Below are 57,671 nucleotides of genomic sequence, written 5' to 3'. Positions count from 1 at the left end.
CAGCTGATTGAGCAGGAGCTAATATTACAGGGCGCTGGCTTGTTGGGACCAAGTTTTGTTGGGACTAGAGCATCGGTGTCAAGGGATGCATTAAATTTTGTGAGTCGTGACGCAACTGTTTCCGCAAAGGAAATCGATGCGTATTACGAAGAAAACTTAGATCAATTCACTACACCTGCCAGTGCAGACGTTACACAGATCACCTTCAAGACAAGTAGTGATGCTCAAAGTTTTCGCCTCTCTCTCCTCGACGGAGGTAATCTCGATGCCTCCGCAGAAGAATGGAGTGGTGTAGCAGAAAACCTAGGTACTGTTTTCCAAGGGGATCTTCGTGCCGAGCTTGACCACATATTGTTTTCGACTAACGCGTTTGAAGGCATTCCGAATAGCAAGTTGGGGATCTCGGACATAATTGCTCTGGACGCAGAAGAATCTCGTGAATTCGGTGCAGTAGCATCAAATGCAGAGGAGGATGTCTCCTCTAATGATCAAGCCGATGCTCAAATCAGCACGGAACTAGAAAGGGAAGCTGATACCCCAGTTATTGAGAACGAATTGCTACAAGGAAAAACTATTATTGAGCCATCCGCGTTCCCTGCTGGTTTCGAATCGTTGGATTTATCTGTCCTAGTTGCTGAAAGGACGCCTGAGGCGCGCCAGTCTCTTTCGGAGGTAAGGAATCAGGTAGAGACGGCTGTTCTTAGTTCCCAAACTCAAAGCCTTCGTAAAGCCTGGTTGGATGAGTTGCGGATAGCTTTCTCGGTTGAAAACCATCTACTTGCAAAGAACGAGGATAGCTTACCGAGGGCACGGCTAGAAGGGGAGGTACCGATTACTTCCAATGTGCCAGAGAGTGCAACTCTAGCTGATGCTCAGGCAATGGCCGTTGATCTAGTCAAAGAATTACGCTCCTTAGTCACTCGTGATGACCTGACATTGGAAGAATCTGCCCGATTGGAGCAGGTTCACGTTGATCTCGGGAAAGTACAAGACGAGGTTGCAATTTTTACCGGCGCCCTATCGACATACGTAGTTGAAGAAGGAGAAACTTTATCTGGTATTGCGTTAGAAATGTATGGTGACAGCTCGTTGTGGGAAGAACTTCTTGCTGCTAATAATTATCTGCTTCAAGATCAGGATGTGCTGTTTCCTGGTTTTGTACTAGTTGTCCCAAATCTTCAGAATAAGAGTCAAGACTGAAAGTTGGATATAGGTCATTATGAAGATTAGATGACTGAAGAGCATGATGACTTCCGGTCAATTAAGCTGCAGGCGCATTTCAGGGGGGGTTTTTAGTTTTATATGGCAACAGCTCTTATAAGTGTTAGTGACAAGCGGGGACTTATTCCGTTCGCGGCGGGTCTTATAGAACTAGGTTTCGACCTGATCTCTACTGGGGGCACGTTAGACGTCCTCCATCAGGCCAGTATCCCAGCTGTAGCTGCTTCTAAGGTGACGGGACACTCTGAGATTCTCGGGGGGCGGGTGAAAACTTTACATCCCCGCATTTATGGTGGCATTCTTTCTCGTCGCAATAGAGACCATAGCGCTGAGCTTGAAGCCCACGGTATTGGAGAGATCGACTTAGTTGTGGTAAATCTCTACCCCTTTCGTGAAGCAGTAAAAGATCCAAGTATTAATCTTACGGACGCTCTGGAAAATATCGATATTGGCGGGCCTGCTATGGTCCGGGCAGCAGCCAAGAATTTTCCGGTAGTAACTGTAGTGATTGATCCTGAAGACTACGATACTGTGTTAGAAAGGCTTAAGCTTGGCGAAATCCCAGACCGCCGAATTTTAGCCCGGAAGGCCTTTGCGCATACGGCTGCTTACGACGCGGCTATCGTTCGTTATCTAGACGCGGATGAGGAGCAACCTGATACCATTCACCTCACCCTGAATAAAGTAGAAACACTACGTTACGGAGAGAATCCGCATCAGGCAGGGTCACTATATTTTGAGGAAGGGGCTTCTGGCTTTTGGGGGGCGGTAACTCGCCACAAAGGCTTGGCACCTTCATATTTGAACCTTTTCGATGCAGATGCTGCGTATAGGCTTGTACATGAGTTGGAGGGTGACGCTTGTGTGATTGTTAAGCACGCTAACCCATGTGGGGTAGCACTAGGGCAAAGTGGTTTAGAAGCGTACCAACGAGCTTTTGATTGTGACCCTAAATCTGCTTTTGGTGGGGTGGTAGCCCTTAACTGTACTTTAGATCTTGACGTGGCGGAAGCGATTATGGATAATCCCAAAGCTGACGTCGTAATCGCTCCTCACTATGCGGAGAAGGCCCTAGAGGTTCTGCGCTCTAGACGCAAGGCGATGAGAGTCCTTGAAGCTCCGACTCCTTTTGCTCCATATAGAACACTGCGAGGTGTTGATGGGGGTTTTCTAGTCCAGGATGCAAATTTGGTGCCACGGGATCGTTCTGACTGGCGGGTTGTAACCAAACAGAAACCCACAGAGGACCAATGGGTTGATCTTGAGTTGGCCTATTTGGTGTGTGCTTTCACTACGTCTAATGCAATAGTACTCGCTTCAGAAGGACGAGCAGTTGGTGTTGGAGCAGGACAGCAAAGTCGGGTAGATGCCTGCGAGTTGGCCGCTCATAAGGCAGCTGACCGTGCGGTCGGTGGTGCCTGTGCTAGCGACGCATTTTTTCCTTTTAGAGACGGCCTTGATGCAGCCGCAGCCGCAGGTGTAAAAACTGTAATCCAGCCTGGTGGCTCAGTTAGGGATGATGAAGTTATCGCTGCTGCAGAAGAGCAAGGTTTGGCCATGGTGCTTACTGGCATGAGACACTTCCGGCATTGAGGGTTTGCAGTAAATGCCGGAAACCAAAGTTTGAGGAGTTGGCTATAAAAATTTAATCGTTACCATTCTTAACATTCGACAGGAAGATTCCAGAACGTCTCTTGGTTCATCAAAACATTTAGGCCAGTTCCTAAATGAGCAATTTAGTCGATCGATTTGTTGACAGAAAGGTTTATAGCGTTATTTATTTGTGAATCGAAGGAGCCCGACTACGGAATGAAATTAAGGTTCTCTCTACGAATGCTAATCGATTCTGACATCTCGCCCATATGTCTTAAATTAAGCTTTATGATTCTTTAGATGCCCGAAGGAATAATAAGCCACAATTTTTGGTTTACGGTCAGTAGCAACGTAACGATATATCAAGGTGCTTTTTCAGAACAGTTAGTCCCGAACTGCTATAAACGTTATTGACTATAATCTTGTTCAAAACGCTGTTAGCTAATCCTGGAGCATCAGGGTTATGGTTATCGTAAGCCCTTTCTTATTGATTATCGATTAAGCGCTTTAGGTTTGGTTAGAAGTATAGAGTTTAGGTCAGTAGCTTCCGAAAAGGCCCGAGTACAGCATGCAAATCACTTATAGTATTCAGTATTTCACTACCTACAATATCTAGTACTAGTAAGCTTGATATAGATAGGAAGAAGTGTTAATCTCAGTCTCTACTTGAGACAAGGGCATGGAGGGGAAAAGATCGTGTCTAAGGCCGTACCGTCTGCAGAAAGTTTGAATGTTGAGCACTTTGATCCGCACGCAGTAAGCATTGCCATGCGTCAGTACTTACAACCCAAAGATAACGATCTGTCAGGAGTGTTCAAGCGAGTTGCAACTTGGGTGGCCAGCCCAGAACAAGGTGACGAAAAAGCATACTATACAAACGCATTCTTTCAACTGATGGCCTCAAAGCGATTTTGTCCAGGAGGCAGAGTGCTTGCAGGTGCAGCCACTAGCCACGGGAATGTACTCAACTGCTTTGTTCAGGATGGTCAGCCTGAGGCTGAAGGAAGCAATGGGTGGGTTCTTAATCTTGCAACAAAGTTAGCTCTAGTCACCAAAGTAGGAGGAGGTAATGGACTTTGCCTCGATCCTATTACACCGAAGCGAGTTTATTCTGGGCCAGCTGGTAATTTGTTCCTCACTGTTTCCCCGAATCATCCTGACTATCAGAAGGTGAAGAGCGGTACCTTTTTTGATCTAGTTCACGGCGAATATCACACCCAGGGCTATCGCTACCTTTCGTTTCTCGATCAGGCACAGGTGCCCTCCTCCCTGAAAAGTATTAGCGTCAGAGATTCTGTCGGTTCTATTTGGAACAGCGCTGGAGAAGCCGTAAAGTCTATTCTTGCAGGTGAAGATGTAATTTTAGACGTGAGTGAATTACGTGCGGAGGGCACACCTGTTCAAGGTTCGGGTGGAACTTCAAGCGGCCCGTCCAGCTTTGCGGTAGAAGTATTCGATAATTTTGGTTACTGGGCAAGCTTAGGAGCAGCAGAATATGCAGGCCCTGTAGCTACGCTTCGCCACATCTTTGCCCCCACTTTGCGGGTAATAAGGCAAGGCGGTACTCGTCGCGGCGCAGGAATGGCGACAATGTCTATTACCAATCCAGATCTCCAAGATTTCATCACGGCAAAGGATCTTGACCGAGAACAGCAAGAGGGAGACATTAGCACCTTCAACATAAGCGTATTAGTAAGTGACGACTTCATGAAGGAGAATATTGCTGACGTCAGGCAAGGCGTCTTATGGGATATAGCTAACCATGCTTGGCAAACTGGTGAACCAGGTTTGATATACATTGATCGCATCAACGAACATAATCCGATGCGGGCGGCAATGGGCGATATCTGCTCAACTAATCCCTGTGGGGAAATTCCCCTTTATCCGGGTGAACCCTGTGACCTTGGTGCCATGAATCTAGCTGCTTACGTATTAGAATCGGACGCTGGATTAGAGGGGTTTGACTTCAATAGTTTCTATAGCGATGTAAAAACTTGCACCCGCTTTCTCGACAATGTCTTGGATGTAAATGCTTTTGCGTTAGAAGACAATAAAGAGATGAGCATGAGCCTGCGACGCCTGGGGCTTGGGGTTATGGGTCTGGCAGATGCTTTAATCAAAATGGGCTTTGCATACAATAGCGAGGAGGGTCGGGCAGCTTGCACTTCTCTGATTGCTGCTTTGCGAGATTCTGCAACTGAAGCTAGTGAGGAGCTTGCTGGTGAGCGGGGATCCTTTCCTCGAATCGCAGAAAGCGCTTTAGAAGAACCTAGGAGAAACATTGCTGTCCTAACAGTCGCTCCAACCGGTACAACCAGTATGTTGATGGGAGTATCCAGCGGGGTAGAGCCGGTCTTTGCTCCGTTTATTTATCGGAAGATCGGAGACGAATATAACGCTCTCATCCATCCACTTTTCAAACAGCTCCTCGAAGAATATCCTCCCCATCGAGAGTATGCTCTGGAGGGTAACTGGAATTGGGAAAAAGTAGTTGAGGCCGTACAGAACAATCATGGCAGCGTCCAGGGCTTGAATTTCGTACCAGATGCGGTTAAAACAGTGTTGATCTGTGCTCACGATATAAGCCCAGAGGACCACGTGCTTATGCAGGGAGCAGTCCAGACTACTTTTGACGGTGGCAAGAAAGTTGCTAATTCCATCAGTAAGACGATAAACATGCCTAATGATGCCACTGTTGACGACGTTTACAATGCTTATAGCCTCGCGTATAAGTCGGGATGTAAAGGCATTACCGTTTACCGGGATGGTTCAAGGCAATATCAGGTTCTATCTACTAAGGCTAAGCCCAAAGAGGATAAGGTAGACGAGGTCAAAGATCAGGAGCAAATATCTTTTGGTGGTACAGAGCGTCTTCCTGGAGAACCACTTTTTGATAGACCAGGACGGCTCACTGGATTTACAGATCAAGTCAAACTAACAGATCTACACGGTCAAAAACGTGGATTTTATGTCACGGTTAATCAACAGGATGATCTGCCGACTGAGGTGTTTATTAGTAGCGGAAAAGCTGGTGATGAGGCTAATGCTGATAGTGAGGCGCTAGGTCGAGTGGTTTCTATCGCCCTTCAGTATGGTGTTCCAGGCGAAGCCTTAGTAACGACTTTACGCGGAATTAACGGTGGCATGTATGGGACTTATCAGGGGCGCACAGTTGCTTCTAAAGCTGACCTGATAGCAGTCGCTTTGGAGACATCTGGCGTGGAGAATATTCTGAATAGAGGTAAGGGTTGTCCAGATTGCGGATCACCACTTAGGTTTGAGGAAGGGTGTCAGAAGTGCGAAGGCTGCGGTTATAGTAAATGCGGTTAAGTCATTAAATTTCAACAGATTTAGTGAAGAGCAAGTTTATACAAGGCTATCTGAGTTTTCTAGTAGAAATTTCTTATAGGGTCGATAGCCTTTAGAAGATGTTCCAAATGAAGTCCGTAACTAATTTCAGTCCCAAATAGCCGAATGAAGTAGTGTGTCAATCAGTTGACCAAGAGCCCAGAGGCCTGCAGGGCTCCCTAAACCAGTGTCTGCAATGACCTTAGTTGTCGTTCCTGAATTAACTAGCAAGTAAGTAGTAGGGTTGTCTAACAGACCTGGGAAAGTATCTGGCATATTAAACACGCGAAGCTCATCCGCGAAGCGACGGACCTGTCTGAACCGTCCTAAGTCAACATAACCAGTAAAGACGCCAATACGGTCAACACCCGATTCTCCGGTGTAGCGGAATCGTCCGTCAAGTCCAACAATGAAGGAGTAAGCTGGACAGCCGACAAGGCAAGCAGTTCGTTCAATTCCGATCTCTAAAACGTCTGGTTCTGAGGTAAGGGGTAGGCACTCAGGAGCGGTTACTCGTTTCACACCTTCGGTGGCCTTAAGCGTGTTGTCGTTGGTAACGGGCGACGATCCACATTCAAGAACTACTGATGATCGAGCCAAGATATCGTGTAATTCCTTGAGTTCACCTGCGAGAGAGAGGGATATAGTCGCCAACGAAATTACCAATATAATTTGTTTCACAGCTCTATCATGCAACATAATCAGGGTCAAAAGTAAAATTGCTACTCTGAGTGGCTCATTTTTAACATTCGAAAGTCATTGAACTTCCAAACGCCAAGCTGATCTTGTCAAGGTATAGGTAGCTTTGCTAAACTGCGGAGCGTTTTTCCGGGCTGGAGAGAATAGTCCAGCTATGTAATCGGCGGTAGCTCAGTGGTAGAGCGGTCGGCTGTTAACCGATTGGTCGCAGGTTCGAATCCTGCCCGCCGAGCCATATACCTTTTAGACAATAAAATTTCTAAGTTACATAGGGTTTTGCTGGGGGACTCTTTATTCAAATTGAGTTTAGTCTTTTCAAGAAGACCTTATGTCTAATGCTTGATCTTTCAAGTTCTCTACTTCGGTCTTAATTGGGAATCTTAAGTTCGGAGTGATTTATTGGATCTGATAAGCCATTTAAGACCTTTTAGAACCTATCTTTACTTAAATTCATAAGGGGCGATACTAACAACTGCCATTCTACAAGAAAGATTCTTTACTCTGATATCAATCAGTCTCTGTCCAAAATCTTATCAGACCCGTTGGGTTAGAGACAGCTTGGCGGGCAGCTGCCCAGGCCCGCTTTAGTTCCATCTCGTCTGGAGTAAGCCCAGCTTCCGACCGACCTGCGTTAGTAGTAACTTCATCTTCTTTGGCATTGAGAACACGGTTCAGGACTGCATGAAGTGAATCTCTAACTGCTAGTCCTTCCCTGAGCATATCCTGAAGTTCCAGGACACGTACCACGAGATCTTCAGAGCTCATTACCTTTAGTTCTTGGCGCGTGCGCTGCATTAGAACCCCTTTCGCTAACTATCGTACCGCGACTAGGCTTAAAGCGGTATTCTTCATTTATGGATCCCAAGAGCTTATCGATCAATCAGCTGTCGAAAGCTTACCTTGATGGCTCCCTTCGTCCCACTACGGTGACTAGGATGTATCTGGATTCAATCAAGCCTGACTTCTCTTACCGGTTGGTTACGGAACGGCGAGCTCTAGAACAGGCTTCTAGAGCTGAAGAGAACTTCAGGGCAGGGATAACAACGGGGCCTCTTCAGGGAATCCCTATAGCCCTTAAGGACCTTATGGATACTAAGGGGGATGTCACTTCTGCCGGTTCACGTGTTTTGGCCAATCGTCCTCCAGCAGCTCAAGACTGTCCTGCAGCGGCTCGGCTTGAGGTAGCTGGGGCAGTATTCCTTGGCAAGACCAATATGACAGAGCTAGCATTTTCTGGTGTTGGGATAAATCCACATTTTGGTACACCTGGCAATGCTCTCAATGCAGCTCTCATTCCCGGCGGTTCTTCGTCGGGTTCTGGTGTTGCAGTGGCAGGNAAAGCCGCCTGTGCGGCCATAGGTTCCGATACTGGGGGGTCAGTACGTATTCCAGCTGCTTTTAATGGGATTGTCGGCCTTAAAGTAACTGACAAATTGCTTCCAACCGTTGGTGTAGTTCCTCTATCAACCACTCTAGATACTCTGGGGCCAATGACTAGGACTGTTGCAGATGCGTGGACAGTTCTCCTAGCGCTATCTGCAAGGGTACCAGAAGAGCTCGAGCAGGTTGATCGCCGTATGACGCTTCTGGTACCTACAACGATACTTCTAGAAGATCTCGATCCGGTAGTGGAAAGGGCTTTTGCTGGACTTTGCGAAAGCTTGACGAACGCTGGTCATACGTTAGAGTACCGAGCAGTTCCCCTACTGAAAGAGGTGGGTAAACTCTACAACCAATATGGAAATTTTGCTAGCCATGAGGCCTTAGCTGTCCACGGGGACCTCATAGCTAGTTCGGGCGAACTCATGGATCNACGGGTAACCAAACGCATTCTAGAAGCGAAGGACAGGCAAGCTACCGAATATATTCGCCTCACCTTAGNCCGCGCANCATTGATTCGAGAATTTTGGCAGAATTGCAAAAACTATGACGCTATTCTCTCACCGACAGTACCTATCTTGCCGCCACCCATAATAGAACTACAGGACGAGGAACGGTATTTTGAGGTGAATCAATTGTGCCTACGGAATACCTCTATTTTTAATTTTTATAGTGGTCCAGCTGTAAGCGTACCGATCGAATCTGGGCTTCCAGTTGGCGCAATGATTGCTACAGCACCCAACCAGGAAAGACTAGCCATCCAGATAGGAATGGAGGTTGAGCGACTCCATACATCAGGCAAAAGTGTCGATTAAAATTACCTAGAGCCCATAACTCAGCGAGAATTCTGTCAATCTTGCGTCCCTTAAGAGACCTAGAATCGTTAGTGTGAGCCATAAGGATTGACAAAGATGTTCTTAAACGTCTCACGGGTAACCACCCAGAGCCGAAAAGGAGTGATCGATGGTTAGCGAAATGGATGATTTTCTATTTGATTTAAGAGGTTACATAGTTTTGAAACAGGCGGTTTCGGAAGAGGATTTGGTTGAATTAAATGCNTGTGTGGACAGGGTGTATGAAGATGGAAAGCAGGACTACGATGGGTATGAACAATTTGGTTTTAACATACATAATGTTGTTGAATCAGGAGAGCCTTTTGAACGATTAATTGACCATCCTTCTTGGTCCGAACACCTGCACAGGTACATAGGAATTGATCGACCGGTGTTAGAGGACAGCGGCGTAATCGTGCGGGCTCAAGGGCAAGCTTCGAAGCTTCATTCGGGAGCACACAAGCGACGTATAAATACACAGTTTCGTTATCATAATGGNGAATTTCGTTGTGGCCANATCAACGTAATTGTTGCTCTTAATGAGGTTGGTCCGGGTGATGGTGGGACAATGATTGTATCTGGTAGTCATAAGTCCAATTTGATTCATCCGGCTTTCGCTAGTTCGGAAGCTACACCAGGTGGTTCATTGGATAAAGTGGAGGGTACCGTGGAGGTATTGATGGATNCTGGGGATGCTCTTCTTTTTGTTGATTGTGCTGCTCATGGTTCTGGTAAGAGAGTGAATCCAGGTGTACGGAGGGCAGTGNTATNNNGNTATGGTCCTAAGTGGCAGACGTATCGGCCTAGCGAGGAGTTGGTTGGTCGTCTTACGCAGGAGCAGCGTGATTTCATGAACGAGTAGGGATCAGAAGGGCTAACCAAACCGACCATACAAAACGTTATTTTCATGACACTTAAATCATGGGGAAAGTAATTGCTTGGCTATAACTTAATGAAGCATCTAAGGTAAACGTTGCGACAAATTGCCCTATAGCAGGAACTATAATTTCGTAAGCTTTATTGAAGCGCTTTCACCTTTCTGTATTTTCGGGTTCTTAGTTAACGAAACCCTACTGTATAAGGCAATTCCCCACCATTCCAACCTTCGTAAGCACTAATTCTCAGGTAATAGGTTTTTTTGCCGGTTACTGTGAAGTCAATACGGGAGCAATATCCGCTACCAGGTTTATCGTCATTAGTAGCCAAAACAGTTCCTTCTGAGCTGTAAAGGGTGAGAATCGTATCTGCCTTGCCATAGGTCGGTATGCAATCACCGAACGTTTCGACAGTATAGGTTCCACTCTTTGGGATTAGTAAGGCGAAGAAGTCAAAAGGCCCGGCGTTAAGATCTATAACATCGCCATTCAGGTAAGCGCCCTGGAGGAGGATGTTGTCTGTCTCGAAATCTTCATTAGGTTCCGATTCACTTGGCTGGTTGGTAGTGATGTCGAAAACGAAGTCCCCAAGGGAGGACACGTTAACAACACTCATCACCGCAGAGTTGTTACTACTGCTATAAGCACCTGCTTCTTCAGTATAATCCTGGGTGTCGTTTTCGATGCTATCAATATAGGCCTGGACAAAGAATTCTCCAGTTGGAACTATCCCATCAAAGATGTAATTGTTATCATCATTCGCTTTAACTGTATCAATAATGGATCCAGTAATCGCGTTATACAGACGAACTTTAATGGTAGGAGGTGGAGGTGGTGGGGGTGGTGTGCAATCTAGAGCACCATCAAGGTCCAATCTAGGTCTAATCAGATTGTTACGGCTATCGGTTATTGCAACACCTGCGGTGTCTAAGCAGTCTAGTATCGAACTTACGCTACCACCGTCAGCAATAGAGGGGAATTTATCTCGCATTACCGCCCAAGCCCCTGCAATGTGTGGAGTTGCCATCGATGTGCCTTGCCAATTACTAAATCCCTCATTTGGCACAGAAGAATTGATATATGCCCCTGGGGCAAGAAGATCTACCAGGTCTCCGCTATTGGAAAAAGAAGAGATTGTGTCAACTGTTGTTCCCGATGAACCATCATTAGTTGAACCTACACTTACTGCGCTCGAAATGCAGGCTGGTGAGCTAATCCCTGTAGTAAAGCCGTTATTACCTGTTGCTATTACCGTAGCGATGCCAACTGACAACAGATTATCTATNGCTGATTTTTGTGCACTTGAGTCGCACGCAGAATTATATGGTCCACCGCCGCCAAGACTCATGTTCACCGCAGCGATATTTATTCCGTCATTATGGAGCTCCAAAACTCTCTGGAGTCCGAGTATTTGATCAGACGTCCAACTTAGTACACATGGGCCACCAGCACAATAGTTGTCGAAGCGAGAAAAGACCTGAATAGCGATTATGCCGCCGTCGCTTGCAACACCTGAGGAGCTATTGCTAGTTCCTGCTGCTATTCCTGCTACGTGGGTTCCGTGATCACAACCAGAAATAGTCGACGAACAGTTGACCCCAGAACCCACCGCCGTAGAGGAATCTTCGCCGCTAGGACAAACTGATACTGACTCCGCAGTAGTACTCGAATAACATGCTTCAGAAACAACTTTGCCTGTTAAGAAGCTGTGTGAGCTATCCACGCCGGTGTCAAGCACTGCGACTGACCAATTAGTGCCATCGTAACCGTCTTCCCAAGCGTTGTCAGCGTCAACTAAGGGAATGCTCTCATCTAAGGTTGGCGGTACAGGGATGTCTTGTTCGATACTGGCTACCATCGGGTCGTTAGCTAGGACTAAGATAGTATTGGCGTTAGCCTCAAGAGCTAATAATGGTGCTATGTGAAACGTCTTAACCTCATTTACGCCATTTGCGGGCAACCGTTGCAACAAAGATGCCTGTGTGTACGATAGAGCTTGCTTCTGGGCCTTGGAAAGGTCTGGGCTTAGAAAACCCTCAGGTATAAATTGTTGATTTAATTTGACTATTATTCGCAAAGTACCTTTTTGCTGAGCACGTGCTATTAGGTCATCTATACCCACTTGGGCTTGAAGGGCTGTAGGTAAAGGTTTGATAGGGGATATTACTTGTTTGGGTGGGGAAATTATGGAAACAGTTGAGTTGCTGGTGATAATTTGGCCAGAAATGGTACTCAATGGTCCTGATGGTGGCTCAGAGCCACCATCAGGACCATTGTTTAAACTGCCACAGGAAGCGCCAACCAAAATCAGGAGGAGAAGGGCCAATNCCGTAACCACAGGTCTCGTCATTGTTGANNCACTGCCTTNTTATTAATCATTAAGGTTTAGTGTAGACCTATCATTTCTCCGGACTTTANCCTATTTANGAAGGTTTTGTAGGTTCGCATAATTGATAACCATAATTATAGAGCTTGAGAAAAAAGTTGAAAAAGCCGCTCGTAACTCGAACGGCTTTTTCAGGGCTGTTGCGTGGTCGGGGCGAGAGGATTTGAACCTCCGACCCCCTCGTCCCGAACGAGGTGCGCTACCAGGCTGCGCTACGCCCCGGCGCAACGGCCTACTCTATTCGAATGTCTTGGCTGCGGTCAAGAAAGGGCTCTTAAATTTTAATGCCCACCTAGGTATTCCTCTCGCAAAAAGCCTTCCCGTTCAAACAAAGGAATATTCCAGAGTGCTCCTTCTTGAAGTCGCTATTTTTAAACCTACGGTCCCACCTGGTAAGAAGTACGCGGGTCAATTCGGGCTGAATAGTTGGAGGAGGACAATGCATTATTCAACCGCTTCGGGTTAATGTTTTTTGTAGCGCTAATGTGATGGTACCTTTCTGGCATTGTTTGTGCCTGAAATATGTTTTCGTGTATATCAGGTCCTTTAATAAGCGGAGCCCTATGAGAAGCTAAATACTTTGGTTATTTGCGATAATTAGTCTCACGATTAGGTAAACATTTATGGAGTGTAATTTGAGTAAAGGGCTTTTACCGAGCATCCCGAGAATAAAAACAAATCCTAGTGGCAGTTTAAAGCTAGTCCTTTGTACCTANTCACCTAAGAACGTTTNCNGGNAGAAGGCGGCTTGCTCTTCTAGCCGGAAGTAGGCCTGCCAGGATGCTCGTTGTGATTGAAAGTAGTCCCACCCAAACAAAATCTAGCCATTGTAGTTGGACAGGGAGCTCTGTGATGAAATATAGGTCACCAGGAAGTGGGTAAGGTTGGAATCGAAAGTAGAGGCTAGTACCTATACCAAATAGCATGCCGATAATGGTTCCGGTGAGACCCAGTATGAATCCTTCCATCGTGAATATCGCTAGGATCTGACGACTCGATGTCCCTAGAGCTCGGAGTATGGCAATCTCCTCAGTTTTTTCTGCAACGCTCAAAACCAGAATATTAGTTATCCCNATAGCAGCAACAAGGACTATTAGGAAAACTACAGCCGAAATCAATGCTTTTTGTAGTCGCAATTGGTGTAACAAATTGCTAAAGAGGTGTTCCCAAGAGAAGGGTTGCATATTGAAGTCATTACCAAGGTGTATGCCTATGGCACTTGCTTTATCTGGTTCGTGCAGGCGAATGTAATAGCCGGTGATCTCACTATCGAGACCTAAGTACTTCTGGAGATTGCTGATCGAGATGTAAGAAACGATTCNATCAATTAGTTCATTACCAACTTCGAATGTGCCTACAAGAGAGAAAAAGGCACGATTTCCTCTGATGTCATTTATTAATATTTCCTCGCCTAAGGTAATGCCTAGTTGCCTTCGGGCTAGGGATGTACCAAGAACAATTCCATTATCTGATGTGATTGCGGTAGATTGTTGAGTAAGAACTGGGAGATCCAGGACCTTTCTCATGAGATCAGGTTCAATCCCGATTAGTTGCGTAAATCCCTGGCTTCCCCTAAGGCCAAGTGTTTTGTTAGCTCGTCGAGCAATTAGCGCTTGGCTCGTAAGGAATGGAGCGGCTGCTGCGACCTCAGGCATGCCATTAAGCCTCGTAAGCATCTCTGGTTTGTCCTGGTGAGTACTGCCATCAAAGCTTTGGAGAACCAAGTGAGGTGTTGCTTGTAGTGTACTGTTGATCAACTGTGCAATGAATCCATTAGTAAGGGAAAGAGCTGTGATTAGAACCATTACGCCAACGCCAACCCCAAGTACTGTTAATCCGCTTTGGAGACCTCGTTTGCGAATGTGACGGAAAGCGATAAAGAGAACAAAGGGTGCCACAATCTAGTAGGTAGGATAGCTTTGGTAGCTTGTTGTAAGCAAGCTCAGTGNCGGTTTGAGACTGGGAGGGAATCAAACAAGCTTGGNGCGTCAGTTAGTAAAGGCCCTTCGCGTCCGTAGCGTACTAGTTCGACCTCAACTCGACGGATTCCCCAATTTACCGCCGCGTCGTACTGGGCAAACCATATGTCGACCTGTTGGCGTTTTCGGGCGTGCATAGTGTCTTCAACAATAAAGAAATTTTGAGTTTCTAAGATGTCCTGGTAATCATCAGCACCAGCACCAGTCGATAGGCTTCCGAGATCATTTAGGCGAACTAGAGAACCATACGGTAGTACAGAACCTAAGAGATCTCGACTGGCAGCAATGATTCCGAAACTTGTTCGCTTTCCAGTAGAAGTGATGTGGGGAGTGCTATCAGTCTGAGATGGGAGAGAGTTATATCCCGTGGCTATCACGGTATACCGTGGATTCGCTTTTGGCCCAAGTGTTTGGGGGAAATTAATGACCANCGGNTCCTGATGCAATGTCACTGAGGGAGTTATCTGGAGATTGATCATTTCAATTGGAGTGGGACTAAACCCCATAATTAGCATGGCGATGACAATGCCAACAGTCGTGAGTTTTACCCCTAGGTGCAGCGCCATAGGTCCCCGATCTCCCAGAAAAAATGTTGCGATCAATCTATTTGGTAGCGAAGAGAATAACCTGTCACAATGTTTTTGTGCAACCAACACATCGTTAATAGCCCCGCTGTCGAGTTTAGATGACCCTCGTTACTTGTTAAACCCAAGGTTCCTTCAATCAAAATCTTAAAGTAAATAGATAGCTGAGCCACCAATGAACGCTGTACTCGCTCAGAGTAAAATTAGCCTCTGAGTTTTAGGGGATTGTGGTCTGATGGGTCATACTGATCCGGATCTGACTTATTTGCGAAATGTAAACGGTTGATGTATTAGTTTTCGATGATTACTGATAGAAGAGGGCTAAGTTGCAAAAACGCAGGCTATTCTTAGAGTAGGTTGAAATTAGCGAGACCGATGTTACCGTAACCTTGATCTTGGGTTTCTGTATTGCCGAATTTGGGTAGCACTTATCCAGATCGTTTTCGAGAAGAACGGTCTTGGGCTATAATCGTCAAGCTCATGGATCGTAATCCGCTAGTCTTCGAGATAGATGCAGAGCACGGGATGGCTCGTTCGGGTTATTTACGTACGTCTCACGGGGTCATTGAAACTCCCGCCTTTGTAGCTGTCGGTACCCAAGGTACTGTTAAATCATTGGCCCCTGAGACAGTGATTGCAACGGGTACCCAGGTTTTGTTCGCAAATACCTACCATCTCTACCTCCGACCTGGTCAGCGAGTGATAGCAGACCATGGTGGACTCCATCGGTTCATGAATTGGCAGGGTCCCTTGATGACTGACTCTGGAGGGTTCCAGGTATTCTCTCTCGGTGCAGGGATTGAACACGGTATCGGCAAGATTGCCAGCATCTTTCCAGGTGAAGAAGATACACAGACCAATGAAGAAGGTGACTCGTTAAAGGACAGATCGATGGTTTCGATAGAAGAAGAGGGTGTCCGCTTTATTAGTCACATCGACGGTAGTGAGCATCTGTTCACCCCAGAGGGTTCAATTATTGTTCAAAGAGATCTGGGGGCGGATATTATTCTTGCATTTGATGAGTGCACTAGCCCGTTGCATGAAAAAGACTATACACGAGCTAGTGCTGAGAGGACGCATCGATGGGCTGATCGATGCCTTGAGGCTTTCGAGGCAACGATTCCGAGACACGGATATCCACAGGCTCTTTTTGGTGTTGTTCAAGGAGGAGCCTACCGAGATACTCGTGAATATAGTGCAAAGATTATTGGTAAGAAGGGGTTTGACGGTATTGCTATCGGTGGAAATCTAGGACGTACCCGGCAGGATATGTATCGGATTTTAGAATGGACCATTCCATACCTACCAGCTGATTTACCTCGCCATCTACTAGGTATAGGCGATGTATCGAGCATTTTTGAGGCGGTGGAAAGAGGTGTTGATACGTTCGACTGCGTTAGTCCAACCCGAAATGCCCGTAACGGGGGCGTTCTAGTTCGCTTTGATAAGGGAGTTAAGCTCCGAAATTTCCGGTTAAACCTTCGAAATGCTCGCTTTGCTAACGACCTTGCTCCTCTTGAGCAGGGGTGTTCATGTTACACCTGTCAACATTTTACGCGTGCTTATATAAGGCATCTGTTTCGGGCTAAGGAGCAGTTGGCGCATCAACTCGCGAGCATTCACAATTTGAATTTCATGGCGAGGCTAATGTCTGAGATTAGAAGCAGCTTGAAAGAAGGCAGGTTCGGAGTTTTAAAAGAAGAATGGCTTACCTTCGAGTGATTAGTTCCTAAGCCTCTCAGTAATGATTTGCTAGGAGGGACGTAAGAAAGACCAGTAATCTTTAGAGATGATGGATAGGCGGGAGTTGTTTTCCTGTACTAGAGCTTTCTGGGTGTCCGAAACTAATGTAAATGAGCTATTGGAATATCTCAATGGCCAGTTATTGATTAATTTTTCCTGACAAGCCAGACAAAGTCGCGTTAGAAACCAGAATTAACCTAGGCATAAAAATAGTTGGTGCTATTCTAGCCTTGAATCCATCAGCATCACCGCAACAAAAATACGAGAGGAGCTATGCAAAATAAAAGTACCAAGATCTCTTAATGATGATCTTCTCGTAGTTGTTTGGCCCGAGAAGTTGCAGCTTCGATAGCGTCGATTAGGGCGTATCGTATTCGATGTTTCTCTAAAGCTTTTATGCCGGTTATGGTAGTACCTCCGGCTGAAGATACTTCATCTTTGATGCTAGCCGGACCCTTTGCCTCAAGCAGTTGTGCCGTTGCCAGCAAAACCTGTCTAACGAGGTCAGCGGCTATTTCACGGGTGAATCCAACCCGAACACCACCGTCCGCCATAGCTTCGGCGACTACTGCGGCGAAGGCTGGGCCTGAAGCAGCCAGACCTGTAAAGCTGTCAAACATCGTTTCGGGAATAGGGTAAACTTTACCAACGGACTTGAATAATCTAATTGTGAAATCAACCTGTTTAGGGGTTGCTTCAGAATTTGACGTTATCGCAGTAGCGCTCAGACCAACGTGTGAACCTAGGTTCGGCATGGCACGGGTAATAATATTACTGTCTAGGCTAGAAGCAAGGGTTTCAGCTGATACGCCGGCCATGATGGATATGAAACTGGCTCGAGATCCTTTCAATAGCGGTGCGGTTTTGGCCAAAAACACCTGTGGCTTGACGGCGATGAGGATAGCCTCGGCCTTAAGAATGTCCTTTTCGGTCACTTCAAGAACTTGAAACTGCTCACATAAGTACTTACGCCGTTTTGGATCTGGATGATAAATTCCTACTTCGTCAGTGGTAAATATCTCAGCTCTCAGGGCTCCCGTGAGAATGGCTCCCCCCATTTTTCCGGCACCGACTATAATAAGCTTCACGGGTTCCATTTTACCCGTTCTCTTAATTTGTTGCGATATAGGGATAACAGGCATACTGCCGTTATTGTTCCGACAATATCCGCAACCCAGTCCCATAGATCCGCGATTCTTCCATCGACATAGAGTTGGTGCCACTCATCGGTTGCTCCGTAGAACGAGGCAATGATAATAGCAAGCCAGGTTCGCTTGGTTGCTAAGAATAAAAAAATACCGAGGATGCCAAAAACACAAGCGTGCACCACTTTGTCGATAATGGGTAGTTCTAACCATCCTGGCGTCAGAATAGGGAGAGATTGGGAAGAAAAAACGAATATCAGTGATGCCCAGGTTACAGCAGCAATGATCCAAATAATTCGGTTTAACTTAGCTAAGTATGCAAGTTTCAATTAGGGCCTGGTGACAGTAATTGGTTGGGCATCATATCTAAAATATGAGGCTTAGTGGCTGAAATGTAGGTAGAGAAATTAGAGAGAGCAAATTCCCCTATGGCTATCCTTTTCATTGATGCTTCGGGTCGTAAAACATCCCTATGTAAAGTTGCTGTGATCACGATGGTTTGGGTGCCATTGTGACCAGTAGGATTACTTGTCGCTCCGTCGTGTTCCTCACGCCGTGGGGTATACCCGCACGGGCGATGACAGCTTTACCTTCACCTAAAGTAGCTTCTTCAGCAGCAATCTCAAATGTTGCTTCACCTTCCAGGACCAAGTAAACTTTGTCTTCCTTCGGGTGACTGTGCACTTTTTGGAACTGACCTGGTAGCAGGCAATAGAGGTCGTAAAAAAATTGTTGGCTCGAGAAAATGGGTATTTTCTTCATTTTTATTTTGTCGAATTGACTCAGGGTTGAGAGTAAAGCGGTTTCCATGCCATAAGAATAGCTTAAAAGAACTGCGCTGAGGTTTCTCATAGTATCGTACGGATGATTAGGGGTCGGTACTTCAGCGCTAATTTCGAGAAAGCGATTTGTTGTTCAGTGCGTCAAAAAACACGTAAGTTGTTTGTGCAATAGCCGTATAGAAATATAGGATCTAGCGAGACCCCTAATCATTAAGTTGTTTGATTTGTTAATTGACCCACATTCTAGGTGATTCCCGGTGGTACTTGTGATATAGGAGGTTTCGGAAGGCCTTCCGGTATCGGGACTCCTTCGAGTTGCTTAATCATTCCGTTTTCATTGCAATTGTTATAGAAAGTGCAGCGGAGGCATTCTGACCAAACTCTTGGGTGGAGTTCGCGACTTTTGTCAATTTTAGTGAATCCACAACGCTCAAAGAACGCAACAGCGTAAGTCCATGCGAAAAGCGTAGGCACTCCAAGGAAACGAGCTTCGTCTTCGCAGGCTTTGACTAATTGACGACCAATACCACGTGCAGTAAGCTTTGGCGCTACTGCTAGACCACGAATTTCAGCAATATCGCCCCAAAGTATATGTAAGGCCCCAGTGCCGATAATTTGAGGTATACCTACGGACATGTCTTCAGCGACAAAGAAGTCTCGCAGATTAGCAAACAAATCATCTATCGGCCGCAGCAACATGCGATCTTTGTGGGCCCAGTGTTCGATCAACTTGTGGATTGCTGGCACGTCGGTTGCTTTGGCAGATCTTACTTCAATAGTGATTGATTCTGGCAAGTCTAGATTTTGACTATTCACGAACTTTCCTCAGTTTTCAACTTGGATAGTCGTATTCTAGTCCGGTTAATCTGCTTCTCTACCTGGCTTCTTGCCGTACCTCCAAAACTATCCCGAGAGTTAACAACATCTTCTAGAGAAAGTATTTCAAGGGAACTTTCGTCAATAAGCTCGGTAATTTCTTGCATTTTAGTGAGACTAAGGTCAGCAAGATTAACATCGTCAGAGATTGCAAGTGCTACCAGTTGGCCTACAGCATGATGCGCCTCACGAAAAGGCATTCCTCTAGATACCAGGTGGTCAGCCAGGTCAGTAGCGTTGCTGTGAGAGCCGGCTGCTGCCACAGCCATCACTGCAGGGTTAGGCTCGATTAGGGGAATTATTGATGTGGTCAGCTCAAGAGCATCAATGATAGTTGATGCTGTATCAATAACTCCTTCCTTATCTTCTTGCATGTCCTTGTTATAGCTGAGAGGAAGGCCTTTCATAACCGTAAGTAGAGCCATCAGCGAGCCATATATGCGTCCTGTTTTACCCCGGATCAACTCGCTCACATCTGGATTTTTCTTTTGTGGCATTATCGAACTGCCTGTTGTGTGGGAGTCAGGCAAAGTAATAAATCCGAATGCCGGGCTTGACCAGAGCACAAGTTCCTCGTGAAACCGTGACAAGTGCATAATCAAGATACTTGAATTAGCAAGATATTCGAGTGCAAAGTCCCGATCGGAGACAGCGTCGAGGGAGTTAACTGCTGGTGAATCAAACCCCAGGAGAGTGGCTGTGCGTTCCCGATTAATGTTGAAACCAGTTCCTGCTAAGGCTCCTGATCCAAGAGGGGACACGTTGACTCGTGGTAAGGAGTCTAAGAGGCGCTCTCTATCCCGATCGAGCATCTCTACGTAGGCCATAAGATGATGAGAGAACAGTACTGGTTGAGCCACTTGTAAATGGGTGTATCCCGGCATGATCACAGAAATGTGCCGTTCCGCAAGATCGACCAGGGCTGTTTCAACCATACATATTTCTCTAATTGTTTCCTTGATGCGTTTTCGTAACCAGAGACGGAAATCAGTAGCTACTTGGTCGTTACGACTTCGGGCAGTGTGGAGTTTTCCACCTAGAGGACCGATCTTTTCTGTCAGAGCTGATTCAATGTTCATGTGTACATCTTCAAGCTCTTCTTGCCAAACAAACAGTCCCGCTTCAATTTCTTCCCTTATGACGGTGAGTCCATCGATAATTATGGTTACCTCGTCCTGGGTAATTATGTCCTGCTCGGCTAACATCCTAGCGTGAGCGATAGAGCCCTCAATGTCCTCTAGGGCAAGAGCTTGATCTACCGAAATAGAGGCGTTAAAGGCTTGTACCAGTTGGTCTGTCGGTTTTTGGAACCGACCTCCCCACATGCGACGCTTTGTTTTGTTCATGACGGAGTGTCCGACTGGATTTGCCAGGTGCCACCAACCCGTTTCTGGAGCAAATTGCAATGATCTTCTTTGCCGATGACTCGATAACCCATGCGTTCATAGTACGGGAGGAGATCTTTGCGGTCGAGCCTAAGTGATAGTTCGGGGATGTTGTGACGTATTGCTAAAGCTTCAACCTTAGTCATGAGCCAACGACCGAATGCCTGCCCTCGTTCAGAGGGAAGGGTGGCTATGCGATCAACTCTCCATCCCCCATTGTGTTCTGCCCAGCAAACAGCGCTTAATATTTTTCCGCACTGGTTCTCAAGATAAAGAGAGCCGCCATGCTCAAGCCAAGCACGGATACGTGACTCCAAGTTACGAGATTTGGGACGGGCCTTGTTGTAAAGCACTTCGAGGCGGTTTAAGTCTTGTAGGTTAGCGGAGCGCAGACGAGCTGCCTGGTAAGCGATTCCTGGGTCGTGTGCTATTACGCTATTTTTGCTTAACATTGTTTGTTTAGTCATTCGGACCTTGTGGTTGAGAGTTGGTTTGCAACGCGAAGTCTGAGAGAGTTTAATTTGATAAACCCTTCGGCATCTTTCTGTTCATAAACGCTGTCCGCTTCAAAAGTAGCTATGTCCTGGCGGTATAAACTATTGGGGCTAAAGCGCCCTAAGATCGTTGCATTTCCTTTGTATAGCTTAATTCTTGCAGTGCCAGACACAGGACGTTGTATATCATCCATAAGGCCTTGTAGAGCTTCTCTCTCAGGTGAAAACCAAAATCCGTTGTACACCATAGCCGCGTATTTTGGCGCTAGCTCGTTTCGCATTTGTAAGACGGGGCGGTCGAGGGTAAGTGATTCAACCGCCCTATGAGCAACGTAAAGAATTGTACCGCCCGGAGTTTCGTAACAGCCGCGGGATTTCATTCCGACGAATCTATTTTCAACTAGATCCACTCGACCTATGCCATGTTTTCCAGCTAATTGGTTCACCTGTTCTAGAAGGGCTACAGGCCCAAGGCGAATCCCATTTAATTTTACGGGCGTACCCTTTTCGAAAGAAATTTCGATTATCTCAGGTTCATTCGGGGCTTCTTCGGGCGATACAGTTAATGTCCACATGTCTTTAGGAGGTGCTACCCAAGGATCTTCCAATATCCCACCTTCATAGCTAACGTGGAACAGATTAGCATCAGTAGAGTAAGGTTTCTGTGGCGTAATTGGTACGGGGATACCATGTTCGGTCGCGTAATTTATACAGTCTTCACGGCCCCTAAGGTTCCATTCTCTCCATGGGGCAATAATAATTATTTCTGGATTGAGCGCGTAGGCTGTGAGTTCAAAGCGTACCTGGTCATTACCTTTTCCAGTGGCACCGTGAGCTATAGCGTAAGCTCCTTCTTGCTCAGCAATAGATATCATATGCTTGGCTATAAGGGGCCGAGCAAAGGATGTGCCCAGTAGGTAAGTTCCCTCGTATGTGGCTCCCGTGCGAAGGACGGGAAATACAAAATCCTCTACGAACTCATTTACAAGATTGACTGCATAAGCCTCAGTGGCCCCAGTGGCAAGGGCTTTCTTCCGGGCCTCTTCTACCTCTTCTCCTTGACCAATATCAGCTGTAAAAGCGATTACATCTGCCTTATAATTTACGGCGATCCATTTTAGTATCACGGAGGTATCTAAGCCGCCGGAATAGGCAAGAACCACTTTTTTTCTCTGTTGAGCCATTGCGTTGACCTCATCTCTATCGAATAAAAACTTAACTGACCTGCGCCTACGGGCGCAGGAAATTTTCATAGCCCCTTTTGGCGGGCGGAATTATATGCGTCGAGCGCGTCTTCGGATCTGTGATAAGCGTAACATTACTATTATGGGTTACCGTCAAAATTTACACGGCAGTTGTATTTCGTTGCAAATGTAGCAAACTCTAACGAGCCGGTCAAGGGATCCGCCAGGTTGAGTAAAAGATTTATAGGAATGCATGAGGCTCTTTAAGCCTCTAACACTGCTGAGTAGCACCGGGACAATATGTGACTTAGTAGTTTAAGTCCGAATAAGCTAAACTCACCGGAATCCGTTTATTTGAGTTCAATTAACCGGCGTCGATGTGCTATAAATGCCGTTGTAAACACAACAACGTTAACGCTATAAACAATTCCTAAAATGACATAGTCGGTACCAATGGGGAAAATATTATCTAGTTGCCAGCCAGAGGTTTGGCTCACTAAATCGAAACCAAACACTGCCCATGAAGATAACAATAATATGCCCCAAAAACTTTCGGCAAGACCCGTGCCCGGTACTAAGATAGCTAAAACATAGAGGACAGGGTTGTAGGTAACTCTCTGCGCTAATCGTGGTCGGGGAATTATTAGCCATACGATTGTTGCTGCTGTGAAAAGCAGAAACAACACAACGAGTGACAACCAAAGTGTACGACTACCCCAATCCGGTTGAGAATTGATTAGGCCTTTCCATGGATTCATTAATCCGTTAATCAGTGTGTGATGCCAACCACCAGTCCATGCGACGAGAAGGTCATGCGTTGTGGGGGATGCTAGTAGTGGTTGTCCTGGTCGGTAAGCTTCGTGAAAAGGCAGTGGTGATGTGATGCGACCAAGATTGTAACGGGCCTCTCCTAATTCAGGTTGGAGGTCTGATGCTCGCTGATAAAGAACCTCTGAACCAGTTAACGCAGCAAGATTATTTATGGCTGGGGCGAAGTTTCCCGCCTGTTTATATGATGTCATTGCTGCATTTAAGTCACCTATGATGTGAGACGCGTAACCCTCTAAGAAGTGGGCTCTAGGACCTGTGAATTGTGGTCCTTGGAGAGCAAGCCAAGCTGAGGAGCTAGAAAGGGTGCCCGAGCGTAGTGAGGATGGCATGGCATCGGCTCTGTCAGCCCATCCAGCCAGTAGGGCGAGAAGAAAGATGATAAGTAATAGCATAATTAAAGTCAGCTTTTCCTTCAGACTGTAGTACCTAATTGCCAGAAGTCGAGTGAGGTGAGTTGTTTTTCTTCCTGCCTTTTGATTGTTACGAAGCATTATTGTCTGCGATCCCCAATATTTGAACATCAGCGTTAGATGCAAAGTCAATATAGAAATAAAAACTGCACCTGCAGCTAACCAACCAGTTCTACCTAGAGCAAGAAACGCGTTGTCGAGGCCAGCAGCTAGTGAGGGCCGACCCAATTCTCGAGCATTAGATTGCCATAATAGCGCTTCGTCATTCCGACCCGCAGAACGAAGTTGGGCGGCGTAGTTTAAGAGGTAATTTCGGGTCTCTGGAACCTCAGGTGTTGATAATAGATGGACCCACTTAACCCAACTGTCAGCAGAGTTCAAATCGCCCGTTTCAAGACTAGTTCGAAAGTATTGCATTGGGAATGCGTAAAGTTCGTGGAGTTCAATATCGGTAAGAAGGCGCGGATCATAACCCCTAGTTGCAAAGTCAACTAAGGCTAGGTTCATCGCCTTATCTAAGAGATCATGTTGATTAAACTCATTAGCAACCCTAGCGATCTTAGCTAGATCATAAAAAGTAGTAGCTGATTCGATGGCTTGGATCAGTAATTCTCTTCGGTCAGACTCAGGTCTGTTAATTAGCGCGATATGGAGCCAAGGGTTTGTTGTATCACGCTTCATGCGGTCTTCAATGTCCTGAATTTTTGCTTCGGCGCGTAACCAGGAAAATGGTAGAGGATCAGTCTCAAAGCGAACGATCTCGTTGACTCCAGATTTACTGACAGTGAACTGTTCGGTATAACCCCGCGTAAACGTTACGGTAATAATAACAGAGTCGCCTTCCTTCACAATCTCAGATATTTGGTTTGGGAGAATATCTCGTCTGATAACGGTTCCATCGTCCGGGTTTATTCTAAGCAAGCTATTGCCTAGACCCACAATTAGCTCCTTGTTGTCGAAAATTAAGGGGCCTATTGGTCCTGCTGGCGCAGGGAACGAAAGTGACCATATGGTGGCTTGACCATCTACGGCCTTCAATTCACGTCCGTCCCAATCAAATGTGAGATCGGAGGTCAATCTTGTAGAAGATTCTGCGGTTAAATTATTGGTGGTTTGGTTCGATTCTAAGCCTATGTTGGGAGCTAGGCCCGTGGTGTTTTCCCCTAAGGGGTCTACATCAGATAACGGGTCCATTTGGTCTAGTTCGGTGACTTGTGAGGGTAATGATACTATTAGGTTCTGACTAGTTGTGAAATTATTTCTATTTAAAGCAACAACCCATATCCCTTGTGTCCCAGGCGAAAATTTGTATTCCGCTTTTCCTTGGCTGTTACTTCTCAGAGTTGTTTCAAAGACTTCTTGATTCGGCCCTTTGATTTTGAGATTATAGTTGGAAAACCGTTCTAGACCCTCAGCTTTAAGTACCAATGGCCGCCCAAGTTCGATCTTGCTCTCCTCAAGGTAGACGGAAGGAGGTTCCTGAGCTAATGCGACACAAGGAGTAAATAGGCCAAACATTATGCACAGTGTCCAGGAGTGTGTCCTAAATAGCGTCCGCAACTGGGTCGTCATGATCCACAACCTTACCGTATACAGTGTATCTACTCTGGCTGGCCTAAAGCTTCCAAGGATAGTATAGGCCGTAAGGGGTTTCTCTGGGTTAAAGATGGTACTTGGTATAATCAACTTAATGCAAGATCTCTGGGCCAGATTGGCAGCCCCGTTTCCTGACGAGGAAACCATATGGTTAATAACAGAGATATCTTCTGGCGATAGTCGGGCCCGCGTTCGATCACAAGTATCTTTCGATGCGATTACTACAAGACTAAATTTTGAAGTGGGCGTGAGTGGGTGGTCAAATACCTATGTCGTGCCTGGGGATGGAGTTTTAGGTTGCGCTCTCACTATTGGGCAGACGACCAAATCAGCGATCGTTGAAGCTTTGGAAGGGGAGATGACCGAACAAATAGGACAAATTTCTTTTGTTAGAGCAGCGGAATTGTTTGGCATGAAACCGACTCAAGGAACTGAGTATGTCTGGGTGGATTACGATGTTGCTACCTCACCATCCGTAATAGATCCCTGGATTAGCACGATTACGCCTGAAAATCCTGGCGGTAATGGATTGTCACAAACGTTGGATATTTCTGGAGCAAGTATTGATAACCAGAAAACCAAAGGACAGATGGCGATCGACCGATTGGTAGATCGGTTGCGGGATTCTGGTTGTAGCGAAGAGGCCGCTGGTTTACTTGTTGAATACGGTGGATACGGGAATAATAGGGAAGCGGCTCGAGAGCTTTACAGTAAGCTAAGAGCTTTACTGTTGAACAAAATAGACATTCAAAACATTGACTGATACGGACCGCAAGGAACCAAGATGAATTCCAATTAATTGTTGGGTCGGATGAGAGTAGGTTCTTGAGGAAACTAGATCGTTAGGTTTTGCCTGATACCCTGATGCGATAAAACTTTCCGGGGGGATTTATGGACTTATATATAAAAATGCTAGAAACTAACCTCCAACGTATAATTAAAGACATCGGCGATTTAACCCAAGAGCAGAGCTTAATTACGTGCGTCCCAGGGGGTAGTAATGCTAACTGGTTAGTGGGTCATTTGATTCATTACCGGTGTGAAATTCTGAGAGCTTCGGGTAATGAAGCCCCGTGGGGACCAGAAATGAGTACTCGGTATGGATATGGATCGACCGCTCCGCAGAGGGATCAAGCCGAATCATTTAAAAAGTTGATAGAAATTTTTAAGAGCACCCAGGCGTTGGTTAGTCAGGCGTTAAAGGGCTTAACAGAATCCGACATAGACAAGGCGCTCTCGGAAGAGGATGGCCATAGGTTAGAGTTTCTTGTTTTACAGCATGAGACTTTACATAGTGGTCAAGCCGTACTATATCAGCGAGTGGCACATCACGCCTCTGAAAATCACTGAATCTCTCTCAAAAACACAATAAGAAGCCCTTAACTCCGATAGGTTTAACCTAAGCGGTAATGGGTGGGTTACAGAATTTAGGCAACGACTAAGAAGCTTAGGAGGCTTCGGCCAATCAGTAGTTGAATGCCAGTGATCGTAAGAAGGACGTAGATGAGTAGGTTGAATATTCGTTGACTGAAAATCCCGATCATTAATAACCCAAGTCTGATTCCTATGTATATAAGAGGGAGAAGGACAGCCACTACAAGTAGGTTGTTTAGTGAAAGCAGTCCAAGTATTCCGTAGGGGATTAACTTTAGGCTGTTGATGATCAGCCAGAGCCAGGCAATTGTTCCAACAAATTTACGGCGGTCAAGATTCTGGGGTAGGAGATACATTATTACAGGCGGACCGCCCACATGAGCTATCGTCGAGGTGAAGCCGGCAAACGTGCCGAGTGCAGCTCCAATAATCCGGTTGGGCTGGTACGGTTTAAGTGCTTTCGGTAATGTAATCTGGGTAACCTTATACAACACAAATGCAAGACTGATAATACCAATCCCGATTTTGAGAACTTCCTCTTGATCAACAAAATGATTGAAGAAAAGACTACCTAAGGTAACGCCGACAAGTGCGCTTAACACGAGCAAGACCAGGTTTGGTTTGTCGAAGTTATGCTGGTAATGTCTGACTGTAAAAAGGTCACCTGCCAGGAGTAATGGGAGAAGCAGGGCAACGGCCTCAGTAACTGGTAAAACTATAGCTATCAGAGGAGTGGCTACTACACCAACTGAACTACCAAACCCAGCTTTAGAGATTCCAATCAGAATGACAGCTAAGCCCGTTAGTAACCATACTTCCAATGGATAAGTGGGCCATACTACCACCGTCGAACTTTAACACTACTTCGGTGACAACCTTGCCTTTGGCACCAGGTTTCTAGATGGTGTACCTAATTGCTTGACCCCCCACAAATATTCCTATGTTGAGATCTGAGCTTTACTTGAGCCCGAAACCTTGGTGTTCAAGCACGACCCGTAGGTCAGTCCGTGAGGTTTTTTTCACCCGGCGAGCCGAGTGTTCACGCCAGCCATATTGGTCGCTATCTTCATCCGTTTCAATTTGACGACCTTGGTAGATTCCAGTGGCTCGCATTGATGCGTCATAAAGATCAAGAAGTTTAGCTTCATCCTTAGGGTCATAGCGTTCCCAGTGGAGAATGGCCTCCGTTTCTAGCCTTGGTCGGTTAACTGGAGCTGAATCCGGATAACCTAAGGTCATTCCGGAAACAGCAAATGTTAGTTTTGGTAGATCCAGGGCTTTGATAACTTGTGCTGGACGGTTCCTGATGCCACCGATGAAGCACGTTCCTAGGCCGAGAGATTCAGCCGCCAGACAAGCGTTTTGCATCAGGAGGGCAGTATCAACCGCCGCGACTAGGAAGTTCTCCATATACTCGGCGTCTATTTGGTGTCCCTGTTCTCGGCAGATTCTGTGCAGCCTACTTAAATCTGCACACCAAGCAATAAAAACTGGTGCATGGCGGATATGTTCCTGGTCGCCACACAATTCTGCAAGGTGTTTCCGGGAAGCAGGATCGCTTACAGCGATAGCGCTATACAGCTGAAGATTGGACGATGTAGCAGCCTGCTGGCCGGCTGCTACTATGGTTCGTACTAAGTCCGGAGAAATTGGCTCGTCACGGTAGTGCCGAACTGAACTGTGATTGTATATTGTGTCAATAACTGGTGTTCGTTTAATCATAGTTACTTGTATATCGTATTTCCGCCGGCGTTGGTTATGTCGGGGTCTTTTAAGAGTGCTTTAGGGTAGGGAGAAGTAGCATGATGTTGCACAATTCTGCTCCATGTTTTTCTCCCATTTCTTTACCGTGGCCCTTAGGCAGAATAGGTTTAGGTCAGAGAGGACTAGTCTCAGAGAATACGACAATGGGGATTTGTGAGTCGTTGCTGGCCAAGCGGACAGCCCGCACGAGTTGGTTCTGATTCAGATACTGTTTATATGGGTTCAAAGTTTCATCCGGTTACGGAAACCAGATTTACTCTACTTCGCGTAAGATTTCGCGTCGACCAGATTTCACTAATGGAACAATTCTCGCATAGATATCTCTCCAGCCGGCTGGAGGGTTGCCCAGGACGGTTTCTAGTTCTGAAAGGTTTTCCAGCCGGCTTTCCATGATTAGGGTGTAGTACTCACCAGTTATGTCTGTTAATACACGGTCTATTGGATAGCCAGCAGCTTTAAAAAGCTCCCTACCTTCTTTGATTAGCTCAATTACGTCGCGAGCTTTACCAAACTGTAGTTGGAAAATGTCTCTTACGATTATCACGATATGCCTCCTGGCTTCTTTCTCATGAGCTGTAGTTGAGTAGTATAGGTTTCTCTGTAATGGTGTAGGTACCGGGTTTCAGTGTCTTGATTAGATAAGAAAATCAGTACAATAATATCATAGTGAGTACCCCCCGTCTGAGTCGTCTCGGACTAGCTCTCCGTTCCGGAGCACTAGCGTCCTATGTCTAAGCCGATCGACAAGATCCCTAGAGTGAGTTGCTACTACTACGGTAGTTCCTTGCAAGTTAATATCATTGAGTAGTTCAAATATTTCCCATCCTGTATCGGGGTCAAGATTCCCTGTTGGCTCGTCAGCTAATAGTATTGGAGGCGAGGTTACTAAAGCTCGCGCAATGGCTATGCGCTGTTGTTCTCCCAAACTCAACTCGATGGGATATGCCTTGCGTTTGTGAGCAAGCCCCACTTGTCGTAGAGCGGTAAGGGCACGTTGTTCGAGATTACCTCTAGACCTTGTCGCTCTTAACACGAATACTAAATTATCGACAGCGCTGAGGCCAGCGAGGAGTCGATGATCTTGAAACACCGTTCCAATCTGCCTTCTCAGGAGTGGTAATTTACGGGTGCCGACTCGGCTGAGGTCCTGACCCAAGATGCTTACAAATCCTTCGGTCGGGAGGGCGCGTCGCAGGACCAGCGATAACAGTGTGCTTTTCCCCGCCCCTGAATGACCCGTAATGTAAACAAATTCTCCTTGTCGGATACCAAAATCTACATTACGAAGCGCGTGAGTATGAGTTCGGGGATAAGTTTTGGTTACTTGGTGAAAATGAATCAGCGTAGAGTTGTTTTGTTCATCAAAGGAATGTGTCAAGATAGGCCTCCGTAAGTTCTAATTGCTTCGTAGATAACATCGAATGCACCATCACTATCAATTGTCGTTAGTAAATCGATATTCGGATCTAATGTTTTGTGGGTCTGTCGGGTATCAATGACAGTCATGCCACGAGTGTACTTTCCTTGGAGTTCGATGGTTGCGTGGTGAGATGAGTATTTGAATAGATCGGGGTCGGTTAATGCTAATACCGCAAGAGGATCGTGAAGAGGTCCTTCCAGACGACCTGAGTATTCACGAGCGTATGAAGCGATGTAGAACTGAAGAAGATCTGAGACGAACATGGATACTGTACTACCTAGGCTACGTATATGCTGGATATGGCCCTGGTTAATAAGGAATTGGTGCGTTAGATTTAGGCCTGCCATAAGGATTTTAGCTCCTGAACGGAATACGATATCAGCAGCTTCCGGATCAAACAAAATATTAAATTCAGAAGTTGCTGTAACATTTCCGAATGTGCTTGAACCACCCATTAAAGCGATACCGGAAATTCTATTAGCGAGAGCTGGATCACGTTGAATGGCAAGTGCAACGTTAGTCAGAGGTCCCGTCGCTACTAGCCAAAGATCAGAGTATTCGTTAGATGCTTCGATTATGAATTGGGCTGCGGGTTTCCGCTCTGGTTTTTTTTGAAGGGTAGGCAGTTGAGGTCCATCTAATCCTGAGGCGCCATGTATGAACTCGGCATGGCGCGGTTTTGCAGTAAGGGGTCCCAGCGCACCAGGGTACACTGGGACGTCAATACCAAGCAGTTGGCAGGTAACCAACGCATTTCGAGTCGTTCGTTCAATAGATACGTTCCCGCTAACCACCGTCACGCCAATGAGATTGGTCTTCACTCCAGCTAGTAGAAGGGCAATGGCATCATCGTGACCAGGATCACAATCTAGTAGGATCGTTGGGTGGTTCACAAGTTCAGAATACCGTAAGGTCGGCGAGCTAGGGCTCTAAGTAGCAATTATTCTAATTGGTAGTTCCTCCTTGTTGTAATCCGACCTCAGATTCCAGTTCTAGGAGAGCCTCTTCAAGCTTGTCGTCAGGCAACATGACCATTGTGGCGACGGCTTGATCACCTTCGTCAAGGCGCATGATTGTTACACCTTGTGAAGAGCGACCATAATTACTGACCTCGCTGACTCGTGTCCTTATAAGGACACCTCCTTCAGAAAGGACGAATAGCTCTTCTTCGCCGGTGACTTGGCCGAGGCTAACTAAGGAACCTGTCCGCTCCGTGACCTTCATAGTTATTACACCCATGCCGCCTCTGTTCTGGACTGGGTATTCTCCTAGCAAAGTTCGTTTACCAAAACCGGCTTCAGAAACAGTTAAAAGCTCTGCCTCAGTCTTTGCTTCTTCAGGAATGACGACCAGGCTAACAACATAATCATCTTTACGGAGCCGAATTCCGATAACGCCTTGGGTCGCCCGACCTGTTTCCCTAACTTGCCCTTCTTCAAAACGGATTGATCTTCCCTCCCTAGTAGCTAAGACTACGTCAGCGTTACCGTTACTGATACTGACGGACACAAGCTCGTCGCTAGCTACCAGATTAATAGCGATTAATCCAGCCGCGTTAATATTGGCGTAATCACGGATTGCAGTTCGCTTGATGATTCCTTGTCGCGTCGAAAATAGGAAGTAGCCATCAACGTCGAATGACTTAAGGGAAAGCACTGTTTCCACTTGCTCTTCTCCCTCTAAAGGGAGAAGGTTTCTGAGATGGTTTCCCCGGGCATTTCGCTCAGCTTCAGGTAGGTCGTATATCTTCTCTCGGTATACTCGACCCCGATCAGTAAAGAAAAGGAGGTAATCGTGTGTACTTCCTACCAGTAGAAGCGAATTAATATCATCTTCTTTCTGCCGTTGGCTACTCACGCCTCTTCCGCCACGATTTTGGGCACGGTAGCTTGCCATCGCTGTCCGTTTGATGTATCCGCCCCGAGTAACAGTAACAACCATGTTTTCTTCAGCTATAAGGTCTTCCTTTGATATGTCTTCAGAAAGGTCAGCAATCTGAGTTTTACGTCCGTTACCGAACCGTTCATTAATATTTTGTAATTCTTCCTTAATTACCTTCCATAGTTCTTCTTTTTTTCCTAATATCGTTTCTAGCCTAGATATTTCTTCCTGTAAACCACGGTACTCTTCCTGTAGCCGTTCTCTTTCTAGACCAGTTAGTCTCTGCAATCTCATGTCTAAAACAGCTTGGGCTTGAATTTCGCTGAGATTGAATTCAGTTATTAGTCCTGCTCGGGCTGTTGTTGGATCAGGTGAGTTTCTGATGAGCTCTATAACCTCATCTAGTTGATCCAAAGCTATGAGATAACCTTCCAGGACGTGGGCTCGTTCTTGAGCCTTTCGCAGTTCGAATTGACTCCGGCGTTTTACTACATCAGCTCGATGGTCAAGAAACAAGCGTAGTGTTTCGGGGAGGGCCAAGATCCGTGGGGATTTGTCTACGATGGCGACGTTATTAATCGAAAAGGTGCTTTGGAGTTGTGTATATTTATAGAGTTGGTTTAGGACTAACTCGGGATGCGCACCACGTTTTAATTCGAAAACAATACGCATCCCTTGTCTATCCGATTCATCGCGAATATTGGAGATATCATCTATCTTCTTAGTACGAACCAAGCCTGCGGCTGTTTGAATGAGCGAAGTCTTGTTTATCTGATATGGGATTTCACTTACGATAATAGAATTGCGATTATTCCGCTCTTCAATTCTGACTCTACCTCGAACCCTTATTCCACCTCGACCAGTTTCGAAAGCCTGTCGTATACCTTCGCGACTCATTACTCCCCCAGTTGGGAAGTCTGGACCTTGTATGTACTCCATTAGGCCGTCGAGATCAATCGTGGGTTGATCTATCATCGCGATCAGGCCATCTATAATTTCAGAAAGATTATGAGGGGCAATGTTAGTTGCCATGCCAACGGCAATTCCAGAAGCACCATTAATAAGTAGATTTGGTAAAGCCGAAGGGAGTACCTCTGGTTCAACTGTGGTGTCGTCAAAGTTAGGTTTTTCTTCGACAACTTCTTTGTCTATGTCAACCAGCATTGATTCGCCCAAAGCAGATAATCGGGCCTCGGTATACCTGTATGCTGCTGGTGGATCGCCATCAATAGAACCGAAATTGCCTTGCCCGTCAACTAGCGGATAACGAAGATTCCAATCCTGTGCTAAGCGAACCATTGCGTCATAAATTGAAGCGTCGGAATGGGGATGATATTTCTTAATGACCTCTCCAACCACACCTGCACTCTTCGAGTGCTTTCGATTGGAAAAAAGGCCCTCTTGTTGCATTGCGTAAAGGATCCTTCGTTGTACGGGCTTTAAGCCATCACGGACGTCTGGTAGAGCTCGGTCCACAATGACAGACATGGCATAATTTATGAAGCTTGATTTGATTTCGTCGGTAATTTGAACGGGAACTACATGACCTTCGTTCAAAGGTGCCTCCTAATGTTCGGACCTTGGTGTACTATTTGTAATTTAATCAACTGCATTCAGCGCGTTATAAGCTCTAAATCCAATGCCCTATAGTACCATTGGATTGCCGGGTCGGGCAAACCAACCAATTGCGTAGAAATGCTGTCTGAGAAACGAAAAACTCAATACTTAGCTTCGAATGTGGCTAATTTCTCTTACTGCATTGGTTGACCTGTTATTTACATGGCACTAGACAACCGTAATACCAGCCTAAAAGGAGTGAGTAGGCTATCCTGAAACGATGCGAATCCTGTCTAACGAGGACGTGCGTGCGAGCCTAAAATGGGATGCTGTGCTTACAGCACTCTCGGATGCATTTTTGAATAAAGATGAATACTTAATTCCAGATAGGGTTGTGCTCTCCGCATCGAATGACAGGAGCTTGCTCACTATGCCTTGTTTGTCCAGCGAGGGGTATTTTGGCGTGAAACAGGTATCTGTATCGCCAGAAAATGTAGGGCGGGGCCTCCCGATAGTACAGGCTTGGTACACACTAATGGATCCCAATGGCGCGACCATATTAAGCGCTGAAGCTGATTTTCTAACCTGCATAAGAACAGCCGCTGTCTCTGCGCTTGCTGCTTCTTATTTGGCTCATACAGGGGCTTCAACACTTCTTGTTATAGGGACCGGTGCATTGGCACCCTGGATGGCGGAGGCGCATGCGCATTCCCGTAAATACACTAAGATTTCAATCTGGGGTCGGGATAGCGAAAAGGCGGAACGAACTGCAACTGAAGTGCGTTCACGTCTGCCTAATGTGTTGGTGAACACTACTGCGAATCTCGAACAGGCAATACGATCGGTATCCGTAGTGAGTTGCGCCACTAGTTCCAAGGACCCAATCATTCGTGGCGCATGGCTTGATCCAATCCATCATGTAGATATTGTCGGTTCCTTCACATCCACAATGCGGGAGGTAGACACTGACGCCGTGTTGGGTAGTGACGTGGTGGTAGATGACCGCCAAGCAGTTAAGACTGAGGCAGGTGATCTTATTAGCGCTCAATCAAAGGGGTGGAAATTTACTCAGATTCGTTCTGATCTAGCTGAGGTGATCAGAGGTAATTTTATCCGGGGGCGAAGACCTACGTTGTTCAAGAGTGTAGGGCTTGCGATCGAAGATCTTGTTTTGGCAAGACTGCTTGTGGGGAGCTAGGCAGTATGGGAGTTCAAAACTTATAACCGAAATAGGGACTGAGGTAAATTGGTTTTGCAGAGTTTTTATATCTAGGCTAAGGAAAAACACTTGAGGTCAATAGTTCTGAACTATTAATGGAGTAGCGACTACAAAGCACTAATCAGGTTTCTTATGGAAGAGGTCGTTCTGGGACCAGCCTACCGTTTCAGGATCGTCCACAGGAGCAAGATCTAAATTAACTACAATGGGATCTTGTCCGCTACGGACCAAGACGCATTTAAGTGGTTTGTCAGAGAGCGCGTTGATCTCTTGGTGCGGTACGTAAGGAGGAACGAAGATAAAATCGCCAGGTTCCGCTTCCGCTACATATTCGAGATGATCTCCCCACCGCATTCTGGCTCGGCCACTTACCACGTAAATTATGCTTTCAAGTTCACCATGGTGGTGGGCTCCCGTCTTAACATCAGGTTGGACCGTTACGGTGCCAGCCCAAAGCTTCTCGGGTCGGATATGTTCCTTACTGAAGGCTGCCGCTCGGATCATACCGCTAGTTTGGGGCGTGTTGTGATCTAGGTCTTTGGTACTAACAACGCGAACGCCTTTCGTGCGCCACTTTTCTGTTTTGCGTACCTTATTCACCAGGTTCCTCCGGTTTGGGAAAAAGTTTACTTGTCTGGTTAATATCCTATCAGGCTTAAGAATCGCGATCTTTTTACTTTGGGGCGTGGTACTGTCCAGCCATGGTTGATCGTTACGCCACTCCCGAAATGTTGTCCCTATGGGGTGAGGTAAATCGATATCGGACTTGGTTTCAAGTTGAGTTATCCGCAATTGAAGCATGGGAACGATTTGGTGAGGTTCCGGCTGGAACCGGGTCCCGGCTTCGGACTGCCGTTGAACAGAACCCGCTCGACGAAGGGTTTGCCGCTCGAGTTGCAGAAATTGAGGCTGAGACTCATCACGATATTGTGGCTTTTACACGAGCGTTAACAGAACGCTTCGGGGAAGATGCACGCTTTATCCATTTAGGTCTTACCAGTACAGATATAGTTGACACCGCACAAAATCTTTTGCTCCGCGATGCCATGTCCATTGTAATTACTGATTTAGTTGAACTTTCTTCTGCGGTACGGGACCTTGCTGTTCAACATAAGTTGACGCCATGTATAGGACGGACTCACGGTATACATGCCGAACCAATGACCTTTGGGCTAAAGTTTCTGTTTTTCTATTCTATTTTGGAGCGTGATTTGGTTCGTCTCAAACAAGCCCGGGAGGGGATTTCAGTGGCGATGCTGTCCGGATCGGTCGGCACTTACGCTCATGTTCCACCCGAGATCGAAAGATTCGTGGCAGAAGACTTGGGAATCTCCCCAGAATCGGTGTCTAACCAGACTGTAGCTCGTGATCGGCATGCTGTATTATTGTCAAGTCTCGCGATATTGGGCACTACAATTGAGCGAATTGCAGTGGAGATCCGTCATCTTCAACGAAGTGAAGTTCGGGAGGCGATGGAGGGTTTCAGTCCTGGGCAAACTGGAAGTTCCAGCATGCCACATAAGCGTAATCCTATTGCCACAGAAAACCTTACAGGTGTGGCTAGGATCTTACGGGCGAACTTGCAGGCGGGACTCGAGAACGTTTCGCTTTGGCATGAGCGGGATATCAGTCACAGCTCGGTTGAGAGATTTATATTGCCAGACAGTACAACCTTGGCGAGCTATGCTGTCCGTCGATTGACCCGAGTCATGCGAAGACTAGAGATTTTCCCAGAACGAATGGCGGCAAATCTCGACCAATTAGGGGGACTTGTCTTCTCTCAGCGGGTGCTTCATAAGCTTATTGCTAAAGGAATGATGCGCGAAGATGCTTATGATGTTGTTCAAAGAAACAGCCTCTTAAGTTGGGATTCTGGGACAGCCCTTCGAGAGTTTTTGGAGGGTGATTCTGGTTGCCCATTGACTCCAAGCGAACTCGATGAAGCCTTTGACGTTGACTGGTATCTTCGATATATAGACGAGATTTTCGCCCGGTTTACTCTTTGACTAGATAAATTAGGACGCAATACCTGTTATGATTTCGCCGTGGCAAAGTCCCAAAAGCTTGCCCTCCGTTACGAGGGCAAGGCTAAGAAGATTTTTGAAACCGACGATCAGGCCCGTTATATCGTTGAATTTAAGGACGACGCAACCGCTTTTAATGCTCAGAAGCGGGGAATAATTGTGCGTAAAGGTGAGATTAATAATGCAATTACCGCAACGCTTTACGAATATCTAGAATGCAACGGTATAAAGACTCATTATGTTAAGAAACTTGGGATAACGGAACAACTAGTGCAGGCTGTGAAGATTATTCCTGTAGAGGTGATTGTTAGGAATCGTGCGGCTGGTTCTTTCGCTAGTCGTTATGGCATAGAGGAGGGTGACGAGCTTAATCCGATGGTTATTGAGTGGTGCCTAAAGAGTGATGCGCTTGGTGATCCACCAATGAATGATGCCACCGCTGTTGCCCTCGGATTTGCTACGCCAGAGCAGTTAGAGATACTTTTAGACCAATCATCAAAGGTAAACGATCTTCTGCAACCCTATTTGCATGATCGTGGTCTTGAGCTGATAGATTTCAAGCTAGAGTTTGGCGTTGATTTGGCCGGTGAGATATTGCTTGCTGACGAGATTAGTCCAGATACCTGCAGGTTATGGGATGTCAGCACCGGAGGTAGTCTCGATAAAGATCGTTTCCGACGTAACCTAGGTGGGGTTGAGGAAGCGTATTTAGATGTGTTTCATCGGATCGTTAGGAATACTCATGCCTGAATTCCGGGCTGTAGTTTTGGTGATGTTAAAACCGAGCCTCCTTGACCCTCAAGGAAGAGCTGTAGAGCGAACCGTTCAGAGGCTGGGAAGCAAAAATGTGAAGGATATGCGAATTGGAAAACGAATTGAATTATTTATTGAGGGTGATCGTGAAGCAGTTGAAGTTCAACTTGAAGGGTTAGCCCGAGAAGTTTTAAGTAATCCAATTACTGAGGACTTTAGTATTCAGCTTAGCGAGTTGTAAGCTAGTGGATCACAGTACAGGAAGTATCAAGACTCATGACGGCCTGTCATTGTTTACCCAAAGTTGGACTCCGAAGACTCATGTCCGGGCTACGGTTTTTCTTGCACACGGTTACGCTGAACACTCTGGGCGTTACGAGTTTTTGGCAAATTCGTTAACTAAGGTAGGCATAAGATTAGTGACTCACGATTCTAGGGGTCACGGTAAAAGCGGAGGTGATCGGGGTCTCATCCCCAACATAAATGTCTTGACTGAAGACTTCAAGCAGGTGGTGGAGTTTGAGCGAACCCATAATCCGGTGGGAAGGCCGATAATTTTGTTTGGACACAGCATGGGTGGGCTTGTAGCCACTATGTTGGCTGTTAACGAGCCTGATTTACACGAACTTCTTGTTATCAGTTCACCTTTCTTTAGGCCGACATTGCAACCTGCCAAATGGCAGGTTGCAATGATACGACTGATAGCTAATGTTTTTCCAAATCTTCCAGTCACCAATTTCGATAGCAACGAACTCTCGCGCATTAGTGAAGTGGTCAGGTTATACGATGAAGACCCTCTAGTTTATCGAGGTTGGTTGAAAGCTCGATCTGCTTTTTCTTTGATCAATGGGGGGAAAGCGGCTTTTCTGCGAACTAAGGATCTTAAGCGCCCCTTGCTAGTGGTTCATGGAGGAAGAGATCCAACCGCTAGCCCGAGCGTAAGTAGTGATTTCGTTGCCAAAGCCGCACCGGCCGACAAAACCCTTCAGATCTATAAAGACAGTTTGCATGAGGTATTTAATGATCTTGATGGACCCAAGGCGTTGGATAATGTTGTTACTTGGATAGAGAATCGAATCGGTACTTAAAATTAGGTGGTTCTTTAACCTGATTGAGTGGAAAGAAAAAAGTGAACTTAGTCGGCATAAGAATCATTTGTGGAGTACTCGAATGAGAAAGAACTTTAGGTACCTAGCTTCTGGAAAATTTAGTGGTACGGGGTGATCTGGTGGGTGAGCTGTTTCATGGATTATTTGTGTTGTTGCTCCGATCGAAGACGCAGCTTCGGCTAGCACTCTGCGAAAGCCTGTGGGAGATACTTGCGTAGTGCAGCTTGAAGTAGCCAGTAATCCCCCATTAGCAACACTTTGGAAAGCTAGGCGGTTTAGGCGCCGATACGACTTTAGTGCCTTGGTTCGCTGCGTTTTACGGCGCGCTAGGGATGGAGGGTCAAGGATAACGAGGTCATAGGTCTTACCTTGACTAACTAACGTCTTTAGGTACTCATAGGCATCAGCTCGTACCGTCTCATATTGATTAGGTTTAAATCGGTTGGCCATGACATTCCTATGTGCATCATGAAGAGCTTGGTCAGCACGGTCTACAATTGTTGCGTAAAGTGCACCCCCTTCGAGGGCGTTGACGGAGAATCCACCGGTGTAGCTAAATACGTCTAAAACTCGAGCTCCAGCCGCCCAAGCTCGCACTATTGATCGATTATCTCGCTGATCGAGATAGAGCCCAGTCTTTTGACCTTCATAAATATTAGCCAAGAAGTTCAAGCCGTTTTCGCGGACTGTAAATTCTGCTGGTGGTTCCTGGCCCCAGAGAACGCGGTAGCCATCCTTAGTACGAGCTAGTACTCCTTTTAGTTTCATGGTTTTCCCTAGAGCTTTTGCTAGGGTAATTAAAAGCGAATCCACACCAGTAATGTAAGTTTTGATTATTGCAAAACGGTCATAGCGGTCTACAACGATGCCAGGGAATCCGTCGGATTCGCCATAAAGAATGCGGTATGCATTGTTGCCCGGGTTACCAAGTCCTTTTCTAATATCTTGGGCCGTTTGCAGTCGATTTATTACCCAAGAGTGGTCTGGAACCTGGTTACGATCGTAAAGACGGATACCTACGTCACCAATTGATTGGTATAAGCCGATAGCGCTAAGTCTCCCTGCTTCGACACGAACCCAGCAAGCTGTTTCAAGATTGTGCTTTGGCAAGTGGTTCCTGTAGATCCAAGGGTGCCCGCTACGTAAAAGACCTTCATGCCGATCTCCAATATTTAGGGTTTTTAGCGGCACAGGGATGGGATGTCCGCTAGTTCACGGACCCTTGTAAGTATTCTGTCGAACATGTTTTTAGTCAAGCGGCCGGTGTTAGTGTTTTGGAAGCTCACATGGTAGCTGTCCAAAAGGGGTAGTCCTTGGTCTTCAAGCTTATGGAATTGGCCGTGACAAAAAGGATGTCGGGCTTTCACGAGATCTTTACCTTTGGCTTTGAGAAAATCTAGGTATGCGTCGTGTGCTATTTTGCCTAGCGCAAGAACGATTCGGGCTTCTGGAAGTTGTGAGAAGTCATGATTTAGCCACTCGCGGCAGGCAGCAATTTCATTGCGGTGCGGTCGGTTTCCGGGGGGTACACATCGGGCTGCTGAGGTGACCCAAACATCTTGCAGGGTCAGGTCATCATCCATATCAACAGATCTAGCTTGATTTGAAAAGCCTGCCCGATACAAGGCAGGGTAAAGGAAATCTCCACTGGCATCACCGGTGAACATTCTTCCTGTACGGTTGCTACCATGCGCTCCCGGGGCCAATCCGATAATTACCACTTTGGCTCTTGTATCGCCAAATCCAGGAACTGGTCGTCCCCAGTACGAATGATTACGATAGGCCTTCCTCTTTTCTTTAGCCGTTCGCTTGCGATGTTCTACGAGCCTAGGACAGCGGACACAGTCCTCGAGCCCAGCAGGGAGGTTATTCATACCTGCTTCCTAATGATTGCGGTTGCGTCTTGGAGTCGGTCTAGAGCCGCGTCGAGGATGGGTTGTGAAGTTCCAAAATTTAGTCGTGCAAATCCACGTCCTTCTCCTAGCTTTCCGAATCGAGATCCTCTCTCTAGCACTAGGCCGGTTAACTCTTGTAGATTTTGGGCCGGGTCGTCAAGTCCTAATTTACGGAAGTCGAGCCAAGCTAGGAAAGTTCCTTCGGGAGGAATCCATTCAAGATCCGGGGTTTCAGCGACTATTTCACCAATGCGTTTACGGTTTTTGCGCAAGTAGTTTAGCGTATTAATCAACCAAGGATCGGCCTTTGTGTAAGCTGCTAAGGCAGCCGTTTGAGCGAGAGTATTTGGGGCCTCTGCTGAACCACGAGCTCTCAACTTCATCTTTTCACTAAGCTTTCGATTCGCTGTAATAGCAAAACTAATTTTTAGTCCCGCAAAGTTGAAGGCTTTTGTAGGTCCGTAAAGCGTAACAGTCTTCTGAGCTAATTCTGAAGACACGTTCGCTAAGGGACGATGCTCACCATCTAGAACAAGATCCGCGTGGAGCTCATCAGAGATTATCCACAGCTTTTTTTCAAGCGCAAAGTTTGCTAAGGTTTCAATTTCAGATTCAGTAAACACACGGCCAACAGGGTTATGTGGATTGCATACCAGGAGTGCCTTGACTTCTGGCGTCCAACCCTCTTCTAAAGCCTCTCGATTGACCCGATATCCTGGTTGGCTGAGGGGTACTGGAACGATTCTTCTGCCCGTATATTCGATGGCTTCGAAGAACGGCGTATAAACCGGTGTCTGCACCATTACACCCTCACCGGGTTTAGTTACTGCACTTACTGATAAGAAAAGTCCAGGTACAGTCGCACTGAGGGGCTGAATCTGTTCTGCTCCAATGGCCCACCCATAACGAACTGCGAGTCGGTTTGCGACAACCTCCTTGAGACCAGGAATACCCTGTTTGGCTGAGTACATTAGGGTTCCATCCCTTACGTGTTTAATAAGAGCTGTGCTAATTTCTGAAGCGATTGGGAGGTCCATGTCTGCTACAGATAGCGGCAGTTCGTCTTTTTCAACCACACACCACTTGTCGCTGTAAACCTTACGCATGTCGGCCACGACAAGTTGATTGAAGGGTTTTGGCATGCTCCTTAGCTTACCAGTTCGGACCCAGGTTCCTCAGGTAGACTCTGGATTGTGAGAGTCAAACTGAAAGTTCCTGATTGGGCTGTCAAAATGGTTAGTGACCACACGGACATGGATAGGAATCCTCTACGCTTAAAAGCGGGTTCCGGACGACACATAAAGCTTTCCCTACCTGACGACGTTTATTTTGAATATGGCTACATCGATTCTGGTGGCGAGATGAGAGCCGATCCTAACAATCCAGTAGTAGCTGCAAACCCCTGGTATCCCGCGTTAAGCGTTTTAACAGGTCCGACGCACAAATTCCTCGGGCCGTTGGTCGATCTTCCACCAAGCAGCGGGGACCTTAAGCGATATCAATTACATAGTTACCATTTTAAAGCTCGGCGCCGATTTGCGATTTTTTCCCCAGACGGTGTCGGTGATAAGCCGCTACCAATTGCAATCGTTCAAGATGGTCCTGCGTTCCTTAGGATTGGGTACCTTGATCGCATTTTTGAGTCCTTAGTGAAAGCAGGATTAGCCTATCCTGTCCGGCTAGTCTTTGTAGAACCAGCTGATCGAACTATTGAATATCAATTTTCCCCCACCTATAAGTCATTCATATCTCAAGAACTCCTTCCCTTTATTGACGCAGAAATACCAGTAGAGGGCAAACCAATTCTTATTGGAGTCAGCTTAGGGGGTCTCGTGAGTGCAACCATTGCTCTAGAGGATCCAGACCGCTATCAGGGTGTAGTGACCTTATCAGGCGCGTTTCTTGGGACCCCTTCAAATCCTGATCCATATAACTCTACGAAATCATGGGTCTTAAATAGGATCAAGGAAGGAGCAGGTTCTAACCTGCGCTGGTCCCTTGATGTGGGCACCCTAGAATGGCTTCTTGAAATAAACAGAAGTGTTCAGGAGGCATTGGACTGTAGTGGGGCAACCCATCGTTATCAGGAATGGAATTCTGGTCACAATTGGGTCAGCTGGCGAAATTGCCTCACCCAGTCCATAAGGTTCTCGTTTTCTCCAAAAATTTTTAACCATAAAAGTAAAAGACTTAAAAATTAATACTAACAACAATGTCCTACTTGGGGCTTTAAGTGATTGCTTAGCGGTATTTAGTGTTGTGGACTGAGCTGATCTCAAGCCGTGCTGACACGTCAATATCCATGACAAGGGAATCAATTTAGCTCCGATGATGGACCTGTTGATGCGGTAGGGCAGGGGTGAAGGTTCGCCTTCATGGTTGTTGTTGCGATAGCATTAACCATGGTTTACCGAATCGAGAAGGACACCCTTGGTGAGGTGCAGGTTCCAGCAGATCGATATTGGGGCGCCCAGACGCAGCGGTCGCTGGAAAATTTCCCAATTGGTGACGAGATAATGCCAATAGAGATTATAAAGGCCTTCGCGGTGCTGAAAAAATCAGCCGCCCTTGTTAACGCCGAATTGGCTGGGCTTGAACCTGACAAGGCTCGGGTAATCTCTGACGTTTGTGACGAGATACTAGAGGGAAAACTAGATAATCATTTTCCGTTGGTTGTCTGGCAAACTGGTTCGGGCACACAAACTAACATGAATGTTAATGAGGTGATAGCCAACAGGGCAATTGAGGTCTTAGGGGGTGAACTCGGCTCCACTGTTCCTATTCATCCTAACGATGATGTGAATCGCTCACAGTCATCTAACGATACTTTCCCGACAGCCATGCATATTGCCGCATATACAAGTTTAGTAAATCGAGTTGTTCCGGCTGTTTCGAATTTGCGTAATACGCTTGCTTCTAAGGCTGAGGCCTTTAGTGATGTAGTTAAGATTGGTCGTACGCATCTTATGGACGCTACCCCTCTTACTCTTGGTCAGGAGTTTTCGGGGTATGTTGCCCAACTCGACAAGGGACTTCAGGCGGTGCGATCAGTACTTCCTAATCTTTCTGAACTGGCGCTGGGAGGTACTGCAGTAGGGACAGGACTTAATGCTCCTCAGGGATACGCAAGCTCTGTAGCTGAACGAATTGCTAGTTTTACGGGATATCCATTTGTTCCTGCAGGAAACATGTTTGAAGCTTTAAGCGCTCACGATGCTGTAGTTGAGGCTTCCGGAGCTCTAAAACGCTTGGCCGTAAGCCTGATGAATATTGCTAATAATATTCGCATGCTGGCGTCGGGACCACGATCCGGAATTGGAGAGCTAGAACTCCCAGCAAATGAACCCGGCTCCTCGATTATGCCTGGCAAGATTAACCCCACTCAAGTTGAGGCACTTACCATGGTTTGTGCGGAAGTTATTGGAAATGATGTGGCGATAGCTCTTGGGGGTAGTCAAGGTCACTTTCAGCTCAACACATTCAAGCCAGTAATGATCTTTAATCTGTTACGTTCGGGTTGTCTCTTAGCTGACGCTTGTGACTCATTTGACCTGCGACTCGCAATCGGAATTGAGCCGAATCGTAAAAGGATTGAAGAGCAGTTGAGTCGTTCGTTAATGCTTGTGACAGCTTTAAACCCCCACATAGGTTATTACAAGGCTGCAGAGATTGCTCAGAAGGCCCATGCCGAAAATATTACGCTAAAGGATGCGGCTTTAGAACTAGGTTATCTTACTGCTGAAGAGTTTGATCGGATCGTGATTCCTGCAAACATGGTTTGATTTCACTTAACGGCGCTCGTCGATAATTTCTACGTCTCTTGGGATAAAGGTAACGTCAGTTGCTGTTAATCCTTGATTAGGGCGGAAATTCTCAAAAACCAAATCGAAAAGAAGTGCACCGTTGCGGTGAAAGTACGTTAGGCGATAGGGGTACCATTCTTGGTCAACCACCTGGGCATTAACTCGTCCTATAGTGGCAATCGTACCGTCAATATTTTCGAAATCAAGGACATACACATTCCCTACAGAAGTTTTTTCATAGCCAATCAGCTTAGTTCTAAAGCCAGAAAATACCTCTTCAAGGTCCAACGAAAGAGTAAAGATATTCCCGTTATCATCTTGCGGCATTAGTCGTCCGAGGGCCTCGGGGTCTGAGGAGTCGAAGAGCGTGGCTTGATTCGTCACGAATAGGTAGTTGTAGAGTTTGTTGCCATCAAGAACAACAAAATTGTCAGCTAGAGCGTCGGGTTGTATGAAGTAGGCTCTGAGTACCGGGACTGCTGGGATCGCCTGAACATCTATCTCGAGGAAGATTTCTGTCCCATCGGCGTCAACCAGACGTCCCTTCAAAAGAAATGAAAGGTCTGCTAAGGCCGCGCTTTTCTCCTTGAGATTGCTTAGAACAGTGTCTATATTTAGGTCCTGCGCAAGGGAAAGGTTTGCTATCAACATTGAGAACCACAAGAAGGCAAGGCCCAGAGGCATTCGGCCGAAAGATCTAGTCGGTTGCCCTGGAGAATCGTAAGGTCCTATGTTAATGGATTGATAGGGTCTGGTCATATTAAGTCAAGCCTAACTTGTGTCACTAGTGAATGGCATGAGAGTATTCTCTTCATTCTTAAGGCAATGGATAAAGGTTTCTTTATGGTGTTCACACTTTTCGATTGAAAGCGGCGATAGCCTAAGGTCTAGTAGAGGAGGGATCTTATATGATCCGACCCGGCCTACCTTGGCTGCCTACCGTTATGTTTTTACTTAGTTTTATTGTCTCAGCACAAACTATAGTTGTTAGTCCACGAGAGGGTGTTGCTCGTTTAAAGCCTGATTTCGACGTTCAGGTATGGGTTGATAAGGATCCTTCTGGCGAAAATGTTCCTGAATACGAGGTTGGTGACAGGATAAGGATCGGCGTTTTTGTGACTGAGCCTAGCTACATATACCTCTACAGCATAAAATCAACGGGCAAAATTAGCCAGATATTACCGAATCTATTTGAGGGTCAGGAAATAAACAATTACCTAAAGGCTGGGCAAACGAAACTATTTGCACCAACGAGATCTAACTATAAATTCACTGTTGACGGTCCAAGTGGACTAGAGAAGGTTGTCGTGATTGCTACCAGAAATCCAATAAATCCAGGGAATCTTGCTCTATTAAGGCAAAATGATTCTACATTGACAAGTTCCAGCATTAATTCTACGGCTACTAGTTTTTTCAGAACCATTGTTGAAAATTTTCCCCTAAACAAATGGACAACAGATACCGCGATGTTAAATGTGCGTCAAGATATTGGGAACTCTCAGTTAGGGACCTTATATCTAAATAGTCATCCCGCTGGGGCGAAGGTTTTTGTTGACGGAAAATTTGTTGGCTTCACTCCCACTACTTACGGAAGTCCGATTGGGCACCATGATATTTCCTTTGATCTAAATGGTTACGAGATATTTGCGACCAGGGCTAATATTAGTGTGGGTAACATATTTCCAGTCCAAGCAACACTTGTTCCTGAGAACGATGACATGGGCACTTTGCTATTCAGAACCAACGTGATGGGTGCTCAAATATTCGTAGACGGCAAGATTATCAGTCAGGACTATAACGATCAAGAAAAAATTCGCAAGAGATTAACAGTAGGTAATCACCAAGTAACAGCTGTAGCTCCTGGTTTCAACACGGTCATCCAGTACTTTTGGATCAATAGTAACCGAACAACCGAAGTAATAATCAAGCAAAGTTTATTAGATTGAATCGTGGTTTCTAAACTAGCTGCATTGCGGTGTTAGGTCTGCAGAAAATATTGGATTAAGTGCAATACTAGTCACATGAATCATTGGGACGAACTTATAGCGATTGTTCTGGCTGGTGGAAGGAGCGATCGTTTAGCTGCTGAGTCTTCGCTGGAGTCAAAAGGCTTAGTGCCTTATAACGGGGTAGCGCTCGGAACGTATGTCCTAAAAGCCCTCGCTGCTAGCAGATACGTTAAAAAGGTTGTCCTTGTTGGCGCTTCAGATCTTCCAGGACCCACTGACCTGAGGGTTGCTCCAGGGGAACGACTTATTGATTCTTTGGTTATTGGTTGTGAAGCTGCAGGGCGATTTGGATCGAGAGGCCTACTGGTTGTGTCTTGTGATCTACCTTGGCTGAAGGGTGAAGCAATAGATAAGTGGATTGAGGAAGCACCCTATGGAGACCTAGTTTACCCAGTGATACCAGAGGAAGTATCAAAACAGGATTTTCCTGAACACGAGAGAACTTTCGTTAGATTGAGTTCTGGCCGCTTTACCGGCGGAAACATGTGTTTGGTTCAACCTGATGCAATCGAAATGCTAAAGCCGTGGATTGATCGGGTCTATAGGGCACGTAAGAATCCTCTAGCGTTGGCCAGGATTATCGGTTTTGGCACTGCTATTAAGCTTCTCCTCGGGCAGATTACGTTGGAGGGCATAGAAAGAGAGGTCGGTCTTAAGGTAGGTCTTGATGTTCGGGTAAGCGTAACTGATGAGGCATCTATTGGGGCTGATGTCGACCGTCTTGAGCATATTATTTAACGGCCACGTTCGTAATAAGTTAGTTTCTGAGATAATTACTTTACATGCAAGAGCAGTACCTTGAAAGGTTAAACATCGATTTTCAAAGAATCACCGCATATTTCTCAGCTGTATCTACTAAGGGCACAAGGGCTAGAGGGGCCTCTCAGCAGATTCTAGTTAGCAAGTGGTAGGTAAGGTTGGGCGTCGGTGGTCCAATCACTGTTAGGTCTGGTCTTTAACTGACGGTAGGCCGCTAACGCAATCATGGCTCCATTGTCCGTTGTCAGATCGGGGGGAGGAACATGTATTTCAAGGTCCTGATCTTTGAGTTTCTCTCTCAGCCTTTGGTTGGCAGCTACTCCGCCTGCAACCACTAAGCGTCGTAGTTGAGTCTGTTTAGCAGCTCTAACGGTGGTGTGGATTAAGGAGTCGACGACGGCTTCTTGGAAACTAGCTGCGACGTCAGCGCGATTAGCGTTTGGGGTTCTGTCCATCAAGGTAACTACTGCCGTCTTAAGGCCGCTAAAAGAGAAGTCGAAGCCATTCTGCACCCAGAGAGGCCTAGGTAATTTGTAAATGTCAGTATTTCCACTAAGAGCGAGTTGGCTGAGAGGTGGACCTCCTGGATAGGGCAAGCCTAATAATCGGGCGATCTTGTCGAAAGCTTCGCCAGCTGCATCGTCTCGAGTGGAACCTAATTCAACATAAGATCCCCAGTCATCAACCTGAAAAAGGCTGGTATGCCCACCTGATGCAATGAGACAAAGGAACGGCGTCTTAACGTTTTCGGTTGCAAAGCTCGAGGCAATGTGCCCTTCAAGGTGATGTATCTTCAAGAATCTTAAGTTACGCGACCAAGCAAATGAGCGCCCATAAGATAAGCCGACAAGTAGAGAACCTATCAGGCCGGGGCCGTAGGTAGCCGCTACGGTGTCGATGTCTTTTAAAGAGATTCCCGCTTGATTAATCGCTTCTGTAAATACGCTGTCCAGAATAGACAGGTGTTCGCGGCTAGCTTGTTCTGGCACAATCCCACCGAAGCGGTCATGGAGAGCTGTTTGAGAGGCTACGACGTTGGCGATGATTTTCCCATCAAGTACTAGTCCAACCCCAGTGTCGTCACAAGATGTATCTATACCTAAAATGCATGGCACCTCTTGACCGTACCAGTTTAAGGCGGACCAGTTCTATTAGTCCATCGTAAACTGGTACGGTGTCGGCGTTAAAGTCCCATTACGAGGAGATAAAAGTACCGCTGCCAAAAGGTGGTCAACTTATTACTAAACCTGGAATTCGCGGTTACCCGGGGCTTACGCCAGGACTTAACGTGCTTTTAGAATATGCAAGTGCAGGAAAGGGATCTTTAATTGACGCTAGTGGTTCTGCTTCTGGATATGCGATGGGCATTAATTGGGATGGACCCGTTATTGTGTTAGAACCCTCTAGAGCGGCTGGAATTTGTGCCGCGCAAATGCAGCGCGAAGGCCAATATAAGGTCTTTGCTGGAGCAGTATGGGATGCTGTACCACAGTCAGCAGATGCAATTGCCCTGATTCCACAAGCTGATCGGGGAACTGCCCGCGTAGAAGCGGAGTTAGCTGGTGCCTATCGGGCTCTACGTAAGACAGGGCGGCTGGTTTTTACAATTCATAAAAAATCAGGGGCAAAACGTTATGAGAAACTTGCTAAACGATGGTTTGATACTCGGTTAATCGGAAAACGGTCTGGTTGGCGGGTTGTTGAGGGCGTAAGATGCGATTCCTCGTTGCAGATAAGTCCACCTTGGCTTGATTTCGAGGCGATTGGTCATCCGATGCAAGCGAGGCCAGGGGTATTTTCTGCTGGGAAAATAGATAGTGGTACGAGGTTGCTAGTTGATTCAATCCAAGACTTGCCGCTCCAAGGGAGGCAAGTCTTGGATCTAGGATGCGGTTATGGCCTACTTAGTGTTTTTGCTGGGCTTCGTGGAGCACACGTAACTGCGTTAGATGACGATTGGCCTTCGGTTGACAGTGCTCGGCAGAATCTTGAGCGATTGAGTGTTAATTCACGTGTCTTGCATTCAGACCTTACGTCCGATCTAGATCCTCAAGAACGATTTGACATAGTTCTGGTTAACCCTCCTTTTCATGTAGGTAAGACTGTTAAAATGGATCTTCCTGCTGCCTTCATTAACGCTGCTTATGCTCATCTTCGGGATGGTGGGGTGTTGTTTTTAGTTGCCAATCGTGAGCTTGCATACGAACGTTTATTAGGAGTTTTTGCTGAGACTAAGAAGATTGCTGATTCTCGGGGCTTTAAGGTGCTCTGGGCTCAGAAGTGATCTTTTAGGTTATGCGGTAACCGGTTCCAGCGGTGAGGTCGAATACCTGGCCGGTGGAACCAACGAAATCATTGAGGATGGATTTGCACTCCGGGGCAGTAGAATCATCGCAAATTGCACCAATTGATGGTCCACCGCCAGATAAAAATGCTGCATAGGCGCCGTGGTCGTATAGTTTTTGTTTAGTCTGCATGAAGCCAGGGATTAAGGATTCCCGGTAGGGTTCGTGCAGGTCGTCTTGGGAGGCCGTTCGTAAAAGAGAGGGGTCCTCTTCAGCAACTGCTAGGGTCCAAAGAGCTACTCGTCCTGCAGTAAGAACCGTAGTGTTTCGATTGTATTTATCAGGTAGTATTTCTCGAGCTTTAGTGGTGGCGAGTTCAAAAGCTGGTACACCAAATAGTAATCGCCAATTAGCTGGTATTGAGAGGCTTCTACTTAGGTAACCGTTTTCTGAATTTCTGGTAGAAACAGTGAAACCACCAAAGGTTGCGGGGGCAACATTATCTGGATGACCTTCGAGCTCTGCGGTGAGTTGGAATACACCTTCTCGACCCAAAGGGTTACCTAACATGTGATCGGCAACAGCAGCCCCAGCAATTAGGGCTGCAGAGGAAGATCCTAGTCCACGAGCCAAGGGAATTGGGTTATCTACTGTAAAGGTTGCTCGTGGAAACGAATTTCCGGACCTTCTAAATGCTTCTCTGAAGCCGACATGAATCAAATTGTCAGATGTTTCTGGGATCATGCCCTCTCCGGTGTATCTAAAGTGATCATAAGCGCTAGGCGTCATGACCACTGATAGTTCTAGGTCAAGAGCTATCCCGAGGCAATCGAAACCTGGTCCGAGGTTTGCGCTGGTTGCAGGTACGCGCACTTGTATCATCGCGCGAAGCCTATCATGTGGAGCTTCTGTCGCGATGTTGGTAGGGATTCGACGAGATCAGAAGCAATCATTCCAACGCCTTTTTCGTTTCCAGCTATTTCTCCAGTAATGCCGTGCATACCCACTGCTGCACTGGAACTTATAAAGGGGTCGGTTGAAGTGGCGAGCCATGCACCAAGGAGACCAGCAAGAACATCTCCTGTGCCTGCAGTAGCCATACCAGGATGGCCAAATGTACTGATGGCTATTCTTTCTTTTGGTGAGGCGATAACGGTGGTAGCTCCTTTAAGTACTAAGACTGCGCTGTATTCCTTCGCCATTTCTGACGCTGCTCCAACTGGATCATCAATTATTTCTGAAATGTCGCTCCCTAAAAGGAAGCTTGCTTCACCAAGGTGAGGAGTCAAAACACAAGCACCGTGTCTTTTGGTGGCCTTGCTTAGTTCGTGTCCGGGTTGGAGTGCCCCAGCATCCAATACAGTGGGAGTTTTATCTAATGCGAGGATTGAGGGTACTTGGTTTGCCAATTTTGAGTCAAGGCCGGGTCCAATAACGCGGGCATGGGATTTAGCGTTCTTGATACTTGCTACTTGTTGAGCTAAAACCTTACTGGATTTCCATTTGTACCTGATTATGTCGGGCCAGGTTGCAGCTTGAGGGTCCTCAGCAAGAACGGACACGAGTCCAGAGCCTGCGCGTAGTGCTGAACGGGCAGCTAACTCTGCTGCCCCAGAGTACTGCGTTGATCCGCCAATCACTAGGACGGTTCCTGCGGAATACTTGTGCCCAGATCGTAAACGCCTAGGTGCATTATCTTGGATGTATTGCCGAGTCACAAGATCCGTGGTGGAATATCGGTGTAACACGTCATTTGGGATACCAATTGGGACTGTGGAGATTTCACCGAAAGCGGCCCGTGCTGGGAATAGAGCGCTGGCTAATTTGGCGCCAGCTAGTTGTACGGTGCGAGTTGCACGTACGTGGACTCCAAGAGGTTGGGCCTGATCAGCACCTACCCCAGTTGGGATGTCTACGCTGAGGACCGGCTGGTCAGTTGTGTTTATCTTAATGACGATCTCAGCGAGTTGACCTTCGAGCGGTCGGGACAAGCCGCTACCAAGTAGGGAGTCCACAAAAACATCGGTTGATGGCATTGGTCCAGATAAGAACGTGGCTATATTCCTGAAGGGAATCCTATGAGCCCTAGCAGAAGTTCGAGCTGCCTGAGTGTCTTTACTAGCGTTAGTTAGTTTGTTATCGGTTTCGAAAATTGTGACGTCTAGACCAGATTCCTTCAGATGCCTGGCAGCTACGTAACCGTCGCCTCCATTGTTTCCATTGCCACAAAGTATGACTACGTTTTTGGTAGTTGGCCAACGTTTAAGGAGGTCGTCTGCTATTGATCGTCCGGCGTTTTCCATCAAGACGATTGAGGGGATGCCAGTCTCGATCGCTTTTTTATCAACCATTTTCATGTCTTGTCCTGTGTATAATTTCATCAGTAGTTTAAGTTTACCCCCAGTGTTTGTAGTGCGCATAGTTTGGGTGGTTGAAGGACTTGTTTTTAAAATTGGCAATGGGAAGACTAGGGGTGGAAAGGTTTTGTTGTCCCCATTACATTTGGTTACTACTATTCCAATTGTTACTTTGCTCCCGCAGAAAGTAGGCTAGTATAGCTGGCTGTTTTTTAGGGTGTTACTTTAGTTTTTCGACAAGCAGAGTTAATGATGGTGTTGATGATTGAGTTCACTTGGTTGTATTGGTAACCGGTCCCCTCGGAATAATAAGGCAGCTATGTAGGTTGTAATTGGCACACTGAGTACGAGTCCTACTGAACCAACCAAGATTTGGATAATTTCCGTAGCCACTAGTTCTATATTTAGAGCCCGAGCGAAACTGAAATCGTTTAGCGTAAGTAGCAAAAGGAGTGGCAGAGAAGCTCCAGTATACGCTAAGACTAAGGTGTTCACTAAAGAGCCAACGTGATCCCGGCCTACATTCATTCCGCGTTGGTATAGTTCTCTGGCAGTTAACTCCGGATTTACGTGGGCTAGTTCTCTAATTACGCTGGCCTGAACTATGGTGATGTCAGTAAGTGCGCCTAAGGCGCCTATCAAAAGACCAGCTAGGAGCAGACCTTTGAGGTTTATTTGATTAGCACCAGCGTTAATCATTAATGCTTCGTCAGAGCCGAAACCTGTTAAGTAGCTCCATTCAGTGAACGCTATACCGAGCGCCATTGTCATTAGGACAGCTGCAAGCGTACCGGCTAAAGCTGCAGTCGTGCTCCAATTCAGTCCATGTACAAAGTAAATGGCTAAGATGAGTATGCTTCCAACGCCGACAAGAGATACTACAATCGGGTTCCAGCCAGCAAGGATTTGAGGAATTATAAAGGCCACTACTATCAGCAGGCTAGCTGCTGTTGAAAGAAATGCTCGGAAACCCTTAAAGCGAGCGACAACAATCGAGACCAGTAGGAAAATTCCTATTAACCAGAACAAGGAGGGGCGGCGGACCCAGTCTGAGACCACGAATTGGTGTTGGCCATCAGTCCCGTAAGAATAGTAAAGTTCTACGCGTTGTCCCTCTTTGAACGGTGGGAGGTCTTTGGGGGTGAATTGATCGACTCTGGGAATTTCTGCTCGTACCACGTGGCCGCTTCGTAATTGAACTAGTGCTGTAGAGTGACCATCGTGTTTTGAGGACGCAATAATATCTTTAATTCGTCCCTCAACGTAGCCGAAATCGGCTTCGAGTTTGGGTTGAGCCTGACTGATTGTCCCAAAAAGTATTGAGCTAGAAATTAGAATGGCTGAGGCTAGGACTGACATGAAACCTCTAAGTTATCCTTGGCAATCTATACATAGGCCATAAAGTACGAGTTCGTGGCCGTGTACTGCAAAGCCGTTTGGCACGGTGGTCTCCTCAGGCGGTGGGCAGCTTGAAAGGAGTTCGAATACCATGTTGCATGATTCGCATCGAAAGTGGTGGTGATGATCTCTACCAGAGGGTTCATACCGAGTTGAATCGTTTGGCAGGTGGACCGGAGTCACCTTCCCTTGTTCCTGAAGGCGGTGGAGATTTCTATAGATGGTCGCTAGCCCTATGCCTTTTAACTCTGTTTGTGTCAGGTCCCTAAGCTCTTTGGGAGTGACAGGTCCAGATGCTTTCTGGAGAGCTCGCAGAATGGCTGTTTTCTGTAGTGTGTTCCGATTCATCTAATAAGAGTGTAACAACCTGTGATGGGTCGAACAGTCACAGACTCGGTGCGATTATCGGACCTAAAGGCTGGCCACCGATTAAGTGCATGTGAAGATGGTAGATTTCCTGGCCTCCGTGTTCTTTGCAGTTAACCAAAAGACGGTAGCCTTTGTCGAGCTTTTCTTCTCTAGCAACATCTTTTGCCACCGTGAACATTCTACCGAGGGCCGGCTCATGTTCTGGAAGGACATGGTCGGCGCTCGGGATTATTGTGTTTGGGACAATAAGTATATGTGTAGGTGCTTGTGGATTATTGTCGCGAAAGGCCGTAACGAGATTATCCTTATAGACTATGTCCGCTTGTATCTTTCCAGTTACGATTTTGGCAAATACATTATCTTGGCACATGGCCCATACTCTAACTTTTACTTGGAGTTCCGTTCGAGTGTAGACTGTCGAGAATGGATTCAGGTAGGTCAGATCATTTGAGTGCGGGGCCAAAATCTGTTGCTATAGCGTTGCTTACTATTAGTGACACGAGGACTATTTACAACGATGCCAGCTCGGATTATCTGGAGGTAGAGCTAAGCCGTTTGGGTCACACTCTTGTGGATCGTAGGATCGTCAGGGATGAGGAAGCAGAAATTAGGAATGCTCTGCAGGATCTCCTCGACGGACCGGCGCAGGTGGTGATTTCCTCGGGAGGTACTGGCATAGCAGGCCGAGACGTGACAATTCCAATCGTGACTTCTCTTATTGTGAAGCCGATGCCAGGTTTTGGCGAACTTTTTCGGATGCTGTCGTTTAAAGAAGTCGGTGGGGCAGCGATGCTTTCCCGTGCAGTTGGTGGCCTGGCTGACGGTGGGTTAATCTTTGCTTTGCCAGGATCTCGGAATGCTGTGCGTACGGGTTGGGAAAAACTTTTAAGAGATGAATTAAGTCATCTTGTTTTCGAAGTGTTCCGACACGATCAGCCCTGAGAAGATTGATGCTTGAGTAAGCTCATCGAAAAAAGGGCTTCTAGTTGTATGCTTTCAGCAGAAAGATTTTCTACTCCCCCAGCTTCTCGATCAATTACGCAAACAGCATTTGTCAGGTCGGCCCCTATAGACCGAAGGTCAGAAGCAGAGAGAATGAGTTGCCCTCCAGAGGTGACTACATCCTCAACTAGTAGTACTTTAGCGCCGTCAATTTCTATTCCTTCAGCTATTTTTTTAGTGCCATAGGCTTTCGCTTCCTTACGCACGAAAGCAGTAGGTAGGTTTGTTAACTGCGAGAGGATTACTGCTAGGGGAACGCCGCCAAGTTCTAATCCTGCTAGGATTTCGGTTTCTGGGGGGATCAGCGGAATTAAGGCCTTAGCAATTTTCATTAGGAGACCTGGCTGGGATTCGAATAGGTATTTATCGAAGTATTCTTTACTGATTGCGCCAGAGCGAAGAAGAAAGTTTCCTTTAAGGTGGCAGGCATCATAAATTTCTTTTGCAAGGTTTTCGTTACTCACAAATACATTGTACCTGGGTTTCTATTTTACGTTTTAATAGACGCTATGTAATCCCAGATACTAAGAAGGTGCCTAGGTTTCGTGGTATGTTCCCAAGGTTATTAATGAGAAAGGATTATCAATAGTGAAAAACTTTCGTCCTAAAGTTATTTGTTACCTAACGTTCCTCACCCTAGGTATCTTCGGTGGTAGTTGTGTTGCCGAGATCGTTGTTTCAATCCCACCACACGCCAGTTTAGTTGAACAACTAGTTGGGGATCGGTTGCCGGTGCATGTAATGATTTCCCCAGGTAAATCGCTACATACGTTTGATCCGAGCCCAAGTGATCTAGTTAAATTATCAAAAGCAGAATTAGTAGTTGTAAACGGTGGAGTGGATGCTTGGATTGAGGATTTGATAATAGCGAGTGAAACTCAAGCTTCAGTCATAAAACTTATAGATAAAGTCGACCTTCCCTTAGTGTCAACTGACCATGATAATCACGACGGCCATGATGATGGTTGGTCACACGCTGGGCATCACTACTTCGGTCCGGATCCTCATTTCTGGCTTGATCCTATTGTGATGATTCAAATCGTTGATTTATTAGAACAGGAATTAATAAAAGTTGACCCAGAAGGGGAAGAGCAATATAGATTAAATGCCACCACTCTGCGCAAAGATTTAGTTATCCTTCATGAGGAGCTATCTGCAGCATTAGCAGAGGTAGCCGGACAACCATTTGTGGCGTATCACGATGCATGGGGCTACTTCGCTGACCGATATGATCTGAAACTTATGATGAGCATCGAACCTTTCCCAGGTAGAGAACCGAGCATTTCTTACCTTAAGAAGGCACTGGATAGCGTCCGTGCCTCTGGGGCGCGTGCAGTATTTGCGGAGTTTCAGTTAGATACTCGTCCAGCCAAAATTATTGCACAAAGCGCAGGAGTGAAATTAGAGACTCTTGATCCGCTTGGTGGTTTTGGGGATAGACCGTCTTATCAAGATCTTATGCGATACAATGCCGAAATGATTTTACGGGGCCTTAGTAATTAACGAATGAACCCGCCGGCTTTGCATTTTCACCATGTAAATGTGAAGTTTGGTGACACTGGTGTGCTTGAAGATATCAGTTTTGACATGGAAGCAGGCCAGTCCTTAGCGATTATCGAATTAGCCAAAATTGAAAAATATTTATAAGAAAAAACATGACACTACATTATCTAGCTTGTAATAGTAAGATCTAATATTTTAGGATTCTCTTACGGCCTAGTCATACCGCCTTGTCCGCGTGGATTTACATCCATCAGATCGTTTTTAAGCTCTAAGTTTCCCGAAAAAGATTGCAAGTATAAAGGTTAAGGCCTGGGATAACACAATCGTACTCCCGCTCGGAACATCCAGAACAAATGACATTATCAATCCAAGAAATGTCGTTATCACGCCTATCCCCAAAGAGATAATTGTCCATTCAATAAGTGAACGTGATAACAACCGAGCAGCCGCAGCAGGAATAACTAAATAAGCAGCGATCAGAATAATTCCCACCACAAAAGCACTTACAGCAACTACAACGCCAGCTATTGCAAAAAGCAGGTACTCCAAAATCCTAGATCTTATCCCATCAACCTTTGCCATTTCTTCGTCAAAGGTTGCGTAACCAAGGTGTCCCCAAGCTAAGGCGAAAAACAGCAAAGACAAAACACAAACAATCACAATCAATAGAAGATCTACTTGACGTATCCCCAAGATTGAACCGAACAGAAGGTCAAAAACGTCGACCCCAATATCAGCATCTGGTGGAATAATCGAGAAGAAGATTACCCCTAATGACACGGAAACAGCGAAGAACACCCCAACTGCCGTATCACTCGCAAGGTTAGTTTGGTCACGAACCCAAGCTATTCCTAATGCCGCCATTATGGTGAATGGTAGTGCAACCCAGAGAGGTTGTCGGAAAATATCAGTCCCCAGAGACGCCCCAAGGCCAAAAATTATGAGGGCTCCTAAACCCATTCCGCCAAAAGAAGCATGCGCGAGACCATCACCGAGGAACGCTAGGCCCCTTTGCACAACAAAAACCCCTAGGATACTTGTCATCAAAGCAATCAGGAGACCAGCAATTAATGCCCGCCGCATAAACGCAAACTCAAAAAGTTCAATGAATTCCATAGGTCCTAACGTGTATTATCCGAATGTGAAATCATGAGAGTGACCCACATGACCATAAGCTCCACGAAGATAATCCTCGTGTAACACCTCTTCAGGACAACCAAAACCATGAACTCGGCGGTTCAGCACCAGCACCTGCGAGGCATGGTACCTAGCTGCGGCAAGATCGTGGGTGATCATAGCTATAGCCGCACCTGTTGCTTCTTGATAACGTTCCAACAGGTCATAAAGGTCGTTCTCGGCTAGGAAATCAACCCCGGTTGCAGGTTCGTCTAGAAGAACAAGATTGGGTTCCTTCACCAGAGCGCGAGCAAGAAATACACGCTGCAATTCCCCACCGGAAAGACGTGATAATGAGCGCTTGAGCAAGTGTCTGGCCCCAACACCATCTAACGCCCGATCTGCCTGCTGGTGTTCTTGGCGTGTTACTCGTGCTGGCCAGGCACGCCGAATACCAGACACAACTAACTCGAGGGCGTTAGTAGGGAAGCTCCGGTCAAAAGTTTTTAGTTGGGGTACATAACCTACAGCGGGAGACGCCTTTCTTGGTTCTTGGCCAAAGATCGCAGCTTGCCCACGATTAGGACTGACCAGTCCTAAAGCAACTCGGAATAGTGTTGATTTTCCACCACCATTAGGACCGACAACTGCTAAGGACTGGCCTGCTTCCATGTCAAAACTGATATCTTCAAGCACACCAGTGTCACCAAACTTCACATTTACATGGTGA

Annotated in this window: 52 protein-coding genes, 2 tRNA genes and 1 pseudogene (1 of these 55 running past the window's edge); 21 read left to right on the top strand and 34 right to left on the bottom strand. The window is 46.5% G+C overall.

Annotated elements, in window-relative coordinates:
- From CMO31_02425 to CMO31_02415, 3 genes are all read left to right on the top strand, one after another.
- On the top strand, positions 1-1,200 hold the 3' portion of the coding sequence (locus CMO31_02425; protein ID MAZ52855.1) for a hypothetical protein. It extends 1,164 nt beyond the left edge of the window; only the last 1,200 of its 2,364 coding nucleotides appear in the window; its start codon lies off the left edge, out of view; the stop codon is at positions 1,198-1,200.
- Positions 1,201-1,302: 102 nt separating this feature from the next.
- A complete protein-coding gene (gene purH / locus CMO31_02420) occupies positions 1,303-2,814 on the top strand; it encodes a bifunctional phosphoribosylaminoimidazolecarboxamide formyltransferase/inosine monophosphate cyclohydrolase (protein ID MAZ52854.1) in 1,512 nt (503 codons plus the stop codon).
- A 768-nt stretch (positions 2,815-3,582) separates the two neighbouring features.
- Positions 3,583-6,144, top strand: coding sequence for a ribonucleoside-diphosphate reductase (locus CMO31_02415; protein MAZ52853.1), 2,562 nt, complete (start codon positions 3,583-3,585; stop codon positions 6,142-6,144).
- Between the two features lie 126 nt (positions 6,145-6,270).
- Here CMO31_02415 and CMO31_02410 read toward each other — a convergent pair whose 3' ends face one another.
- The gene (locus tag CMO31_02410) at positions 6,271-6,843 is read right to left on the bottom strand and encodes a hypothetical protein (protein MAZ52852.1); all 573 of its coding nucleotides are present in this window, start codon (positions 6,841-6,843) and stop codon (positions 6,271-6,273) included.
- Between the two features lie 178 nt (positions 6,844-7,021).
- Here CMO31_02410 and CMO31_02405 point away from each other — a divergent pair.
- Positions 7,022-7,096: transfer RNA gene (locus tag CMO31_02405), tRNA-Asn, on the top strand.
- 272 nt (positions 7,097-7,368) lie between these two features.
- Here the strand turns inward: CMO31_02405 and CMO31_02400 are convergent.
- Positions 7,369-7,656, bottom strand: a complete 288-nt coding sequence (locus tag CMO31_02400; protein MAZ52851.1) for a hypothetical protein — start codon at positions 7,654-7,656, stop codon at positions 7,369-7,371.
- Positions 7,657-7,715: 59 nt separating this feature from the next.
- On the opposite strand from CMO31_02400, the gene CMO31_02395 reads away from it, so the two are divergent.
- Both CMO31_02395 and CMO31_02390 read left to right on the top strand, forming a co-directional pair.
- Positions 7,716-9,056, top strand: a complete 1,341-nt coding sequence (locus CMO31_02395) for an amidase (GenBank protein ID MAZ52850.1) — start codon at positions 7,716-7,718, stop codon at positions 9,054-9,056.
- Positions 9,057-9,204: 148 nt separating this feature from the next.
- Positions 9,205-9,936, top strand: coding sequence for a hypothetical protein (locus CMO31_02390; protein MAZ52849.1), 732 nt, complete (start codon positions 9,205-9,207; stop codon positions 9,934-9,936).
- 197 nt (positions 9,937-10,133) lie between these two features.
- Here CMO31_02390 and CMO31_02385 read toward each other — a convergent pair whose 3' ends face one another.
- From CMO31_02385 to CMO31_02370, 4 genes and pseudogenes are all read right to left on the bottom strand, one after another.
- Entirely contained in the window at positions 10,134-12,299 is a 2,166-nt protein-coding gene (locus CMO31_02385) for a hypothetical protein (protein ID MAZ52848.1), read from the bottom strand.
- Positions 12,300-12,480: 181 nt separating this feature from the next.
- Positions 12,481-12,557, bottom strand: a tRNA-Pro gene (locus tag CMO31_02380).
- A 494-nt stretch (positions 12,558-13,051) separates the two neighbouring features.
- Positions 13,052-14,233, bottom strand: coding sequence for an ABC transporter permease (locus CMO31_02375; protein ID MAZ52847.1), 1,182 nt, complete (start codon positions 14,231-14,233; stop codon positions 13,052-13,054).
- A gap of 110 nt (positions 14,234-14,343) precedes the next feature.
- Positions 14,344-14,739, bottom strand: a pseudogene (locus CMO31_02370) (hypothetical protein).
- Between the two features lie 639 nt (positions 14,740-15,378).
- Between CMO31_02370 and tgt the strand changes: the two are divergent.
- Positions 15,379-16,620 carry a tRNA guanosine(34) transglycosylase Tgt gene (tgt, locus tag CMO31_02365; GenBank protein MAZ52846.1) on the top strand — a complete coding sequence of 414 codons (1,242 nt, stop codon included), beginning with the start codon at positions 15,379-15,381 and terminating at the stop codon, positions 16,618-16,620.
- Positions 16,621-16,940: 320 nt separating this feature from the next.
- On the opposite strand, the gene proC is transcribed toward tgt, so the two are convergent.
- The 8 genes from proC to CMO31_02325 form a co-directional block, all read right to left on the bottom strand.
- The gene (gene proC, locus CMO31_02360; protein MAZ52845.1) at positions 16,941-17,825 is read right to left on the bottom strand and encodes a pyrroline-5-carboxylate reductase; all 885 of its coding nucleotides are present in this window, start codon (positions 17,823-17,825) and stop codon (positions 16,941-16,943) included.
- On the bottom strand, positions 17,726-18,115 hold the full coding sequence (locus tag CMO31_02355; GenBank protein MAZ52844.1) for a VanZ family protein: 390 nt from the start codon (positions 18,113-18,115) through the stop codon (positions 17,726-17,728). Before CMO31_02355 ends, proC begins: the two co-directional genes overlap by 100 nt.
- 160 nt (positions 18,116-18,275) lie before the next feature.
- On the bottom strand, positions 18,276-18,596 hold the full coding sequence (locus tag CMO31_02350; protein MAZ52843.1) for a cupin: 321 nt from the start codon (positions 18,594-18,596) through the stop codon (positions 18,276-18,278).
- A 215-nt stretch (positions 18,597-18,811) separates the two neighbouring features.
- Positions 18,812-19,384 (bottom strand): GNAT family N-acetyltransferase, encoded by a 573-nt coding sequence (locus CMO31_02345; GenBank protein MAZ52842.1) that lies wholly within the window; start codon positions 19,382-19,384, stop codon positions 18,812-18,814.
- Complete coding sequence (gene argH, locus CMO31_02340; GenBank protein ID MAZ52841.1) at positions 19,381-20,790, bottom strand: argininosuccinate lyase; 1,410 nt, start codon at positions 20,788-20,790, stop codon at positions 19,381-19,383. The genes CMO31_02345 and argH overlap by 4 nt, the downstream gene beginning before the upstream one ends.
- Positions 20,787-21,296, bottom strand: a complete 510-nt coding sequence (locus CMO31_02335; GenBank protein ID MAZ52840.1) for a hypothetical protein — start codon at positions 21,294-21,296, stop codon at positions 20,787-20,789. Before CMO31_02335 ends, argH begins: the two co-directional genes overlap by 4 nt.
- Positions 21,293-22,507, bottom strand: a complete 1,215-nt coding sequence (locus tag CMO31_02330) for an argininosuccinate synthase (protein MAZ52839.1) — start codon at positions 22,505-22,507, stop codon at positions 21,293-21,295. The genes CMO31_02335 and CMO31_02330 overlap by 4 nt, the downstream gene beginning before the upstream one ends.
- Before the next feature lie 350 nt (positions 22,508-22,857).
- Positions 22,858-25,266: a hypothetical protein gene (locus tag CMO31_02325; protein ID MAZ52838.1), complete on the bottom strand. Its 2,409-nt coding sequence runs from the start codon at positions 25,264-25,266 to the stop codon at positions 22,858-22,860.
- Positions 25,267-25,414: 148 nt separating this feature from the next.
- Between CMO31_02325 and CMO31_02320 the strand changes: the two genes are divergently transcribed.
- Positions 25,415-26,107 carry a hypothetical protein gene (locus CMO31_02320; protein MAZ52837.1) on the top strand — a complete coding sequence of 231 codons (693 nt, stop codon included), beginning with the start codon at positions 25,415-25,417 and terminating at the stop codon, positions 26,105-26,107.
- Positions 26,108-26,235: 128 nt separating this feature from the next.
- Entirely contained in the window at positions 26,236-26,694 is a 459-nt protein-coding gene (locus tag CMO31_02315) for a hypothetical protein (protein ID MAZ52836.1), read from the top strand.
- 77 nt (positions 26,695-26,771) lie between these two features.
- Here CMO31_02315 and CMO31_02310 read toward each other — a convergent pair whose 3' ends face one another.
- The 6 genes from CMO31_02310 to CMO31_02285 form a co-directional block, all read right to left on the bottom strand.
- Positions 26,772-27,563: a hypothetical protein gene (locus tag CMO31_02310; protein MAZ52835.1), complete on the bottom strand. Its 792-nt coding sequence runs from the start codon at positions 27,561-27,563 to the stop codon at positions 26,772-26,774.
- Between the two features lie 112 nt (positions 27,564-27,675).
- Complete coding sequence (locus CMO31_02305; GenBank protein MAZ52834.1) at positions 27,676-28,440, bottom strand: NADPH-dependent oxidoreductase; 765 nt, start codon at positions 28,438-28,440, stop codon at positions 27,676-27,678.
- Between the two features lie 295 nt (positions 28,441-28,735).
- Positions 28,736-29,026, bottom strand: coding sequence for a hypothetical protein (locus tag CMO31_02300; GenBank protein MAZ52833.1), 291 nt, complete (start codon positions 29,024-29,026; stop codon positions 28,736-28,738).
- A gap of 117 nt (positions 29,027-29,143) precedes the next feature.
- Positions 29,144-29,824 (bottom strand): cell division ATP-binding protein FtsE, encoded by a 681-nt coding sequence (locus CMO31_02295; GenBank protein ID MAZ52832.1) that lies wholly within the window; start codon positions 29,822-29,824, stop codon positions 29,144-29,146.
- Between the two features lie 32 nt (positions 29,825-29,856).
- On the bottom strand, positions 29,857-30,795 hold the full coding sequence (locus CMO31_02290) for a hypothetical protein (protein ID MAZ52831.1): 939 nt from the start codon (positions 30,793-30,795) through the stop codon (positions 29,857-29,859).
- Between the two features lie 52 nt (positions 30,796-30,847).
- Positions 30,848-33,340: a DNA gyrase subunit A gene (locus CMO31_02285; GenBank protein ID MAZ52830.1), complete on the bottom strand. Its 2,493-nt coding sequence runs from the start codon at positions 33,338-33,340 to the stop codon at positions 30,848-30,850.
- A gap of 280 nt (positions 33,341-33,620) precedes the next feature.
- Here CMO31_02285 and CMO31_02280 point away from each other — a divergent pair, with 280 nt between their 5' ends.
- Entirely contained in the window at positions 33,621-34,538 is a 918-nt protein-coding gene (locus CMO31_02280) for an ornithine cyclodeaminase (protein MAZ52829.1), read from the top strand.
- A 138-nt stretch (positions 34,539-34,676) separates the two neighbouring features.
- Here CMO31_02280 and CMO31_02275 read toward each other — a convergent pair whose 3' ends face one another.
- A complete protein-coding gene (locus CMO31_02275; GenBank protein ID MAZ52828.1) occupies positions 34,677-35,063 on the bottom strand; it encodes a mannose-6-phosphate isomerase in 387 nt (128 codons plus the stop codon).
- A 197-nt stretch (positions 35,064-35,260) separates the two neighbouring features.
- Here CMO31_02275 and CMO31_02270 point away from each other — a divergent pair, with 197 nt between their 5' ends.
- From CMO31_02270 to CMO31_02255, 4 genes are read left to right on the top strand one after another with little or no spacing between them, the layout of a single operon-like run.
- The gene (locus CMO31_02270) at positions 35,261-36,565 is read left to right on the top strand and encodes an adenylosuccinate lyase (GenBank protein ID MAZ52827.1); all 1,305 of its coding nucleotides are present in this window, start codon (positions 35,261-35,263) and stop codon (positions 36,563-36,565) included.
- A 39-nt stretch (positions 36,566-36,604) separates the two neighbouring features.
- Positions 36,605-37,333, top strand: a complete 729-nt coding sequence (locus CMO31_02265) for a phosphoribosylaminoimidazolesuccinocarboxamide synthase (protein ID MAZ52826.1) — start codon at positions 36,605-36,607, stop codon at positions 37,331-37,333.
- Positions 37,326-37,577: a phosphoribosylformylglycinamidine synthase gene (locus tag CMO31_02260; protein ID MAZ52825.1), complete on the top strand. Its 252-nt coding sequence runs from the start codon at positions 37,326-37,328 to the stop codon at positions 37,575-37,577. Before CMO31_02265 ends, CMO31_02260 begins: the two co-directional genes overlap by 8 nt.
- Complete coding sequence (locus CMO31_02255) at positions 37,534-38,424, top strand: hypothetical protein (protein MAZ52824.1); 891 nt, start codon at positions 37,534-37,536, stop codon at positions 38,422-38,424. Before CMO31_02260 ends, CMO31_02255 begins: the two co-directional genes overlap by 44 nt.
- 63 nt (positions 38,425-38,487) lie before the next feature.
- Here CMO31_02255 and CMO31_02250 read toward each other — a convergent pair whose 3' ends face one another.
- From CMO31_02250 to CMO31_02240, 3 genes are read right to left on the bottom strand one after another with little or no spacing between them, the layout of a single operon-like run.
- A complete protein-coding gene (locus tag CMO31_02250; protein MAZ52823.1) occupies positions 38,488-39,636 on the bottom strand; it encodes an rRNA (guanine-N2)-methyltransferase in 1,149 nt (382 codons plus the stop codon).
- Positions 39,627-40,319 (bottom strand): uracil-DNA glycosylase, encoded by a 693-nt coding sequence (locus CMO31_02245; GenBank protein ID MAZ52822.1) that lies wholly within the window; start codon positions 40,317-40,319, stop codon positions 39,627-39,629. The genes CMO31_02250 and CMO31_02245 overlap by 10 nt, the downstream gene beginning before the upstream one ends.
- Complete coding sequence (locus tag CMO31_02240) at positions 40,316-41,482, bottom strand: aminotransferase class I (GenBank protein MAZ52821.1); 1,167 nt, start codon at positions 41,480-41,482, stop codon at positions 40,316-40,318. Before CMO31_02240 ends, CMO31_02245 begins: the two co-directional genes overlap by 4 nt.
- A 51-nt stretch (positions 41,483-41,533) precedes the next feature.
- Between CMO31_02240 and CMO31_02235 the strand changes: the two genes are divergently transcribed.
- Positions 41,534-42,541 (top strand): hypothetical protein, encoded by a 1,008-nt coding sequence (locus tag CMO31_02235; GenBank protein MAZ52820.1) that lies wholly within the window; start codon positions 41,534-41,536, stop codon positions 42,539-42,541.
- Positions 42,542-42,742: 201 nt separating this feature from the next.
- Positions 42,743-44,122: a fumarate hydratase, class II gene (fumC, locus tag CMO31_02230; GenBank protein ID MAZ52819.1), complete on the top strand. Its 1,380-nt coding sequence runs from the start codon at positions 42,743-42,745 to the stop codon at positions 44,120-44,122.
- Between the two features lie 6 nt (positions 44,123-44,128).
- On the opposite strand, the gene CMO31_02225 is transcribed toward fumC, so the two are convergent.
- Positions 44,129-44,794 carry a hypothetical protein gene (locus CMO31_02225; protein MAZ52818.1) on the bottom strand — a complete coding sequence of 222 codons (666 nt, stop codon included), beginning with the start codon at positions 44,792-44,794 and terminating at the stop codon, positions 44,129-44,131.
- Between the two features lie 257 nt (positions 44,795-45,051).
- On the opposite strand from CMO31_02225, the gene CMO31_02220 reads away from it, so the two are divergent.
- A complete protein-coding gene (locus tag CMO31_02220) occupies positions 45,052-46,089 on the top strand; it encodes a hypothetical protein (protein MAZ52817.1) in 1,038 nt (345 codons plus the stop codon).
- Positions 46,090-46,164: 75 nt separating this feature from the next.
- Positions 46,165-46,890, top strand: coding sequence for a hypothetical protein (locus CMO31_02215; protein ID MAZ52816.1), 726 nt, complete (start codon positions 46,165-46,167; stop codon positions 46,888-46,890).
- Between the two features lie 155 nt (positions 46,891-47,045).
- Here the strand turns inward: CMO31_02215 and tsaD are convergent, their stop codons facing one another.
- Positions 47,046-48,017 carry a tRNA (adenosine(37)-N6)-threonylcarbamoyltransferase complex transferase subunit TsaD gene (gene tsaD, locus CMO31_02210; protein MAZ52815.1) on the bottom strand — a complete coding sequence of 324 codons (972 nt, stop codon included), beginning with the start codon at positions 48,015-48,017 and terminating at the stop codon, positions 47,046-47,048.
- A 68-nt stretch (positions 48,018-48,085) separates the two neighbouring features.
- Here tsaD and CMO31_02205 point away from each other — a divergent pair, with 68 nt between their 5' ends.
- Positions 48,086-49,195, top strand: coding sequence for a hypothetical protein (locus tag CMO31_02205; protein ID MAZ52814.1), 1,110 nt, complete (start codon positions 48,086-48,088; stop codon positions 49,193-49,195).
- Positions 49,196-49,199: 4 nt separating this feature from the next.
- Here CMO31_02205 and thrB read toward each other — a convergent pair whose 3' ends face one another.
- From thrB to CMO31_02180, 5 genes are all read right to left on the bottom strand, one after another.
- Positions 49,200-50,078, bottom strand: coding sequence for a homoserine kinase (thrB, locus tag CMO31_02200; protein ID MAZ52813.1), 879 nt, complete (start codon positions 50,076-50,078; stop codon positions 49,200-49,202).
- Positions 50,075-51,655, bottom strand: coding sequence for a hypothetical protein (locus CMO31_02195; GenBank protein ID MAZ52812.1), 1,581 nt, complete (start codon positions 51,653-51,655; stop codon positions 50,075-50,077). The genes thrB and CMO31_02195 overlap by 4 nt, the downstream gene beginning before the upstream one ends.
- Positions 51,656-51,799: 144 nt before the next feature.
- Positions 51,800-52,912 carry a YibE/F gene (locus tag CMO31_02190; GenBank protein ID MAZ52811.1) on the bottom strand — a complete coding sequence of 371 codons (1,113 nt, stop codon included), beginning with the start codon at positions 52,910-52,912 and terminating at the stop codon, positions 51,800-51,802.
- A gap of 12 nt (positions 52,913-52,924) precedes the next feature.
- Positions 52,925-53,299 carry a transcriptional repressor gene (locus tag CMO31_02185; GenBank protein MAZ52810.1) on the bottom strand — a complete coding sequence of 125 codons (375 nt, stop codon included), beginning with the start codon at positions 53,297-53,299 and terminating at the stop codon, positions 52,925-52,927.
- 37 nt (positions 53,300-53,336) lie between these two features.
- Positions 53,337-53,690, bottom strand: coding sequence for a histidine triad nucleotide-binding protein (locus CMO31_02180; GenBank protein MAZ52809.1), 354 nt, complete (start codon positions 53,688-53,690; stop codon positions 53,337-53,339).
- A gap of 53 nt (positions 53,691-53,743) precedes the next feature.
- On the opposite strand from CMO31_02180, the gene CMO31_02175 reads away from it, so the two are divergent.
- Entirely contained in the window at positions 53,744-54,262 is a 519-nt protein-coding gene (locus CMO31_02175) for a molybdenum cofactor biosynthesis protein (GenBank protein MAZ52808.1), read from the top strand.
- Here CMO31_02175 and pyrE read toward each other — a convergent pair.
- Positions 54,253-54,786, bottom strand: coding sequence for an orotate phosphoribosyltransferase (pyrE, locus tag CMO31_02170; protein ID MAZ52807.1), 534 nt, complete (start codon positions 54,784-54,786; stop codon positions 54,253-54,255). The two genes, CMO31_02175 and pyrE, sit on opposite strands and share 10 nt — an antisense overlap.
- A gap of 100 nt (positions 54,787-54,886) precedes the next feature.
- On the opposite strand from pyrE, the gene CMO31_02165 reads away from it, so the two are divergent.
- The gene (locus CMO31_02165) at positions 54,887-55,825 is read left to right on the top strand and encodes a hypothetical protein (protein MAZ52806.1); all 939 of its coding nucleotides are present in this window, start codon (positions 54,887-54,889) and stop codon (positions 55,823-55,825) included.
- 261 nt (positions 55,826-56,086) lie between these two features.
- Here CMO31_02165 and CMO31_02160 read toward each other — a convergent pair whose 3' ends face one another.
- Together CMO31_02160 and CMO31_02155 are read right to left on the bottom strand one after the other, a co-directional pair.
- A complete protein-coding gene (locus tag CMO31_02160; protein MAZ52805.1) occupies positions 56,087-56,908 on the bottom strand; it encodes a manganese transporter in 822 nt (273 codons plus the stop codon).
- A 48-nt stretch (positions 56,909-56,956) separates the two neighbouring features.
- Entirely contained in the window at positions 56,957-57,613 is a 657-nt protein-coding gene (locus CMO31_02155) for an ABC transporter ATP-binding protein (GenBank protein MAZ52804.1), read from the bottom strand.
- Positions 57,614-57,671: the final 58 nt, after the last annotated feature.

The sequence above is a fragment of the Trueperaceae bacterium genome (assembly GCA_002707365.1).
GTDB lineage: Bacteria > Deinococcota > Deinococci > Deinococcales > Trueperaceae > UBA6957.
Note: the sequence above shows the minus strand (reverse complement) of the source record. Positions and strands in the feature narration are given on the sequence as shown.

Bases quoted from the DNA above. Each gene is read 5' to 3' on its own strand.
- CMO31_02175 (MAZ52808.1), top strand. From the start codon at position 53,744: ATGGATTCAGGTAGGTCAGATCATTTGAGTGCGGGGCCAAAATCTGTT.
- CMO31_02240 (MAZ52821.1), bottom strand. From the start codon at position 41,482: ATGCCAAAACCCTTCAATCAACTTGTCGTGGCCGACATGCGTAAGGTT.
- tgt (MAZ52846.1), top strand. From the start codon at position 15,379: ATGGATCGTAATCCGCTAGTCTTCGAGATAGATGCAGAGCACGGGATG.
- proC (MAZ52845.1), bottom strand. From the start codon at position 17,825: ATGGGACTGGGTTGCGGATATTGTCGGAACAATAACGGCAGTATGCCT.
- CMO31_02270 (MAZ52827.1), top strand. From the start codon at position 35,261: ATGGTTGATCGTTACGCCACTCCCGAAATGTTGTCCCTATGGGGTGAG.
- CMO31_02180 (MAZ52809.1), bottom strand. From the start codon at position 53,690: ATGTGCCAAGATAATGTATTTGCCAAAATCGTAACTGGAAAGATACAA.
- CMO31_02335 (MAZ52840.1), bottom strand. From the start codon at position 21,296: ATGACTAAACAAACAATGTTAAGCAAAAATAGCGTAATAGCACACGAC.
- CMO31_02415 (MAZ52853.1), top strand. From the start codon at position 3,583: ATGCGTCAGTACTTACAACCCAAAGATAACGATCTGTCAGGAGTGTTC.
- CMO31_02245 (MAZ52822.1), bottom strand. From the start codon at position 40,319: ATGAATAACCTCCCTGCTGGGCTCGAGGACTGTGTCCGCTGTCCTAGG.
- purH (MAZ52854.1), top strand. From the start codon at position 1,303: ATGGCAACAGCTCTTATAAGTGTTAGTGACAAGCGGGGACTTATTCCG.
- CMO31_02275 (MAZ52828.1), bottom strand. From the start codon at position 35,063: ATGATCCGAGCGGCAGCCTTCAGTAAGGAACATATCCGACCCGAGAAG.
- CMO31_02225 (MAZ52818.1), bottom strand. From the start codon at position 44,794: ATGTTGATAGCAAACCTTTCCCTTGCGCAGGACCTAAATATAGACACT.
- CMO31_02190 (MAZ52811.1), bottom strand. From the start codon at position 52,912: ATGTCAGTCCTAGCCTCAGCCATTCTAATTTCTAGCTCAATACTTTTT.
- CMO31_02215 (MAZ52816.1), top strand. From the start codon at position 46,165: ATGAATCATTGGGACGAACTTATAGCGATTGTTCTGGCTGGTGGAAGG.
- CMO31_02260 (MAZ52825.1), top strand. From the start codon at position 37,326: ATGCCTGAATTCCGGGCTGTAGTTTTGGTGATGTTAAAACCGAGCCTC.
- CMO31_02325 (MAZ52838.1), bottom strand. From the start codon at position 25,266: ATGTTTGGCCTATTTACTCCTTGTGTCGCATTAGCTCAGGAACCTCCT.
- CMO31_02400 (MAZ52851.1), bottom strand. From the start codon at position 7,656: ATGCAGCGCACGCGCCAAGAACTAAAGGTAATGAGCTCTGAAGATCTC.
- CMO31_02320 (MAZ52837.1), top strand. From the start codon at position 25,415: ATGGTACTTGGTATAATCAACTTAATGCAAGATCTCTGGGCCAGATTG.
- CMO31_02185 (MAZ52810.1), bottom strand. From the start codon at position 53,299: ATGAATCGGAACACACTACAGAAAACAGCCATTCTGCGAGCTCTCCAG.
- CMO31_02220 (MAZ52817.1), top strand. From the start codon at position 45,052: ATGATCCGACCCGGCCTACCTTGGCTGCCTACCGTTATGTTTTTACTT.
- CMO31_02280 (MAZ52829.1), top strand. From the start codon at position 33,621: ATGCGAATCCTGTCTAACGAGGACGTGCGTGCGAGCCTAAAATGGGAT.
- CMO31_02330 (MAZ52839.1), bottom strand. From the start codon at position 22,507: ATGGCTCAACAGAGAAAAAAAGTGGTTCTTGCCTATTCCGGCGGCTTA.
- CMO31_02350 (MAZ52843.1), bottom strand. From the start codon at position 18,596: ATGGAAACCGCTTTACTCTCAACCCTGAGTCAATTCGACAAAATAAAA.
- fumC (MAZ52819.1), top strand. From the start codon at position 42,743: ATGGTTTACCGAATCGAGAAGGACACCCTTGGTGAGGTGCAGGTTCCA.
- CMO31_02305 (MAZ52834.1), bottom strand. From the start codon at position 28,440: ATGATTAAACGAACACCAGTTATTGACACAATATACAATCACAGTTCA.
- CMO31_02315 (MAZ52836.1), top strand. From the start codon at position 26,236: ATGGACTTATATATAAAAATGCTAGAAACTAACCTCCAACGTATAATT.
- thrB (MAZ52813.1), bottom strand. From the start codon at position 50,078: ATGATACAAGTGCGCGTACCTGCAACCAGCGCAAACCTCGGACCAGGT.
- CMO31_02155 (MAZ52804.1), bottom strand. From the start codon at position 57,613: ATGGAAGCAGGCCAGTCCTTAGCAGTTGTCGGTCCTAATGGTGGTGGA.
- argH (MAZ52841.1), bottom strand. From the start codon at position 20,790: ATGAACAAAACAAAGCGTCGCATGTGGGGAGGTCGGTTCCAAAAACCG.
- CMO31_02160 (MAZ52805.1), bottom strand. From the start codon at position 56,908: ATGCGGCGGGCATTAATTGCTGGTCTCCTGATTGCTTTGATGACAAGT.